This window comes from Rhodoferax sp. P2_H8_2, from assembly GCF_056403235.1.
The window spans coordinates 343,256-398,206 of the sequence record NZ_JBFUFW010000003.1 but is presented as its reverse complement, the minus strand read 5'-3'; the positions used below and the strand labels follow the sequence as shown (position 1 = coordinate 398,206).

The window sequence follows — 54,951 nt, the reverse complement described above, 5'->3', positions numbered from 1 at the left end:
CCTGATTCGTGGCGCGGCTACGCGCCCATGCGCGAAGTCTGGTTGGCGGGCCTGGCCGGGCGTGACGAAATGTGGCTGCACGGCAATACCGTGAACCCCGCCTACTACCGCAACGAGACATTCTTCCCCTACGCACCTTCCGCAGGCTGCATGGTGGCGATGGAGTACTGGTCCAAAGAAGATGGCAGTCTGGTGCACAGCGACCAGATGGCGCTGATTAAGGCGCTGGCGTCCACCGGCAAGATGGATGGCTATTTGATCGTGGTCGAGATTGATGACCGCAATGTGCCGGTGCAGATCGCGGATGTGATTGGCGACATCATTGCCGCCGAAGGCCGCCCATGACGTTGCGTTCAGCGTGCGTTAGCTTGCTGGCCTTGTGCTGTGTGAGTGTTGGCGCGCAGCCGCTGGCTGCGATGCACAAAGCCGCGCTGGACAGTGAGCTAAATGCCATCGTCAACGATGCCAAGCTGCCGCTGGCCAGCCTGTCTGCGCTGGCGATCCGCGATGGCAAGGTGGTGTACCAGGGGCAGTTTGGCTACCGCGTGCTGCCCTTGCAGGCGGGCGACAAAGGCGATTTCGCAGACGCACGCACGCTGTACCGCATCGCTTCCATTTCCAAGCAGGTCAGCACTATCGCTGCGATGCGATTGGTTGAAGAAGGCAAGCTGGATCTGGATGCTGATATCGGTAGCTATCTGGGCTTTGCGGTGCGCAATCCCGATTTCCCGGACAAGGCCATTACCGCCCGCATGCTGCTGAGTCACACGTCTTCGTTGCGCGATGGCGCGGGCTACAGCCTGCCGCTGGATGCCTCGCTGCAAAGCCTGCTTCAGCCCCAGGGCAGCCGCTTCAGCAAGGGCGTCTGGGCCGCGCGCGACGAAGCGCAAGACCGCGGGCCAGGCCGGTTCTTTCACTACGTCAACCTGAACTTTGGCGTGCTCGCCACGGTGATCGAAGCCATCACCCACGAGCGCTTTGATCTGTACATGCAGCGCACGGTGCTGAGGCCCCTTGGTGTTCCCGGCGCATTCACGGCCGAGACCTTGTCGCAAGAAGACATCAACTACGTCGCGGTGCTGTACCGCAAGGGCCAAGATGGCGCGTGGAAAAGCGATGGACCGTGGGTGCCACAGACCGATGACTTCCAGGGCAAGCTGCCGACGCCGCGCGCGGGGTTGGCCACCTATGTGCCCGGAACCAATGCGCTGGGCTTTGGCGCGCAGGGTGGCTTGCGCACCAGCGTGGAAGGTCTGAGTCGCATCATGCGCATGCTAATGAACGGCGGTGCGCTGGATGGCGTGTATTTGCTGAAAACCACCTCGGTGGCAGCAATGCAGCAAATGCAATGGCAGTACCAGGCCAAGCCATTGAACGGCGACAACTTTGGCAACGAGTTCTATGCATGGGGGCTGGGCACACAGCGCTACACGGATTTCAGCGGCGGCGTGGGTGTGGGTGACCGTCTGGTTCCGCAAGGCGGCCTGACTGGCTTTGGCCATATCGGTCTGGCCTACGGCCTGCAATCCATGTTCTTCTACGACCCGGTCAAACGCATAGGTCTGATCTACGCAGTGGGCGGCAGCGGCATCGATCCGGCGCTGGCCAAAGGCCGCTACTCGGCCTACACCGCCTGGGAAGAGAAGATACTCGACGCCATACACCGCCACGCCATTCAGCCATGACCCACAAGCCGTCGCAATCACCATGGTCGTGGATTCCCACGCTGTATTTCGGACAGGCGATTCCCTATGTGGTCGCGATGACGCTGTCGGTGATCATGTACAAGCGAATGGATATCTCCAATACCGATATCGCGCTGTACACCAGCTGGCTGTATCTGCCTTGGGTCATCAAACCCTTCTGGTCGCCGCTGGTCGACATGTTCCGCACCAAGCGCTTCTGGATCGTCTCGCTGCAATTGCTGATTGGTGCGTCGTTGGCATTGGTGGCGTTGACTATTCCTGCGCCGCATTTCTTTCAAATGACGCTGGCCGTGTTCTGGCTGATGGCTTTCAGCTCGGCCACGCACGACATTGCGGCTGATGGCTTCTACATGATGGCGTTGAACCAGCCACAACAGGCTGCGTTCGTCGGTGTGCGCAGCGCGTTCTACCGGGTCGCGATGATTACCGGCCAGGGCGGGCTGGTCTATCTGGCGGGCGTGTTTGAAGAATCTACAGGCAGCATCACGCAAGCCTGGTCCATCGTGTTCTGGGTGCTCTGTGCGATGTTCGTGGTGTTGGGCGTCTACCACCGCTTCGTGCTGCCGCAGCCTGCCGAAGACGTGACACGCGTGCCACAAGACAAGCCGTGGAAAGTCTATGTCTCGGTGTTCGTGGAGTTCCTGACCAAGAAGGACATTGGTCGCATCCTCGCGTTTCTGCTGCTGTACCGTTTTGGCGAAGCGCAATTGTTGAAACTCGCCGCGCCCTTTCTGCTCGATGGTGCAGACCGTGGCGGTTTGGGTTTGTCCACGCAATCCGTGGGCATCGTCTACGGCACTGTGGGCGTGCTGTGCCTGACAGCCGGCGGTTTGCTCGGTGGCTATGCAATCTCCAAAGGCGGCTTGAAACGTTGGTTGTGGCCTATGGCGCTGGCGCTGAATGTGCCGCATCTGGTCTATGTTTATCTGTCGTTCGCATTGCCCACCAATCTGTGGCTGATCGGTGTTGCGGTGGGTGTGGAACAACTCGGCTACGGCTTTGGTTTTGCAGGCTATCTGCTGTACATGATGATGATTTGCGATGGCCCGAACAAGACCGCGCATTACGCGATCTGCACCGGCTTTATGGCGCTGGGCATGATGCTGCCGGGTATGCTTAGCGGCTGGATACAGTCGCAACTCGGCTACGCGCATTTCTTTGTCTGGATTTGCCTGGCCGCAGGCCCCGCACTGTTGGCAACTGCCATGGTCCATGTGGACCCCGAATTTGGCCGCAAGGCCGCTTGACTCCGTATCGCTGATTAACTCGCTATGACAACCACCCACCACTTCAAATCCGTCCACTTTGCATCACCCCAAGCCGGCAAGCGTTTGCTGGTACTGGGCGCGGTGCACGGCAACGAACTGGCCGGCATGAAGGGCATTCAGCGCGTGCTTGCGGAGATCGAAGCCGGGCAGTTGGCGATTGCCAAAGGCAGCGTCACCTTCGTGCCCATCACCAACCCGCTGGCCCATGAGCGCAAGCAGCGCAACGGCGACCGCAACCTGAACCGCAATCTCGGCCCCACCGACACGCCGCAGGAGTTTGAAGACCACATCGCCAACTGGTTGTGCCCGCTGATGGCACAGCACGAGGTGTTGCTGGATCTGCACTCCTTCCAGGCCGTGGGCAAACCGTTTGTGATGGTTGGCCCCAAAGACAACACGGGTTCGCTGGAGCCCTTCACGCACGCGGCCGAAGAAGAAGCCATGGCGCTGTGCCTGGGCGTAGACAGATTCGTCGATGGCTGGCTCAGCACCTATGCGCGTGGCGTCGCGAACCGGCGTGCCCGCATGGGCGACACGATGACGCGCCAGCAAAGCCTGGACGCCGACCCGCGTTATGGCATCGGCAGCACAGAATACTTCCGCTCCACCGGCGGCTATGCGCTGACGCTGGAGTGCGGTCAGCACGAAGACCCGCAAGGCCCGGAGGTGGCTTACCGCGCGATCATCAACACACTGGCGCATCTGGGGCTGATCGACCGTCCGGCCCCCGCACCCACCAAAAACATCGAGGCGCTGAGCATTTACGAAGTGATTGACCGCCTGCATGTGGATGACAACTTCAGCCGCGCCTGGCAGAGCTTTGATGTGCTGAAACAGGGTGACCTGATTGGCACGCGCGCGGACGGCACGCAGGTCATCGCCGAGACTGATGGATACATCCTGTTCCCGAACGCCAAGGCCGGCGTGGGGCAGGAATGGTTTTACCTGGCCCGCGCCAACCCCAGACTGAACGGAGCACGCACATGAGTCTTCCACGCAATTTCTCGCGTTTGGCGCTGGCGCTGCTGGTGGCATTGCTGGCTGGTTGTGCAACGCAGTTCGACACCACCTACTCAGCCGTCAGCCAGGGCAGCCGCGTGCGCTATCTGATCATCCACTACACCGCGCTGGACTTGCCCACCTCCATTCGTGTGCTGACACAGCAGGAGGTCAGCTCGCACTACCTGGTGAGCGACCAACCCAATTCACGCATCTACCTGCTGGTCGATGAGTCGCGCCGCTCCAACCATGCGGGCGTCAGTTCGTGGAAGGGCAACACCAACCTGAACCCCAGCTCCATCGGCATTGAGATTGTGAATCTGGGTTTTACGAAAACCGAGAATGGCCCGGTGTACTACTCCTTCCCGCAGCACCAGGTTGACAAGGTGGTCGAGCTAGTGCGCCAGATCACCCAACGCCATGGCATTTCTCCAGATCGCGTTCTGGGCCATAGTGACATTGCGCCACAACGCAAGCAAGACCCTGGCCCACTGTTCCCCTGGAAGCAACTGGCCGATGCGGGCTTGGTGTTGTGGCCCGATGCGCAACTGGTCGCCGAGCGTCGCCCGGGCTTTGAATTGTTGTTGCCTGACGTGGCTTGGTTCCAGAAACGGCTGGAGACCCACGGCTTTGCGGTGCCACAAACCGGTGTGCTCGACGAGCCTACGCGCACAGTGATTGCTGCGTTCCAGATGAAATATCGCAATAGCAATTACGACGGCAATCCGGATGGTGAAACTGCGGCGATTCTGGATGTGCTGACTGCGCCGCCTGTGCGCAGGTGAACTAAATTGCTATTAAAAGAGTAGCTGGTTACGCACGTTTTATGCGCTCTGTGGCCATTATTTATACAAATTTTTGAGCTAAACAGCCCTGCTGGCTGCGCTGCACAAGAGGGTATGCGCAGTGCCTCATGGTGTGCCTAAGGCCACACAAATCGGCCCCGCGCATACCCTCTTGTTCAGCGGTTTTGTAGGATTCGACCGTCAAAGACCAGTGACGTTTCTTCTCGTCGGGGTGGGGAGTGCCGGGAGCCGATTTGTGTGGCCTTAGGCACACCATGAGGCCCCCGGCATTCTCCACTCCGGCAGGCCAACACGCTAAGCAGAAATTGCTAGCCCTGGTAGCACCAATGCCAAGGCTCATACACAAAGCCCTGAGCGTTGTCCCTTGGGTAAGACATCACAAACCCATGCTCGACAGCGTGAACACGTAACCACGCAAACGCAGGCGTAGTTTCAAATACTTCTTCCAGCGAATCTTCTTCCGACGTGCCAATGTCAATCGCGCGGCCGGTGTGGTGTTCGCTGTAGCCGGGCGGCGCGACAAACTGCAATATCTCGCTGATGCTGTCGCCGCGTGCCAGTTTGGCGATAACGATTTCGCGCTGGCGTTCTACGCTGCGGTAGGCCGATACCAGCGCCATGGTGACGCCGTCGCGCGCCGCTGCAGCGTGCATGGTGCGCCACGCGGCGCAGGTAGCAGAAGTCAATTGGAATGGACGGCCAGACGAAGAGACGCCGACTTCAATCAGCTCCGCAGGCTCCACCTGCAGTTGCAAACCGCGGCTTGCAATCACCTCCGCTGCAATCCCCAGCTCCTGCAAGATGCCCGCAATACGGACCGCAAAATCAGCCGGGCCTGCTGCTTCAGGCACGGCGGGTAATGCGTGCGCCCAAGCCCAAGAGCTTTTCTTCGATGCGCTCGTAGCCACGCTCAATCATGTTGGCGTTTTGTACGGTGCTCTTGCCGCTGGCGCACAGCGCAGCGCCCAAGAGCGCCATGCCGGCGCGGATGTCGGGCGAGCTGAGCGTCGTTCCGCGAAGCTTGGATTTGCCGCTGATGACGACGCGGTGCGGGTCGCAGACCACGGCGTTGGCGCCCATGCCGATCAGGCGGTCGACAAAGTACAGGCGCGACTCGAACATCTTTTCGAAGAACAGCACATTGCCTTCGACTTGCGTGGCCAGCGTGATCATGCAGCTCATCTGATCGGTCGCAAACTGGGGCCAGGGACCGTCGCCAATCACCGGCATGGAGCCGTCGTAGTCGCGCAGCACGCGGCGCTCCTGGTTTTCGCTCAGGAAGATGTGGTCCTTGTACAGCTCGATCTTCACGCCCAGCGTGGCGAACACACGGCGGCACATCCAGTAGGAATGCAAGTCCGTGCCTTCGACCTTGATCTCGCCACCGGTGGCAGCGGCCAGTGCCAGGTACGACGCGGCTTCGATGTGGTCGTGGCAGACCTGGTGGGTCGTGCCGTTCAATGCGTCAACGCCTTCGATGTTCAGCTGGTTGGTACCAATGCCGGTGATCTTTGCGCCCATCGCGTTGAGCATGTTCGCCAGATCCTGCACATGTGGCTCGCAGGCGGCGTTGCGGATGATGGTTTGGCCCTTGCTGACGGCGGCGGCCATCAGGATGTGTTCGGTGCCGGTGACCGACGGTTCGTCAAAGAACAGGTCGGCGCCGCTGAGACCTTGCGGCACGGCGAAGTCGTAGCTGTCGTCCAGCGCAATCGTGGAGCCCAGTTTTTGCAGACCGTAGAAATGCGTGTCCAGACGGCGGCGGCCAATCACGTCGCCACCCGGTGGGTAGAGCTTGGCCTTGCCGGTGCGGTGCAGCAGTGGGGCCACGCACAGGATGGAGGTGCGCACCTTGTTGCACAACTCGCGGCTGATCTCGCTGGTGTTGACGCTGGCCACATGCACACTGACGCGCTCGCCGCTGCGCTCGACCTTGCCGCCTAAAGCGACGATCACGTCCAGCATGTGGCGCACATCGATGATGTCGGGCACGTTGTCCAGCACCATTTCCTGGTCGGTCAAGATGCACGCCGCAATCATCGGCAGGATGGCGTTCTTGTTGCCCGATACACGTACCGTGCCGCGTAGCGGCAAGCCGCCTTCAATTTCAAATGTAGACATACGTCAATTTTGCCATGCGGGCCAGCGTAAGCCGTGGAGCGTGGGGGCAATTTGCCGCCGGGCCGCCCCAAGGCAAATTCGCCCCCTCGGGGGGCAGCGACCCGCGCAACGGCGGAGCGTGGGGGTCTAACTTCCCTATACTGACGCAATGGCTACCCCCCCGTTGCTGCTGGCTACCGACGGCGTTCAATTGCAACGCGCGGGCAGTCTGTACAAAGCGGTGCTGGCCATCATGCTGGCCTATGCGCTGATCATGCTGGCTGGGGGCCAAGGCGGTGCCCAACTGACTGCACCGGTGCTGGTGATGGGCGTGGGTGGCGGCGCACTCTGGCTGCAACAGCGTGGCAAGCAGCGCGCTGCCGTTATCGTGTTTGTCTGGGGCATCTGGGCGGTAATCACGCTGCAGGGGGCGCTGCGCAGCGGTATAGGCAATCCCGCGTTGTTCACCTATCCGGCGCTGATGTTGCTGGGGGGGTGGGTGATGGGCATGCGCCAGGGCGTGGCGCTGGGCTTCGCATCGATAGCCGCATCGCTGCTCTTGGCGCTGGCCGAGCAGTACGGTGTGATCGTTGGCCGCACGCTGGAAACATCGCCTATCTGGTACTGGTTTCCGTTGGCCATTGTGATGCTGGCCAGCATGACGGCGATGCGCTTCATTCTGAAAATCCATTGGGATGCACTGCAAACCGCACACAACCTGAACCAGGAACTGGAGATGGTGGTCGCCACGCTGACCGCGCGCGAGCAGGCACTGCAGCGCTCGGAGCAGCACTTTCACGTGATCAGTGAATCCAATCCCCTGCCGATCTCCGTGACACGCAAAAGAGATGGGCGGTACATGGCCGTCAACCCCGCCTGGGAGCGCGAGCTGGGTTGGTCCAAAGAAGACGTTCTGGGCCGCACCTCGCTGGAGCTTGGTATTTGGGCAGAAGCGCAGAAGCGAGGCCAGTGGCTCGATGAATTGGCGCGCGATGGTCGCACGATGAACCACCCGATTGTCTGCATCGCGCGCGACGGCCGCCAGGTACACATGATTATTTCGGCGGAGACCATTGAATACGACAACGAGTCTTGCGTGCTGGCGATTCTGGTGAACCAGACCGAGCGCCTGCGCACCGAGATGGAGATCAAAGCGCTGAACGAAAAGCTGGAGACACGTGTGGAGCAACGTACCGCCGAACTCAGCGCGGCGCTGATCAACCTGCAGAAAGCACAGGAAGAACTGGTGCATTCAGAAAAACTGGCCTCGCTGGGCCAACTGGTGGCCGGTGTGGCGCATGAGCTCAACACGCCGATTGGCAACGCGCTGATTACGACGTCGGCATTGGGCGATGCCACCCGTGCTTTCGACGCTGTGCTGAAGGAAGGCAATATCAAGCGCTCCACACTGGACCACTACATCCAGCAAAGCCTGGAAGGCACGATGCTGGCAGAGCGCTCGTTGCACCGCGCATCCGACCTGGTGCGCAGCTTCAAGCAGGTGGCCGTGGACCAAACCTCCGAGCGGCGCCGCGATTTCGATCTGGCCGAGGTGGTGAATGAGGTGGTGGACACGCTGCGCCCCAACCTGAAGGGCACCAGCGTCAAGGTGCAAATCGCCATTGCGCCCGGCATGGGCATGGAGAGTTTCCCCGGCCCGCTGGGGCAGGTGGTCATCAATCTGGTGATGAACGCGGTGCTGCACGCGTTTGACGGCCGTGAGGAGGGGCTGGTTACGATCCGCGCCAAGTTGCTGAAGGACGGTGGCGTGTCGCTGGAGTGTGCAGACAATGGCAGCGGCATTGCGCCGGAACACCTGTCGCGCATCTTTGACCCCTTTTTCACGACCCGATTGGGTCAGGGTGGCTCAGGCTTGGGGCTTGCCATCGTCCACCGGCTGGTGACCCAGGTGTTGGGCGGGCAGATCACGGTGGATTCATCTGCCGCACAAGGCACGGCTTTTACATTGCGCTTGCCTCTCGTCGCTCCCAAGACAGAAATCTAGGCCCTAATCAGTCGCAGGTGCGTGATTTCGGACGGCGCGCCAAAGCGCTTGGGCGGGCCCCAATAGCCGGTGCCGCGACTCGTATAGACCCATAGTTTTTGCAGGCGATGCAGACCCGCTGTAAACGGCTGCTGAAAGCGAACAAAGTAACCCCAGGGCCAGAACTGGCCGCCGTGCGTGTGGCCTGAGAGCTGTAAGTCAAAGCCCGCGTCGGCCGCCGCGGCTGCACTGCGCGGCTGGTGTGCCAGCAGCAGTTTGAAGAATGCCTGCTCAGGCGCGTTGGCCATCGCCGCGTGCGGGTCGCTGCGGTGGCTTTCATCAAAGTGGTGGGCGCCGTGGTCAGCAACACCTGCGACGACGACTTTGGCGGCTTCTACATCCTGCGAATCCAGCCGGTGGTCAATCACCACGTGCTCGTTCATCAGCACCTGAATGCCCAGCGAGCGCAGCTTGTCTATCCAGCTATGCGCGCCAGAGTAGTACTCGTGGTTGCCGGTCACAAAAAACGTGCCGTAGGTGCTGGAGAGGTTCGCCAGCGGCGCGACATGGTGTCCCAAATCCTTGACGCTGCCATCGACCAGGTCGCCGGTAATCGCCACCAGATCGGCGCCCAACGAGTTGACGCGGTCGACGATGCGTTGCAGGTAGCGCGTCTTGATCGTAGGGCCGACGTGGATGTCGCTGATCTGTGCCATGCTGAAGCCCACCAACGAGTCCGGCAGGCCTGCAATCGGCACATCCACGCGCACCACTTTTGCCGTGCGCCGTGCGTTCGCGAAACCCCACACCGTGGCCAAGAGGGCCAGAACCGGCAACGCCAACGCGCTGTCCGCGCGCGCAGTTGCTATGGAAATGGTAGCTGGCCACGCCCATTCTACAAGCGCTGCAGCCAATAAAAGCACTTCACGGATCAGCATTAGCACAAAGGTGCTGGAGAACAGCCCCATGTACAGCAGGCCCAGCCAGGTCAGCACGTTTGCCAGTGGCGGGCGCGCGAAACGCTTGGCGAGCACACCCATTGGCATCAGCAATGCAGAAACGGTGAGCCACGCCCAGAAGGCATTGCCCAGCCAGGGGGAGGTCAGCGCGAGATCAGGCGCCACGCGCCAACCCACCAGCGCATGGAAAAACAGGGAAATGAGAAAAACGGGGGCCGTGGCCATAAGGAGGAGCGTGCAAGAAGCGTGCATGGGGCACGCCGGAGGTCTACAGAAAAGATAGTTGGGGGAGTGTGCGCCGGGTTCAAGCCCGTTTGCGCACTGTTACAACGTGAAACGTTGATGTGAAGCATCCACCATGCCAGCTTCGCTAAAACCTTGTTCTGTGAAGGAAATGCTGCCCTGTTGAATGCGAATGAGGCTGCTGGCGCGCGTGCCATAACCCGGCATCGCAATGAACGCGGCTGAGAGGCCACGCTCCAGATCCAGCGGCACGCCGGTGCGCGGCAAATCTGCGTCCGGCACCAGGGCCTTGTCGTGCAACAGCGCCAACAGTGCCTCGTCGTTCGTGACGTTTCGGTGAAGTTGCTGTGACAGCCGCGCTTTGAGTTGCACCAGTTTGGGCCACGGTGTATCAAACGATGCGTTGGACACCCCGCCCATACCGGGCTGCAAGGCAATGGGTTGCGCGTCGCGACTGTGCATGCCCATCAAGGCATCGCCATCAAACACAAGCAGATTGAACGGGTTGTAATGCTGTGCACGCGGTGCCAGTGCCTGCAAAAAATCCATTGAATTCAAGTTGTCGTGTAGAAACGCCGCCACCAACTCACCACGCGACGGTGTGCCCTCGCGTATGGCACCGGGCGCGCGCACATTGGTCAACGCAGCTAGCCGCCCGCTGCGGCTCACGCCCAGCCAGGTGCCGCCGGCCTGCAAATCCTGTCCGGCAAGGACGATTCCATCGTCCCACCAGTGCAGCCCACGGGTCGGCCGCGCATAAAACTCGTCGCGGTTGCCCAAGAGCAGCAAAGGCGTATCACTGGTGGGCTGCCAGTTCCAGGCGATCAGACACATAGTGGAAATTAGCTCAGCGGCCTTCGACGAAGACCACCATCATCCGCGCAACATCCAGCCCGTCGTGGCCATGCTGCAAGCTGTCTACGCCCTGCGTGTACAGCGCATCGCCCAAGCGCTCGCGGCGCTTGTGCATCAGAAAGGCGCTGTAGTCCTCAACAAACTCCGGGTGGCCCTGCACGCAGAACACCTCTTCGCCTATTGAATAGCCCGCGACAGCACAGTGCGCGTTGCTGGCCAGCAAGACCGCGTTTTGAGGTAGTTCCAGCACCTGATCCTGATGGCTCACTAACAAAGCCAGTTTGCTGTCCTCCGGCGCCAACGGCAAATCGGCGGCGTGCCAGTCGTACGACATGCGCCCTACGCCCCAGCCCTGCGGCGCCCTGCCCACCTTGGCGCCCAGGCACAAGGCGATCAACTGGTGGCCAAAGCAGATGCCCAGAAGCTTCTTTTTTTGTTCCAACAGGGTAGTCACCCGGGCCCGCAATTCCACAATCCAGGGCTCGTCGGAAAACGAATCCGCCTTGCTGCCGGTCAGCAAAACCGCGCCATAGGCGTCAAAAGAGGCTGGGTATTCATATTTCGGAGTGTGAAAAATGTCGAATTCCCAGTCGGCACCAGCGTCTTGGAACAGGCGCTCAAACATGGTGCCGTAGCGGCCATAGACGGCTCCCGCCGCTGGGTCGAGGTCGTCGTTTTCGAGGATACAAAGCTTCATATTCAGTGATTTTCACGCGAAAACCAGAAGCGTGCTACATTAGACGGGTCGCTTTGGCGATTGGCCGTGTCCACGCTCCCATGCGAAAACACACCATCCCGGCAGAGGGGTGGCCAATCCAGCTCTTAGTAGCGACCCGCGCGAGCCCTCTCACGGCATGCGGTTTTTCTCCCTTTTGAGCACAAACCCCTGCCGTGGTGCGTGCCCTTGTATTTTTAATGAATCAGAACAACAAAATTATTTCGAAGACATCCGTCACGACTCCGGTCACTATAGGTAAGTATCGAATCGCTGCCTGCCCCCGCCTGTTGGCTGGTGGCCGCTATGCAGCCCAGGTTTCAATCGCGAGCGGCCGCGGAAGCGCCTCGACCGACCGCGTGATGCAATTTATCAAAGACTTTCCCTCATTTGACGCAGCCGCGCGCTACGCTATGACCCAAGGCATTGACTGGGTCCGTACCGCTACCTGCCCACGCCAACCGCTTACGCATTAAAGGAAATCACCATGGCAAAAGAAGACCTGATCGAGATGATGGGTGTCGTCAACGAAGTGCTGCCCGACACGCGTTTTCGCGTGACGCTGGACAACGGCCACCAGTTGATCGCCTACTCCGCTGGCAAGATGCGCAAAAACCACATCCGCATCTTGGCGGGTGACCGCGTGTCGCTGGAGCTGTCGCCTTACGACCTGTCCAAAGGACGCATCAACTTCCGCCACATCGAAGGACGTGGCCCGATGACTCCGCGTACTCCGCGCTGATTTAGGTCTTGCTTCGCCGCTGGCGCACAGCCGCGGCGAGCTCTTCCAGCACGGGCGCGGTCTGCGCCATGCTGATGCAGGCGTCGGTTACCGACACACCGTGTTTCAACGGTGTGCCCGCCACGATATCCTGCCGCCCCTCTTCCAGATGACTTTCAATCATGATGCCGGTGATCCGCTTGTCGCCACCGGCAATTTGTTGCGCCACATCGGCTGCAACAACGATCTGCCGTGCATGCTGTTTGCTGCTGTTGGCATGGCTCACATCCACCATCACCTGTTCGAGCAAGCCCGCCGCCTTCAATAGCGCGCAGGCTGCATCCACGTCGGCTGCCGAATAGTTCGGCTGTTTACCACCGCGCAGGATCACGTGGCAATCGTCATTGCCGCGCGTCTCGAAAATCGCCGCCTGGCCCATCTTGGTCATGCCCATAAAAGCATGCGCTGCTTGCGCCGCCTGAATCGCATCGGTAGCGACCTTGATGCCGCCGTCTGTCCCGTTCTTGAAACCCACCGGGCACGACAGACCACTAGCCAATTGACGGTGGCTCTGGCTCTCGGTCGTGCGCGCGCCAATCGCGCCCCAGCTCACCAGATCGCTGATGAACTGTGGACTCAGCAAGTCCAGAAACTCGGTGCCCACCGGCAAACCAAGCTCCAGCACGTCCAGCAACAAACGGCGCGCCATCGTGAGACCTTCATTGATCGCAAAACTGCCGTCCAGATGCGGGTCGTTGATATAGCCCTTCCAGCCCACGGTGGTGCGCGGCTTCTCGAAGTACACGCGCATCACCACCAGCAGGTCGTCCTTCAGCGCATCGGCTTGCGCCTTCAATGCGCGCGCGTATTCCATCGCCTGGTCATGGTCGTGGATAGAGCAAGGCCCAACCACCACCACCAGCCGGTCATCCTTGCCATGCAAGACTTTGGAGATCGCCGCGCGGCTGGCCTCCACCAGCTCCTGCGCCGCATCCGGTACCGGCAGCTTCTCTTCCAGGAGAGCGGGCGTGATCAGCGGACGCACCGCGCCAATGCGCGTGTCGTCAATGCGGGTGGTGTCGTGGGTCGTCAGGGGGGCGGTAGTGGTACTGGGCATACTATGAATTTTATAGCTGCTTACGCACATTCTGCGGGCGCCAGAGGCCAAAATCATTCAAACCCAGAATAGACTTGAATCTAATAAAAATCTTGAAGGATGAATAGGGATGGACCAATCTGACGAAAATGCTGCGCCTGTCACACGTGGCTCCCAATGGGGCTCCCTTGCCACCTTCCTCTTCTGGCTGGCCATCATTGGCCTGCTGTACCTGATCGCAACCCAAGTGCTCAAGCCCAAGCCGGTGACGATCACTGCAACGGGTGATCTGGTGATTCCGCGCGCACGCGACGGGCACTATTACGCTGAGGGCACGGTGGCTGGCAAGCCGGTGATGTTCATGGTGGACACGGGTGCATCCACGGTGACGGTCAGCGAAGCGTTTGCGCGCGCGGCGGCGCTGGATTCGGGCGTGTCGACGACCTTTCAAACCGCGAATGGAGCGATGCAGGGGCGTATCGTGAAGGATGTGCCTGTGACGCTCGGGCCCATTCGCGTGTCTAGCGTGCGCGTGGGTGTGGGGCTGGTGGGCGGCGAACCCGATGAAGCCTTGCTGGGGCAGAGCTTTCTGGGCAAGTTTGACATCTTGATGGCTGACGACAAGATGACCTTGCGCACCAAGCAGCCTTGAATGAAAGCATGAGGCGCTATCAAAATAGGAGCTTGTCACGCCTGTTTGGTGGGCACTAGCGCCCTATTTCATTCATATTTCTCAGCGGCTTCTGCGAAGAGCGCGTTCGGTATGGGCTTAGGCGGACAGCCCCATCGCGTCTGACAACTGCGTTTTAGTGACATACGCCATTAAGGTTTCCAACTGGGCGACTTCCTGGCCGCGCACCAGTGCGCGGGCGCTGACCTGGACCGCGTCGGCACCGATCTGTCGGCATGTGATTTCGAACGTGACGTCTTGCTCTGGCAGCACCGGCTGCTTGAACATACAGCGGCGCACCGACGCCAGCACCCCGATGCGATCGCCGGGTAGCGACCGCGTGTATTCATCGGCGCTGAGCAACCCGGCGCCGGCCAACTGGGTCATGGCTTCTATCAGCATCACACCGGGCACGATGGGGTTACCCGGGAAATGGCCCTGGATGATGGCGTTGTCGAGCGGCCAGCGGGCGGTGGCCGTGTAAGCACGCGGGCCGGTTGCAATCAATTGCTGGCAGACAAAGATGGCGCCCCGGTGCGGCAACAGTTGCTCTATCGCATGGCGATCCAGCGTGAATGGAAATTCGGGAACGGCTTGCGTCATCGGGCGCTAAATCGACGCTCTAGGTCGGCGTGCAATCAAGGACACATTGCTGCCGCCAAACGCAAATGAATTCGACATCACGGCCTCAACATCGCAGCCGTGGCGCGCCTGTAGCGGTATGTAGTCCAGATCGCAACGCGGATCGGGTTTCTCCAAGTGCGCCGTCGGCGGCAAAGAGCCGCTGTTCATCGCCTCTATGCTCAGCGCCAGTTCGAGTGCCCCGGCCGCGCCAATCAGATGCCCATGTATGGACTTGGTAGAGCTGACGGCGACCTGCTTTGCGGCGCTGCCAAAAGCCATGTGGATGGACTGGGTTTCTGTCACGTCTCCGGCATCGGTCGCGGTGCCGTGGGCATTGATGTATTGGATTTGCTCGGGTGCCAGACCGGCCTCGTGCAGCGCCTGCTGCATCGCATAGGCCTGGCCGCTGGCACTGGGCGCAGTCAGATGCTGGGCGTCGCTGCTGCAGCCGTAGCCCGCCAACTCGGCCAGCACCTTCGCGCCGCGCTGATGGCTGCGGGCGGCGCTTTCCAGCACCAGGGCCGCGGCCCCTTCGCCAATCACAAAGCCATTGCGATCACTGGAAAACGGGCGGCAACTGCGGCTTGGGTCGTTGGCATCCGGCTTGGCCATCACGCGCAATGCGTTCCAGCCCATCATCACGCCGGGGTTGAGCATGGCCTCGGCGCCGACCACCAGGGCCGCGTCCAGGTAGCCATGGCGTATCGCGCGGTACGCCTCGCCGATGGCAATGGCCGATGAGGCGCAGGCCACTGCGTAGGTGTTGCTGGGGCCGTGCAGTCCATAGCGCATGGTGATCGCTGCAGCGGCCGCATTGGCCATGATGCGCGGCACGGTCAGCGGGTGCATCACAGTCGGATCTTTGTGCTTCAGGCTGGGGTCGGACAGCGTCTTGTAAAAACGCGTGTACAGGCTGTCGGTGGTTTGGGCGCCGCCAAAGCCGATGCCGACGAACACACCGATGCGACGGGAGTCGCTGCCCTCGGCGCTGAAATCGGCCTCGGCCACGGCTTGTGCGGCGGCCACGATGGCAAATTGGGTCGCACGGTCCAGCCCCTGGTCAGCCGGACCCAGCAGTGTTTGCGGCTCTATGGCGGATTGGGCCACCACAATCTGCGGCAGCCAGGCGGCGATATCTGCGGGGCGGGCGCCTATTCCGCTGCGTGCCTGCAGGGCGGCCGCAAAGCTGCTGGCCTTGTCGGCCCCCAGTGGACAAATGATCCCGGAGCCAGTGACAACAACCGTATTCACAGGGAGCGGCTTAGTTCGTGGGCGCCGGGGATGGGGTTTGCGTCTGTTCTTGCACCATGGCTTCGATGGAAGCCACCATTTCGGCAAAGGACATGGGCAGGAAAATCATAGGGTCCGGAATCTGGAAACCGTATTTGTCTTCGACTTCAAACAGCATTTCGACCAAACCCAGCGAGTCCAGATCGAGATCGGAAACCTTCAAATCCGGGTTTTCAAATTTCTGCGGATCGGTGCCGGCAGTCTCCACTAAATACTTTTTGATTTGATCGATTAACATGCTTTTTGCCAGTGTGACAGTGGAGCCGGATTGTATCGGAACCCAGTGTTGGCAAGGCCTGGCGGCGGGGCCTTGGCGCATTCGCGTGGATTAGAATTCAACGCTCCCATAGATTGAGTCCGCAGTAATTCATGAGCAAGGTGCCTGGTCGAAGAGTCGCTGTCACCGGCATCGGAATGGTGAGCCCTTTTGGCGGCGATACCGAGGACTTCTTCACTCGCATCCTGTCGGGCGAATCAGCAGTCAGGCTCTACCAACACCCCACTTCTCCGTCTCTGCTGGTGCAGCCAGCCGTGGTCTGCGCGCAATTCGATCCTGAAAAAAGCATGGGCCGGGCCATCAGCCATGTGGCGGACCGCTACAGCCAGCTCGGTGTTGCGGCGGCGTTGTCGGCCTGGGACGATGCGAATCTGGCCCGTGACGGCGGCGGCTCTGACGACTATGGCGTTTCCTGGGGTACCGGTGTAGGCGGCATGTTGACCTACGAAAAGGGCTATGGCGACATCTTGCTGCGCGGCAAGAAAAGGGTCTCGCCGCTGTCGGTGCCCATGGCCATGAACAATGCCGCCGCCTCTCATATCGCAATGGCGCTGAAGCTGGGCGGCGCCTGCACGACCTATTCAGTGGCCTGCGCCTCTTCCACCATTTCAATTGGCGAGGCGTACCGCCGGATCCAGTGCGGTGAGTCTTCGCTGATCGTGGCCGGCGGCTCCGAGGCGCCGCTGGCGTTCACCATCATGCGCGCCTGGGAAGCGCTGCGCGTAGTGGCCAGCGCCGACGAACAGACTGCGTACCGCGCTTGTCAGCCGTTTCAGCAAGGCCGCAGCGGCCTAGTGCTGGCAGAAGGTGCGGCCGCACTGGTGCTGGAAGACTGGGTGCATGCAGAACAACGTGGCGCTCGCATCTACTGTGAGTTGGCCGGTTTTGGCCAGAGCTGCGACCACACGCATCTGGTGCGACCCGATGCGCAGGGCCAGGCCCGTGCAATGACTGCGGCGCTGCGCGAGGCCGAACTGACGTCAGCAGAGGTGGGCTATGTGAATGCCCACGGCACCGCCACGCCGGAAGGCGATGCGATTGAGATCAGCGCGTTGAAGCAGGTGTTTGGCGAATACGCAGAGCACTTGCCGGTCAGTGGCACCAAGTCCATGCACGGCCATTCGCTGGGCGCAGTCGGCGCGATGGAGGCGGTGATCACCGTGCTGGCGCTTGCCCGGCAAGCGATTCCGCCGACGGCCCATCTGAACCAGGTAGCCGACGATTGCACCGGGGTGCGCCATGTGACCGGCGCCGCGCTGCGCGGAGTGCCGCTGCGGGCGGCGCTGAGCAACTCGTTTGCGTTTGGTGGCAGCAATGCCGTGTTGGCGTTCAAGGCCGCTGCATGAAGCCTGTGATGCAAACCCTTTATCACCTGTCGTGTGCCATCCGCTTGCGTTTTGGGCTGCTGGTGCTGGGCGTAGGCTGTTTGCTGTGGACCGCGCTGGCGTTTCCGCTGGGCCTGGTGCTCCCCAAGCGGCGCGGTATGTGGCTGGGCCGCTGGATGGCGACGTTGGGTTTTCGCGCCTATCTCTGGCTGTTGCGGGTCATCGGCCTGGGCCGCTTTGATATCACTGCTTTGGACACGCTGCGCGGCACCGGACCGCTGATCCTTGCGGTCAACCACCCGGGCTTGCTGGACGCGTTGATGGTCTTGTCGCGGCTACCGAATGTGACCTGCATCTTCAAGGCCTCGCTGATGCGCAATCCGCTGTGGGGCGCCGGTGCTCGCTTGGCTGGCTACATTCGCAACGACCAGTTTCTTGAGTCCGTCAATCTGGCGGTCGGTGAGTTGCGGTGCGGCAGCCAACTACTGCTGTTTCCTGAGGGTACGCGCAGCGAACCGATGCCGCTGGGCGAACTCCAGATCGGCGCGGCCTATGTGTCCTACCGCTCCGGGATTGCAATTCAAACCATCATCATCGAGCAAGACAGCTATTTTTTGGGCAAAAATTGGCCCTGGCTCAAACGCCCCGAAATGCCGATGCATTTCCGGATTCGGCTGGGCCAGCGTTTTGATCCACCGACCAACCCCAAGGCCTTGACGCACACGCTGCAGGCCTATTTCCAGAGTGAAATCAAGCCGCTCTCCAGCAGCCAATAAGCCATGTCCACGCCACTACCTTCCACCAGCCACTTGGTGCTGATTCCCAGCTATAACTCTGGCGCCAAAGTCTATGAGACGGTGGCCCAGGCCCGCGCCCAATGGAATCCGGTCTGGGTCGTTGTCGATGGCAGCACTGATGGCACCACTGCGGTGTTGCAAGGCATGGCCGCGCAAGACAATGGCCTGCGGGTGATGGCGCTGCCACACAACCAGGGCAAGGGCGCGGCGGTGCTGTACGGGTTAGACCAAGCCGCGCAGCAGGGCTTCACGCATGCGCTGTGCATGGACTCCGACGGCCAGCACCCGGCGCATCTGATCCCCAGCTTCATGCAATGTTCGCAAGCGACGCCGGCGGCGATGGTGCTGGGCGTACCGGTGTTTGATGCCAGCGCGCCAGCGCTGCGCGTCAAGGGCCGCAAGATCTCCAACTGGTGGGCCAATCTGGAAACCCTGTGGGCTGGCATTGGTGATTCGCTGTACGGCTTTCGGGTCTATCCGGTGGAGCCGCTGCGCGCGGTGATGCAGGGCCAGCGCTGGATGCGGCGCTTTGATTTCGACCCCGAGGCTGCGGTGCGGCTGTGCTGGCGCGGCGTGCCGCCCATCAACCTGCCCGCGCCGGTAAAGTACCTGCAGGCCCACGAGGGAGGTGTGTCGCATTTCAACTACCGGCGCGACAACCTGCTGCTGAGCTGGATGCACTTTCGCCTGATGGTCAGCTTCGTTTTGCGTCTGCCGGTGTTGATCGCCGGAAAACTGGGTCGCAGTAACGCCAGAGGAGCATAGAGACCCATGTCCGCCGTCGTCATGATGCACCTGTTGCGGGAGCGGTTCTATTGGGGCAGCCAGCCGCGCGAGCCGGAGCCAGACCTGATCATGGAAAGTGAAGCCCAGACCCGGGCATTTGCGCTGGCAGGCGAGCAGGACGGGGTGCTGGCCTTTCTGTATCTGTACAACGCGCTGCAGATCAGCAGCGTGCTGCAGCCTGGCGACCGGGTGTTGGATCTGGCCTGCGGGCCGGCCAATCAGCTGATCCAGATGGCGCTGCTGAACCCGGACATGCAGTTCGTCGGCATCGATGCGTCACCGAGCATGCTGCAGCATGCGCAAAGCGGACTGCAACGCACGGGCACCCGCAATGTCGAATTGCAGTTGGGCGACATCACGCTTCTCAGCGGCCTGGCGGATGCCAGCTTCGACTGCGTGACCTGCACCATGTCGCTGCACCATCTGCCAGACTTGTCGTCGCTGCATGCGACGATGCATGAGATCCGCCGGGTGCTGAAGCCAGAGGGGCGTTTCTACCTGGTGGACTTTGGTCGCTTCAAGCTGCGTACTACGCAGCGTTTCTTCGCCGACGACCTGCATGAATCGGCGCAATTTACCGACGACTATTTCAACTCGCTGCGAGCCGCATTCAGCGTGCAGGAATTGTCTGCCGCGGTGGCCAAGCTGGAGCCGGGCACGCAGCCCTATGCAACAGTGTTGGCACCCTTCATGGTGGTGTTGCGCAGTGCTTTCCAGCGACAGCTGGATGCCGCTACGTTGCAGCGGGCCAAGGCGGTGTTGGCCCATTTGTCGGCCCCGCAGCAGCACAACTTTCACAATCTGGCCAACTGGTTCCGGATGGGGGGCTACCCCCTGTGCTGCGCACTGGAGGACTAAGGCGCCACTGCCTCAGCCACTTCAGTTGTGTGCGCGTTGAACACGGGCTGCGCATACAAGCGCAGCAGTGCTTCGCGCACGACTGCACGGTTCAGGCCTATGGACGTGAGCTCAGCGATATGCTGCTCCAGCTTGCGAATAAAGCCTTGCGCATAGGGTGTATCAAGGTCCGGTTGCGCTTGGGTCAGTAGTGCGTGGGCGATGTGGTTGCTGCTCCAGGCGCGGTAGTTGCGCCAGATCTGCGCATCAATCTTGCCCACCACTTCTTGCACCACATCATCGCCTGCAGTGCCGTCCAGGTGCAGCTGCTGGCCAAACGCCAGGTGAATATGGCCCTTGTCGGCGACCAGGCTGTCACGGATCTGCGCGATGTCTTCACCAGTCTGTTTTTGGTAGCTGCCGTGCTGGCGGCGCAGCAGCGTTTCGCGAACCTTTTGCACGGCGCAGGGTTCGAACTCGTAGGAGATGGCGACCGGCACGATGTGCAGCTTCTCGAAATTGGCGCGTGAACGGGCCCCGTGTAGCCCCAGCATTTTGATGATGGCCGGGTCGGTGTGGTCGTTGCCGTCTTTGGTGCGTCCCGGGCTTTGCGACAGCCAGACCGAGTAGCGCTGTTCGGTAATTTGGCTCGCCAGGTAGGTGGCCACTTTTTGCGCGCTGGAATAGACGTCGCGGCGCGGGCCGCTGCGTTGGATGCTGACACCGTTGAGCAGCAACATCAGTTCAGTGACGCCTGGCACGGTCATCAGGTTGTCGCCAATGCAGACCTTGCAGGTGCCCCGTCCGCTGGCCAGCAGGTTCAGCGCGACCAGCGCAGCATCTGTGATGATGCAGCGGTGGTTTGATACGAACAGGAATTTGCGGTCGCTGGGCAACTGGTCCAATCCGGAAATGCTCAGACCCTGCGAGGTCTGGCCCAGAATCCGCTGCAGCGCCGGATTGACATAGGCGGTCTGGAATTCTTCAGTGCTGTGCAAGTCCTGCGCTTGCTGCTCGATGGCCCGGCGGCTGACGTTGGGGAAGCTCCAGCGCAGCACCGTGTCTGCCAGCGGGCTGGCAAAAAAGCGGTCCCGACAGTCGACGAATTCCGCCGGACTATCAAGCGTGCGTTGGCCTGCGGAGTTCAACGCGGGGGCCGGTTTGCCAGGCTGTACATCAGACCATTCCACCATTGACCGAGATCACCTGACCAGTGATGTAGGCCGCCGCCTCCGACGCCAGAAAGCCGACCAGTGCTGCCACTTCTTCGGGCTTGCCGGCGCGCTTCATCGGCACCAGGCTGGCGATTGCGGCCGGGTCAAAGACATCCTTGGTCATGTCCGAGCTGATGATGCCGGGGGCCACTGCATTGACGGTGATGCCGCGGGTTGCCAACTCCAGTGCCAGCGACTTGCTGGCGGCGTGCAGCGCGCCTTTGGCGGCGGCGTAGTTGGTCTGGCCGCGGTTGCCAGTGATGCCGGCAATCGAAGAGATATTGATGATGCGACCCCAACGGCTGCGCATCATTGGCATGGACAGCGGCTGGGTGACGTTGAAGAAACCGTTCAGGGAGACATCAATAACGCTGTTCCACTGGTGCCGCTGCATGCCCGGGAACACCGCATCGTCATGGATGCCGGCGTTGTTGACCAGCACCTGGATCGCGCCGCCTTCCAACAGCGCCTCCAGCGCCGCCAGTGTGGCGGGGCCGTCGGTCACATCAAACTGAACCGCCTGTGCCGAGCCGCTGATGCTCTGCAACTCAGCGCACAGGTTTTGCGCACTGGTCAGATTGCTGTTGGCGTGGACGATCACGTGCAGGCCATCGGCAGCCAGCCGTCGGCAGATCGCCGCGCCAATCGCACCACTGCCACCGGTTACCAATGCACGCTTCACAGGAGTGTCCATACGTCAGGCGATGCTGCTGACGTCAATGGCCAGGCTCAGTGACTCAAGATAGTCGACCACCACCGTGCCGCTGCGTTGTTGCGCCAGCAGCGCCAGCAGGGGCAGGCTGCGTGCCGCCGGAATGTCCAGGCGCATTTGCTCCAGCGCGCTGTGCGACATGGTCGTTGCGGTGTCGTCGCCCAAGCTCAGCGTCAGGCTGGCGCAGCTGGCAGGTGTCTGCTGCGGGCTCAGTACAAGGGCTACGCCCATCGCATCCGGGATCGCGCGCAGGCGCCGGATCGGCTCAGGAAAGGCGGTGTCAAAGGCCAGCAGCATGCACGGTTTGCCGTTGCTCTGGATTTGCGTAGCTGCTTCCAGCAGACCGGCGGCGAAGGTCGCGTCGTAGGTGTTCAGACTGGTGCTGGGCTGCATGCTGCCGGTGGCGATGCTCCAGTAGCCAGACGGTGCGTTGTGTACAGAATTGTGAAAGCGGGTTGGCGACATTGCGCGCTCACTGGAGGCCAGTGCTTCCAGGATCGCGTGGGTGTTGTCGCAGTCAGATTCGGTCGACGAGAACACTGTGGCCAGGCTGGCAAAGTCGGCGCCGGCGTGGCGCGCGGCCTCCAGGCCAATCGCCATCGACAGCTTGACCGGTACACCGACCCGGCGGCGTTCAGCGGGCGGCAGCTTTTCTACCGGCGGCAAGACAGTGGCGCCCGCAGCGTAAGGCATCCGTTCGGCCAGCACTTCAAGGGCCTGCTCCCAGCCAGACAAGCCCGGCCCCAGCAGGCCAATGCCGTCCACGTAAATGCGGGTCATCGGCATTCGCAGGCAATCACGACCAACGCGGACAGCCGTCCGATTCGTTCGTGTTTTTGCCTTTTTACGATGCGCACTTCTGTCCCCCGCGGTTTGTTTTATGGAGCGGCTATTGTATGTGCCCCTACCTTTGTGGCGACCGGATCGGACCGTGGTCCAGCCAATCCTCCCACAGGGTTTTCCAGGTTGCCCACTTGTGCGTGCCGGGCAGCCTGCAGACCCGCTCTGGGGGCAACAAATCCGAGATCAGCAACTGCCCGCGCTGGAAGCGGTCGTTGTTGCCGGTGCCGAAGTACACCGCGGTGGGCCAAGTGCCGTGCGCGGACTGCTGCGCCAGCCAATGCCACCAGGCGCGTTCGTCCGTCTGCGCATCGATGCCAACGGGCTGCTGTTGGCTCCAGGGTCCTGCGCCGCCAGCGGCGCAGATTTCGTCCAGCACATCTCCGGTGCCGGGATAGGGGCTGAGCAAATAGAGACCGGCCAGCAGATCCGCATGGCGGGCCGCGTAGTTCAGCGCACTGAAGGCGCCCAGCGAAATGCCAGCCAACCAGATCGCGCGGTAGCCGCTGTCCCACGCCGGCTGCACCACCAACCTGTGCAGGTCCGCGACAACGGTGTTGTCGAGCACTTGCTGGCCGCTGGCGTCAGCCAGAAGCAGGTCCACAGGCAGCTTGCGCTGGCGCAGCGCGTCGACAAAGCCCTGGCTGTAAAAGTCGTCGATGCTCGCCAGCGCGGGCGGCAGCAGTACCAGCAGCGTGTCGCTGCGCGCGGGCCCGGCGGCTAGCTCAGTGCGCAGGCGCACCGCTGCGCTCCCGGGTCAGAATTGCGGCGAAGACCAGTGCGAAAAAGGTGCCCGGTGCCACCGTGCTGCCGATCGCCGCCAGCACCGGTACATCGGACAGGCCCAACAAACCAAAGCTGCCTACCGCCGTCAAATTGGCGACCAGCAGCGAGACCTGGGTCTGGTGCCGGTCGTGTGGGTCTGCGGTTTGGGCACCGCGGTCGAAAAACAGCGCGTAGTTGGTGCCAATCGCTACCACCAGCAGCAGGCCGACCAGATGCAAGATGGTCAATGAAGTGCCGTGCAGCAGCAGCGCCGCGGTGACGCAGACCACCGAGCAGGCCAGCGGAGCGGCGACCCGTAGGGCTCTGACCCACGAGCGCAGAGACGCCAGCAGCAGTACCAGGATAAACAGGCAGCCCAGGCCAGCCAGCCACAAGACCTCGTGGCGGTAGCCGTCAAACAGGCTGCTGGACTCTTCCACCATATCGATCACGGTCGCGTTGTCCAGGCCCTGGGCCCGCAGCGCACCGTTCACCACATCCAGCGCAATGCTGTCGGCCGATGGGCCTTCGGTCATCGCGCGCAGTGGCATCAGCACCAGATAGTCGTTTGTGCGCTGGATCAGCATGGTGTCGACCATCATTGCCACGGCAGTGCCGTCCAGGTCCTTACGCACCAGCGGCGGGTGTTGCCGTGCGGCCTGCAAGTCGGCGAGAAATGCGCCAAGCCGCTCGGCCTTCACCGGCAGGTCCCGCAGCGCCTGCTGCAATCGTGGGCCAGCCTGTTCAGCATTGGGTAACGCGGCCTGCCGCTGCCGCTGCAGTGCGATGCTGGGCAGCACTGAGGCCGGCGAAGTAAAGCCAGCCATCACCTGATCCCGAGCCAGCTTCTGGAGCACCGCGCCGACCTTCTCCGCCTGCTGCAGCGCGGTCTCCTGGTCTTTGGCAGTCAGCGCCATGATGTAGCGGGAATCGGTGCCGCCCAAATCGCCGCGCAGCTGTTCGTCAACGCGTTGCTCTGATTTGGGAATTGGATTCAGACCAGACAGCGCGCGGTTCCAGATGATGCCTTGGTGCGCGTAAATGGTCACACAGGCCGCTACCGCTAGGCCGGCCAGCGGCCAGCGCAGCACTGCGGCGCGTTCGATGCCGCGGTCCAGTTGGGCGCCGACCTGGCGCAGGTCGCGCAGCGCCAATGTCTTGGGGGTCAGCACGGGCAGCACGTAGCGCGTCACCAACACCGCGGCGACCAGGCCGACAATGGAATAGAGACCGAGCTGAGCCAAGCCCGGAAAGCTGGAACTCAACAGCGCAGCAAAGCCGACAATCGAGGTCAGCATGCCCAGCCAGATGGTGCGCCAGAAGTTGCGCGCATGGTTGGCGGAACCCTTGTTTGAAGCGCGCTGTACGAAGAAGTAGATTGAGTAGTCGACAGCCTCGCCGATCAGCGTAGTGCCAAAGCCCAGCGTCAGGCCATGCACCTGGCCAAAGCCCAGGCTGACCGCGGCAATGCCCGCGGCCACGCCAGAGAGCACCGGCAGTATGCCCAGCAGCAGCAGCAGCGCTGAGCGGTACACCACCAGCAGCAGACACACCACCAGCACGAAACTGGCGGTGGCCAGTCGCGAGACTTCTTTCTCTATCGTGTTGCGAGAGGCCGCCGAGGACACGCCGGCTCCGCTCATCACCAGGCGAGCATCATTGCTGCGCCCTGGCAGTGCTGCGAATACCTTGCGAACCGTCTCTACCGCCAACGACTGGGCCTCGGTGTCGGAGCCTGCGGCACGGGTTAGCGCCAGCAATAGCGTGCGCTGACCGTCGCGCGAGGCCCAGACGCCTTCGACGTTTTGCGGCTGGCCAGGGCCTTGTAGCTGTTCGATCAGCTGCAGTGTCTCGCCAGTCGGATCGCGCCCAAACAAACGCTTCAGGCTCATGCCGGCATCTCCGGACAGCGCCTCTATTGAACCGCTGATTGCGCTGTGCAGTCCGTCGGCTTCAAACCGCGCCGGCGTCACCGCCGGGCTTAGCAGGTAGCGGTTGTCAAAGAAATAGGCGCGGTCGTGCTCCAGGGTTTCTTCCCGGCCGTTTTGCACGGCGACAAACAGGTCGGTCTTTTGCAGTTCCTGGTTTAGTTCGCGCGACAGCCTGGCCCGCTCAGGCGCGTCGCCGCCGTCGATGCCTATCATGATGAGCCGCGCCACGGCGCCGTCGCGCAGTTGTTCGATCAGCAGCTGCTGACGGGCGTTGGGCGTCTTGGGCATGAAGGCCGACAAGTCGGTGACAAAGCGGGTTTGTGCGATCACCAGAAGACAGGCCAGCATTGCGGCGAGCCAAAGGGCCAGGGGCCACAGCGTAAACTTGTTTTTCATGGTGCCGATTCCCAGAAGTCAAAGAAGTTGAACCAGTTGTAAGGCATTGCCCGGCAATGCCGCTCCAGCGCCGCGACGTATTTCTCCAGCGTAGCCCGGACTACCGTATCGCGCTGGTCTCGAGGCACCACAGCGAAGTCGGCCAGCGGCTCAAAGTGCAGCGTGTAGCGGTTGGCGCCGCCGTATAGCCCGGTCATGAAGTACACCGGGTGGCCCAGCATCGCCGCCAGCCGAAACGGGCCGGTCGGAAAGCGCGCCGGGGCGCCCAAGAAGGGCAACGTGATGTACTGGTCCGGGCCCGACGCACGGTCGGCCAGCACGCCCACAAGATTGCCGGCCTGCAGCTTGTCGTGGATGCTCAGCATCGCTTCCCGCTGGCCCAGTGGGATGATGCGGGCGACCGCCCCCGGGTTGATCGCGGCCAGCGCGCGGTTGAGTTGCCGCGCATTCTCCGGGTACATTGCCACGCAGGTATTAAAACCATTGCGTCGGCTGTGGTCCAGCAAAACCTCGAAACTGCCCATGTGGGCGCCGAACAAGAGCACGCCCTGCTGACTGGCCTGGCGCGCTATGACGGACTCTGCACCAAACACCTGAATGTCAAACAGCCAGGACTGGTTGTTCAGCAAAAAGAAGCGGTCGTGGATGGTGCTGGCAAATGCCAGGATGTGGCGGTAGCGGTCCATCCAAGTGACGGGGCGTGCCAGCACCCGCGCCAGGTAGTCGCCGGACGCCTTGCGGGCGGACGACACCGCCAGCAGGAAATACAACGCAATGCCGTAGACCACGAAGCGCGACAGTCGGCGGCCGAAGATCAGCGAAATACGCCGCATCAGTTGCAACAGCAAAAAGCTTCCGCGTTCCTTGTGCTGCAGCCAGGCAGGCTGGGTGATGACCGGTGCCTCGGTACCAGGCTCGCTCATGGCACGGCTGCGGTGGGCAGGCCAAAGCGGCCGCTGGCGATCTTGCGCGCGTCGGAGCTGCGAATTTCAAAGCGCACGCTGACGGCGCCGATGTCGAACTCCAGTTCCAGTGCAACCGCGTCGGCCGGGGTTGCCGGGCTGTGAAACTTGGCCTCGGTCAGCGCCTGCAGCGGCTGGCCTAGCGCGGTCTCGATCGCGGCTTGGGCCCAGTCCAGCAGCAACACGCCCGGGACGATAGGACGGCCTGGAAAGTGACCGGCAAATACCGGGTGGTGGGCATCAAATGGCAGGGCGATCAGCATCTCAATGCCTTGCGTTCAGGTGGCTGGCTATCAGCTCAGCCAGTGCAACGGCCGACAGCTTGCCGTTGGCGTCGCGCGGCAGCGCATCGACAAACAGCACCGGGCGCGGCAAAAACACGGGGTCCACATGCTGGCGCAGCGCGGCCAACATGTCGGCGCTTTTGTGTTGCAGCTTGGGCGCGACCACCAGCGCCAGCAGCCGCGGCGATTCCGACTCTTGTTGGGAGGTGCTTTCATGCATGCAGAACACGCCGTCTTCGACATCCGGCAGGCTTTGGAGTAGCCGATTCAAAAACGCCAGAGAGTTGCGTTTGCCGACGATGTTGATCATGTCCGAGTTGCGGCCCAATAGCCGAAACTGCGACGGGCTGATCAGTTCGACCACGTCGTTGAGCAGCTGCGGCGCATCGAAGTGTTCGGCGCAGGCGCGGGTTTGCCGGTCGTCGGTTTGCAGCGTAATGCCGACATAGGTTTGCCAGACTGTGCCGCGGGTCGGGCGCCGGGTGGCCAGTGCACCGGTTTCGGTGGATCCGTAAATTTCGACCATCGGCGCGTGCAGCTGGGCTTCTACCTCTTGCGCCAGCTCCAGCGACAGCGGGGCGGTCGCCGACAGCACTGCGCTGACGCGCGGCAGCTTGATGTTGGCGTCCATCAGCTTGCGCAAATGGAACGGCGTCGTGACCAGCAGGCGCGGCTCGGGCAGCTCGGCCAGCGCGCTGGCCACGTCGGCCGCAAAAAAAGGCTGGCCCGCACTGAGCTGGCCGCCGCCAAAGATTGGCAGCAGCACGGTCGCCTCCAGCCCGAACATGTGTTGCGGCGGCACCGTGCCCAATACCGCACAGGGCTGGCCCACTGTCTCCCACATGCGCTGGGCTTCGGCGATCGCGCAGTGCACCATGCGGCCAAAGCGCATCGTGTGCGCCTGCGGCGTGCCGGTCGAGCCGGAGGTGAAAATGCGGGCGATCACCTGGCTGTGCAGAATCTGCGGCACCACCAATGGCGCGGTAACGTCAGGTCGACCGGTTTGCGACACCGCCACATAGGGGATGTGCTCCGGCATTGTCGAGTCCTGTTCACCGACACAAATGGCGTCAGGAAAATCGGCATGCAGCGCCGCCATGTTTTTCGGTGCGGTGGAGTTTTGCAAAAGGCTGACGATGCCGCGGCTGATCGCTGCAAACAGCGCGACCGAAAACCAATAGCGGTCCTTGCACAGGTTGAACACATGGCCGGTCTCAGGCAGGCGCGAGGCCAGCGCCAGTGCATCGGCCAGAAACTCGGCCTGGCTGATGCTGCGTCCATTGCGCCAGGCCAAAGTCTTGCTGCTGTCGTAGCCAGGCAGGAGGGGCAGCGTCGTCATGGGGTGGTCAGGGCCGCAGGGGGTTTGATCATCACGCCGGCGCGCCCGCTCAGCAGCAGGCGCTCTTCGCAATGGATGCTGAAGTCATACAGCAAGCTGATTTCGTTGCCAGAAATGCGGGTGGCTTGAATCCGCAGCGGCGCAGCGGCGTCGTCCAGCCGTGCGCGCGTCCACTGCACATTGCGCACACTGGTTAAGTAACCGATGTCGGGGGTCTGGTCCGGCGGTGCCAGCAAGGCGCCGTGCACCGCCATCGCCTGTGCCGCGTATTCGATGCCTGCTGTGATGGGCAGGCCCAGCGCGTTGCGCAACGGGTTGTCCGGCTCCAAATGGCTGATTGAGCTGCAGAAGATTTCTGCACTGTCCCAGCGCTCTACCGCGTGCAGCAAACACATATTGCCTTGGTGCGGAATGTGGGCCTGAATCCAGCTCCGGTCAATCTTCATGGCCGCGATGCAAGGGCAAGCCGGGGGTGCTGCGTGGCCATCATGCGGCTTTGCGCGAGAACAGCAGGCTGCAATTGCTGCCGCCAAAGCCGAACGAATTGCTCAGTGCGTGGACAATCGGCTCGTTGCGGTTTTCGAGCAGGTAGTTGCAGTGCAGGTTGGCGTCCTGTGCAGTGGTGCCAACGCCGCCCGGCAAAAAGCCTTCGCGCAGCGCCAGCATGCAGATCACGGCCTCGACGCCGCCCGCAGCGCCCAGCGTGTGGCCCGTGTGGCCCTTGGTTGAGCTGCAGGGAGTCGTGTTGCCAAACAGCGCGGTCACGCCCTTGTCTTCTGCGGCATCGTTGCTGGGGGTGGCGGTGCCGTGCAGATTGATGTAGCCGACCGCTTGGGGCGTCAGGCCCGCCATGTCCAGCGCGGCCTGCATCGCCATGCGCGCGCCCAGGCCTTCCGGGTGCGGTGCCGACATGTGGTGCGCATCGCTGGATTCACCGATGCCGCTGAGCAAAATGTCGCCGGTGCGGGCTGTGTCGGCATGCTCCAGCAACACGAAGGCAGCGCCTTCGCCGATGGAGATGCCGTCGCGCCCGGCGCCAAACGGCGTGCACGGACGGCTGGACAACAGCTGCAGCGAATTGAAGCCGTATAGCGTGGTCAGGCACAGCGAATCGACGCCGCCGACCACGGCCGCATCAATGAGGCCGCAGTGGATCATCCGCTGGGCGATGCCGAAGACCTTGGCGCTGGACGAGCATGCTGTCGAGACCACGCTGGTTGGCCCCTGCAGGTCGGCGTACTGGCGCACGAAATCGGCCACCGAAAACATGTTGTGGGTATGGCGGTAGCTGTGGCTCTTTGGCAGCGCGCCGCTGACCGGGTCGCGCTCGCGGTAAGCCAGCTCTGAACTCAGAATGCCCGAGGTGCTGCTGCCCAGAAACACGCCGACACGCTTCTTGCCATAGCGTTGGGCCGCAGCCTGCACGCTGTGCATGAAGCCGTCTTGTTCCAGCGCCAGTTGGGCCAGCCGGTTGTTGCGACAGTCAAATTCTTGGAGGTCGGTGCGCAGCGTCACGGTGTCCAGGCCGTCGACCTCGCCTAGCCAGGTCGGCAGGTCTACGGTATCCCAGCGCTCGGCCTGCAAACCGGTGCGCCGGCCACGCAACGCGCCCAGTGTGTCTGCCGTTCCGCGTCCCAATGCGGTGGTGACTGTGAATGTTTTTATTGGTAGTGGCTGCACGGCAAATTCACATGATCGAACGCAGAAATTCTACTTGACGGAAATTGGACCGGGCACGCTGGCGCTCAGCAGTACATTGGCAAACGACGTGCCCTCGCTCATCGGTTGCGCCGTTACCGTAAAACCGCGTGCTTGCAGCGCCAGCAGCCAGTCGGCGTGTGTGCGGCAGTAGAGTCGGCGTATGTGGAACCCATGGGCGTGGGCCACCGCCAGATCGATCCACTGGCTGAACTGGAAACGCCAGCCGCCATCGGCATTGCCGACCCGCAGCAGCAGCAGACCGCCGGGCGGCAGCGCCGCGGTGATTCGGTCCAGTAACGCATCCTGTTGTTCGAACGTGATGTAGTGCAGCACATCCAGCAACGTAATCGTGTCGTACCCGTGCAGTGCCGCCTGGCACATGTCGCCGCCGGCCAGTTTCAGTTGCGGGGCGTATAGCGGCGCCAGTGCGCGGTTGCCGATCGCGCAGGCGCCAGCGTTTAGATCAATGCCGTGAAACGTGGTGCCGGTTGGCACGGCAATACTTGGTTGCAGTTGCTCACTCGCGGCAAGTTTTTCGGCCGCCAGAAACCAGGCCGCCAGCAGCCCGCGGCCACAGCCCAAGTCCATCACCCGGCGACTCTTGTGCAATACGCCGTGCTCCAGCAAATAGGTAAACAGTGGATCACCGCCGAGTTTGCCTCGGGCCATCTGGTATTGGAAATTGCCAGCAATCTGGTAGGGCTGGCTGGCCGCGTTCAGCAGCTGCAGCTTTAGCGCGGCCTGCATGCGTCGGCTAGCGTGACCGTCTTCAGTCCTTGCGCCCGGATCGCTGCCAATAGCGGCGGCAGCACGACAATGATCAGCGGCTCGCCGCTGGCGGAGCGCGCCGCATGGCCGTCGTGCATCAACAGAATGTCACCGGCGCCTAGTTGGCGGGTCAGTCGCGCCAGTACCTTGTCCGGATCGCGCTCGCGGGTGTCGAAGCCGCGCCGAGTCCATGTCGCCAGCTGCAGACCGGCGGCGTGCAGCACCGGGGCAAGGAACACATTGCGCAGTCCGGCCACCGCGCGGTAGAACTGCGGCGCCTGACCGGTGATGCCTTGCAGAATTTTTTGACCGCCCAGGATTTCACGGCGCCAGCCAGCCGGTCCGGACAGCGAGACAAGATTCGGATGGCGCGCGCCGTGGTTTTCAATGCGGTGGCCAGCGGCCAGCATGCGCTGACACAGTTCGGGCTGTGCCTGTGCGCGTGCGCCTATGCAAAAGAAGGTGGCCTGGATGCCATGCTGCGCAAGAATCTCCAGCACCTTCGGTGTGACTTCGGGGTCGGGGCCATCATCGATGGTGATGGCGACTTCGCGTCGTTGCACTGCTGGCGCGGGCAGTCGCACCAGGTTGGCGCCCATCCAGGTGCTGCGCGGCCATAAGCCGACCAGCATCAGCATCAGGTGGCTGGCCAGCAGCGTCGTTACCGCCCAAAGCCAGTGCTGTGGCCACAGCACCAACATCAATAGCGCCGCTCCATGCAGTGTCAACTGAATCCACAAAAACGTTCCCGGGCGCCACGCGCCTTGCGTGGCGGGCTGGGCTGCAGTGGGCGGCGGGTTCACGGGGTGGCGATTTTGGAGACCGTCATCTCAATGCGGTCTCCATCGGCTTGTTCAAAGCGGATGGTCTTGATGTTGGCCTCGGTGCCGCCGATCTGGATCTGGCGAACGATCTTGGCCACGGCCCGGTTCACCGGGGTCAGTGTCAACTGCCACTTGGCCTGCACGCCGCTGAACTCGACCGCATAGTTCTTTTCCAGCGCGGTCTGGTCGCCGCTGAGTGTGCCGCGGATGCTCTCGACCATCGCTGCAACGGCCGGGTGGTCCTGCAGCCGCAATTGAAGCGGCTTCTTTTCAAACATGCTGATGGTCAGCTTGTCGCCGTCCAACAGCATGGCTTCGGCGCGCGGCTTTAGCGTACGTTTTTCCAGTCGGTCTGGGGCGTCAAAAGACAACTCGCCGGAAGACTCCAGTGGCTTGTCCAGAAAGCCTATGTATTTCTTCTCGACGAAGCTGGCCTTGCCGGATTTTTGCTGGGCCAGCAGGTTCATCAGTTCGGGCATTGCCCAATCGGCCGCATGGCTGCTGATGGACAGCAACATACCGGCCAACAGCAGCGCAACGCGATGCGACCGACCGAGAGAATGGAGTTTGGACATATCAGCGGCGTTCATATGATCGGTAGGCTTGGACAATCTGGGCGATGCTGTAGTGCTCGCGGTCGGGCAGCACCCGCACGCGTACCAGATACTCCACTACAAACATCAGCCCCACGGTCACTGGGGTCAACAGGTTGGCGAAGAACGACCAGACGGCCAGCGGCGCCAAGAAAAACAAGCCGACCGAGAGCACTCCGCTGATGATGAAGTACGCGGTCCAGACCAGCGTGACCTTCCAGGTGTAGCGCATGTAAACCGGATCGGCCGGGCTGGGCAGCAGCATGCGGGTTACCTGCGAGCACAGCGCATTTGCGTCGCCACGTCCCAACGTTGCGCCAAACGTAATCGCTAGCAAGGACATCGCGCCAACGTGCTGCATGAAGTACAGCCAGTTGACGTGGTTGCGCAGCTCGTCCAGGTACAGCAGCACCAGCAATGCCAGCACAGCCAGTGCCAGCAGCGCCGGCCAGCGCAGTCTGGAGTGCCAGGCGGCCAGCAACGCCATCACGGTCAGCGGTGCCACACCGACGGCCAGCATCAGCAGGTTGGGGTGTTCGTCTATGGTCAGGAAATGGCTGAAAGCCAGATACGCGGCTACGACCACGGCGATACCCGCAATGGCCAGCAACCGGGCGATACGGTTCACTTGGTGCGCTTTTCCGCGATGTGGGCGGACAGGCTACGCAGTGATTTGAAGACACTGAAGTTGTCGTCGCCTTCGGCCTTCATCTGAATGCCATATTGTTTGGATACAACCAGTGCAATTTCCAGAATATCGATGGAATCCAGCCCGAGACCGTCACCGTACAAATCGGCATCGGCTTCTATGCTTTCCGGCGCGACTTCAAGGTTCAGCGCAGAAACAATCAGCTGCGCAACTTCGCGTTGGAGCTCTGCACTGTTGGCTGGGGCGCTGGATAAATGGGTCATGATATAAAAGATAAGTGCAGTTATCGACTTGCGGCCCGGTAAACCACGCACGGGTCAATGGGGGCCAAGGTTGCACATGAAGGATACTTGCTGGCACCAGTGCCGCAATGTGTGAGTCTGGGCATTTTAATGCAATCAAAAATTCCTCTGAACTCCCACACCGCCCTGCCCGCTGATGCTCCCGGCCCAACGACCGTGCACTGGGGCGCAATCTTCCGCCATGATTTCTGGTTCAAATTTCTGGGCACCAGCGCTTTCATAGCGCTTTTCTTTTGCGCCTATATCCATTTACTGAAGAACCCCGCGTTCCCGGTATTTGTCGTGCCGCTGACGGTGGTGGACGACTGGATAGGTTTTGCGCCGCTGGCGCTCATTCCCTATTTGTCGCTGTGGTTGTATTGCTCGCTGCCGGTGATGCTGTTGCCGAGTCGGCGCCGGTTGCTGAATTTTGGCGCCTGGGTTGGTGCCATGTGTTTGCTGGCCCTGGCCATTTTCTATTGGCTGCCCAACGCTGTACCGCCAGCCAATATTGACTGGGCGTTATATCCCGGCGTGGCCTTTTTAAAAGGTGTGGATGCGGCGGGCAATGCTTGCCCCTCACTGCATGTGGCGACAGCGGTGTATTCCAGCTTTTGGCTCTACTGGCTGATGCGGGAACTGCGCCAGGGCTGGTACAGCCAAGCGCTGCAAATACTGTGGGGCGTGGCGATTGTTTACTCGACGATGGCCACCAAACAGCACGTATCGCTGGATGCGCTGGCTGGCACGCTGCTGGGTGCGGTATTTGCGTTGGGCGCGCGCTGGTCAGAACGCAAACTGCTGTGAGCCGCCAGGCCGTCGGCCGTAGGATTTTCGCTGGCGGAATTATTGATACATTTGTCAGCAGGTGAGGCGCCAGTCCATTTGGCGAATAGTAAATATGTCGTTGAGCTTGACGGCAAATAAAAAGAATCTTGGCAGAACCATGAACCGCACGCATTCCCCGGCCCTTGCCCACTGGCATCCGCATATCCACCGGCATGCCGCATCGGTCGAAATGCGTGATTGGCTGACTGACAGACATTCGCTAACCGCGCGGCTGGTTGCGCGTTGCGGCCAGTTTCGGGTGCAGCGCCTGCAGCAGCAGGTAGCACGTTGTTTGCCGGACGAATTCAATGCCATCGGCCTGTCCAGGCGGGCCAATGTGGTCGAGCGGGACGTGTTGTTGCGCTGCGATGGGGTCGCCGTGGTCTACGCGCATACGGTGTTGCCGCTATCGGCCAATGCCAGCCACTGGCCGCTGTTTGCGTCGTTGGGTAACAAATCCCTGGGCAGTACGCTGTTCCATGACCCGCTGGTCGCGCGCGACGATTTGCACTACGCACGGCTGTGCGTCAGCCACCCGCTGATGCGGCGGATTGTGGCGCTGCAGCTGGTTCCGGCGCAGACCGCACGCCTGTTGGCCAGGCGTTCGCTGTTCACCCGCCATGGCTCCAGCTTGCTGGTCACCGAGGTGTTTTTGCCGGCGCTTTCCGCGCTGCCCATCGCCCCACTGCCCCTCTATCCCAAGGCTGCACCATGACGCATTTTTCACGGGCGCTGCCCCTACTGGTTGGCGTGACCTGCTGTTTTGCGCAGGTCGCCCAGGCGCAGGAGCTGCCGCTGTGGGAGGCTGGCGTCGGGGTGCTGGCGGTGCAGCTGCCCGCCTACCGCGGCGCAGTGGAATCCAGCACCAATGTGCTGCCGATTCCGTACATCATTTATCGCGGCGAGCACCTGAAGGCGGATCGCGACGGCGTGCGCGGGGTCTTGTTCGACACTGACAAATACGAAATCAATGTGAGCTTTGCCGCATCGCCGCCAGTGCGCAGCAACGATGTCAAGGTGCGCAATGGCATGCCCGACCTCAGTGCCAGTCTTGAGGTGGGGCCGTCGTTGGACATCAAGTTGTGGCACTCGGCGACCAAGGACTCCAGGCTGCGTCTGTTTGTGCCGGTGCGTGCGGCGGTGACGCTGGAGAGCGATCCCCGCTTCATAGGCTGGCAAATTGCGCCACGTCTCAATCTCGACATCGACAGTCCGTTGGGTTTTTCGGGCTGGACTCTGGGTAGTGTTGGTGGCCCGATCTTTGGCAGCCAAGAGCAGCATGCGTATTTTTACGGTGTTGCGCCGCAATTCAGCAGTGCCACTCGACCCGCCTACGAAGCCCGGGCCGGTTTTGCCGGCATTCAGATCGTGTCGGCCTTGTGGAAACGTTTTCCAGGCTTTTGGGCCGGCGGTTTTGTTCGCTACGACAACGTCAGCGGGGCGGTCTTCGAAAACAGCCCGCTGGTCACCCAAAAAAGCGGTTTTTCAGGCGGCTTTGCGATCTCGTGGGTGCTGGGCAAGTCCAGCCAAATGGTGCCTGCAAGCCAAGGGGATTAGTTACCGCTCCTTGCCATTGGCTGCCTCTGCGCGTCTGCGGTGGTCCTGAATAAAAGCGGGGCACGCTACTGTTTTAGTAGCGTGCCCCGCTTGCTGTATGGGCGCTAGCGCCCTATTCCATTCTTACTTTCCGGCGATCTCCGCAAAGAACGCATCCGGTGTGGACTTGCGGCCCAGGAACTCTTCGACCAGTGCTGAAGCTGGGCGCTCGCCACCGCTTTCCAGAATCAGCTTGCGGTACTTGGCGCCCTTGGCGGTGTCCATCACGTTGTTGCCAAAGGCGGTGCGCATGTCCAGCGCCAGCACTTCAGACCACATGTAGCCGTAGTAGCCGGCCTGGTAGCCGCCCATCAGGTGGCCGAAGGACGCGGGCAGCATGTTGCCGGGGGTGTAGCCCATTGGCGTCTTGCTGGAGATGTCCACCCAGGCTTGCTGTGGGTCAACTGCAGTAGCGGTGTGCAGCGACATGTCGAACGCGGCGTACAGACGTTGGGTCGCGTAGAAGCGGCCCTGGCCGAAGGTGCGCGAGGCGTTCATGCGGTCTACGAGCTTCATGTCGATGGGCTTGCAGGTCGCGCAGACAGATGCGAACAGCGCCAGCGACTCGGGCCGGCGTGCCCATGCTTCGTACATCTGTGAAGGCGCTTCGACAAAGTCGCGCTTCACACCGGTACCGGCATTGAGCACATAGCGGGTCTTGGACAGCACGCCGTGCATGATGTGGCCGAACTCGTGGAACAGCGTGCGCAGCTCGTCCTGGTCAAAGCCGTCGCGGCTGAAGTTGGTGACCAATACGCTGACCGGCGTGCGGTTTTCCAGCAGCGACACACCGCGCACCGGGAAGGCCGCTGCGTGCTTGTACTTGCCTTCGCGCGGGAACATGTCCAGATAGAAGCTGGAGATGTACTTGCCGGTCTTGCCATCCAGCAGGTCGTAGGCACGCACGTCGGCGTGCCAGACCGGCAGCTTGGTGTTGGGTTCAAACTTGACGCCGTACAGCGTGCTGGTGACTTTCATCATCCAAGCAATCGTCGGCTCGGTCGGGAACTGCGCGCGCACTTCGTTCTGGTCTACGCTATAGCGAGACTTCTTCAGGCGCTGCTGGAAGAAGCTGGTGTCCCAGGCCTTCAACACCGCGTCGGGCTTGCCAGTGAGCGCAACCTTTTCCTGGCGCAGCTCATCCAGTTCCTTGCGTTCCAGCGCGGTGACGCGGCCCAGCACGTCGTCCAGGAACTTGTTGACGTTGGCAGCGTTGCCCGCCATCTTGCGTTTGATCGACCAGTCAGCGAAGTTGGTTTCACCCATCAGCTTGGCCAGCTCCAGACGCAATACGGTGGCTTCTTTCAGGATGTCCAGGTTGACCTGGCCGCCGCGCTGGTTGAAGGCGAGGTAGAAGGCTTGGCGCGTCGGTTCGACTTCCACGAAGTTCATGATCGCGTTTTGTTCGGGGTAGTCCAGACCGAACAGGTAATTGCCTTGCGCATCCTTTTCGCGCTTGGCCAGCATGTTGGGCGGAATGCCTTTCAGATCGGCTTCGGAGAATGCCAGCTTGGTGTTCACGTCACGGGTGTTGCGCTGGAAGTCTTGCGACAGTTTGTCCAGGCGATCAAAGATTTGCTTGGCGCGCTCGCGGGCTGCACCAGTCAGGTTAACGCCACGCTCCTTGAAGTCGTCCAGAATGCTTTGGCGCGCCATCGCATCAATCGCGTTCGTGGTGCGCACCGCTTCCACGCGCTTGAAGAGTTCTTCGCTTTGCAGGTAGTCGTTGGGCAGTGCGGACAGCTTCAGGTTGCAGTCTTCGGCCGCTTTGCGATTCTCGGGATTGGGGTGGGTTTCCTGCATCAGCTCCAGGGGGCCATTCATGTTTTGCAGCACGATGTCCAATTGGTTCCAAGCGCCCAGTACGGTCTTGGCGTTGGCTTTTTGTAGCGGCAGAGTCTTGATTTTCTCAATGCGCGCTTTCGCGTCGGCAATGGTCTGGTCGCACAGCGCAGGCAGTTCGGCAGCGCTGGGTTGCAGGATGCCGCCGCGCGTTGTCGCGCCAGTTGTTGTAGCGGTAGCAAAGGCGGATTGGGCGATCAGGGCTGCGCAGGCGGCCAGCACGGAGGTCTGAAGTTTCATGGGTTTCCTGGGTAAGGAGAAAAAAGAGGCCCTCGCGCAGGGGTGGAGCGAGGGGCCGGGCAAATTATAGGGAGAGCGCTTGTTGCGAAAGGTGCGTGGAAACCCGCGCGCTTTGCTTCAAAATGGCAGTCAGAGAACCCCAAAAACCCACAGCGCATTCGGAGCCCAGCCATGAACAAGACCCGACTCGAAGCTTTCAGTGACGGCGTGATCGCCATCATCATCACCATCATGGTGCTGGAGTTCAAGGTGCCGCACGGCCAGGAGTTTGCCGACCTGCTGCCGCTGTGGCCGATCTTCCTGAGCTACGTGCTGAGCTTTGCCAACGTGGGTATTTATTGGAACAACCACCACCACATGCTGCATGCGGTCAAGCAGGTCAACGGCGCCATCCTGTGGTCCAACCTGAACCTGCTGTTCTGGCTGTCGCTGATGCCGTTTGCCACCGCGTGGATGGGCGAGAACCACTTCGGCGCGGTGCCGGTCGCGGTGTATGCGTTCGATCTGCTGATGTGCGCAATCAGTTATACGTGGCTTCAATCACGGATCATCAAGTCGCAGGGCGAACAGTCCTTATTGCACGTGGCCGTGGGCAATGATCGCAAGGGAAAAATCTCGGTCGCCTGCTACGTGATTTCCATCCCACTGGCGTTGCTGGGTTACCCCGCAATCTCCGGCGTTCTGCTGGGCGCAGTGGCCTGCATCTGGTTCATCCCGGACCGGCGCATCGAGAAGAAGCTGATCGAAGAGTAACCGCGGATGCTATATATTTGGTAGCTGCTTACGCACATTCTATGCGCCTTGCAGCCATATTTAGCTCTGAATTGTCGCTGCGGTGAATGCAATTTCCAGCAGGTAATCCGGGCTCGCCATCTCGGCGCTGATGCAGATGCGCGCAGGCGCGCAACCCTCGGGCAACCAGGCTGCCCACTCCGCATTCATCGCCGCGCGGTCCGCCATCTGTTTGATGCAGATCGTCGCCATCAGCAACTGGCTTTTGTCGGAGCCTACGAGCGCCAATGTGCGCTCAGCCTGTGCCAGCACGGCTTGCGTCTGGGTGGTGATGTCGGTGCCGCTTTCTGGCACTTCCACAAAATAAGCAGTGCTGTTGTGTACGACAGCGTCAGACCATTGGGCTTGGGGGTTGATACGGGTGATAGGAGAGGATGTCATGTCTTATTATCGCCAGCACACACACGGCCTGTTAACGGAGTTGAATTTGAAATTTTCACTGAACCGCGTGCTCGCCTCGGGCTTGCTCGCACTTGTCGCCACCCATGCCGGCGCACAATCCACGCCCATGAATGATCCCTACCAATGGCTCGAAGACGTACAGGGCGAGCGTTCGCTGAACTGGGCGCGCGAACGCAATGCCGTCACGCAAGGCCTGCTGGAAAAGCAGCCCGTGTTCAAGGACAACCAGCAGCGCCTTCTGGCCGTGCTGGACAACCGCGACCAGATCCCCTATGTCGGCCGCCGTGGCGATTACTTTGTCAATTTCTGGCGTGATGCAGCCAACCCGCGCGGCCTGTGGCGGCGCACGACGCTTGCCGAATACCGCAAGCCCAAGCCGCAATGGGAAGTGCTGCTGGATCTGGATGCACTGGGTAAAGCGGAAGGCGAGAACTGGGTCTGGGGTGGCTCCGACTGCCTGGCGCCAGACTACAACCGCTGCCTGTTGCAACTCTCGCGCGGCGGTGCCGATGCCAAGGTCGTGCGCGAGTTCGATATCGCCAGCCGCAGTTTCGTCAAGGACGGCTTCGTACTGCCCGAAGCCAAAACCAGCGTGACCTGGCTGGATGCCGACACTCTGTTGGTGGGCACCGATTTTGGCCCCGGCAGCATGACCAAGAGCGGCTACACACGCATCATCAAAGAGTGGAAGCGCGGCACACCGCTCACCACGGCACGAACTCTCTACGAGGCGCAGGAGAGCGATGTCTCCGCCTTTTTTAGTGTGGATCGCACACCCGGGTTTGAGCGCGTGGGGTTCGGCCGTTCGACCGATTTCTTCAATACCGAAGTCTTCATGCGCCAGGGTGACAAGCTGGTACGCATCGACAAACCGTCCGACGCCACGTTCTTCTCGCGCCGCGAGTGGGCGTTCCTGCAATTGCGCAGCGATTACCAGACACCGCAGGCTTCCTACAAGGCGGGCTCGCTGCTGGCGATCAAATTTGACGACTTCATGCGAGGCGAGCGTAATTTCGACGTGCTGTTCACGCCCACTGCCACACGCTCACTCGGCCGCGGCGGTGTCAGCCTGACGCGTGACTATGTGATCCTGGGCATTCTGGATAACGTGGCGGGTCGGCTGGAAGAAGTGCGTTATGACAACGGCAAGTGGATCACGCGCGCGGTGAACGCGCCCTTCCCTGGCACGCTGAGCGCGTCCAACATGAGCGATCCGTTTGTGAAGAACGACCCGTACGCCAACACGTACTTCATGAACTACGCGGACTTCCTGACGCCAGACAGCCTGTACCTGGGCCAGGCTGGTGACGACAAGCGCGAGCTGCTGAAGCAGCGTCCGACCTTCTTCAACGCCGACGGCATGCGGGTGGAGCAGATGTTTGCTACCAGTAAGGACGGCACGCGCATCCCCTACTTCGTGGTGTGGCCCAAAGGCGCCAAGGCCGATGGCAACAACCCGACCATTCTGTACGGCTACGGTGGCTACCAAATCTCGATGTTGCCCAGCTACTCCGGCACTTATGGCGAAGCCTGGTACCGCCACGGCGGCGTCTTGGTGATTGCGAACATCCGCGGCGGCGGCGAGTTCGGACCCACATGGCACACCTCGGCCACCAAAGCCAACAAACAACGCAGCTACGACGACTTCGCCGCTGTGGCCGAAGATCTGGCGGCGCGCAAGATCACCAGCCCCAAACACCTGGGCATTTACGGTGGCAGCAACGGCGGCCTGCTGGTTGGTGCTGTGATGGTGCAGCGCCCCGAACTATTCGGCGCCGTGTTGTGCGCGGTCCCGCTGTTGGACATGCAGCGCTACCACAAGCTACTGGCCGGCAACAGCTGGATGGCCGAATACGGCGACCCAGACAAGTCGGAAGAATGGGCCTGGATCAGCAAGTACAGCCCGTACCAAAACGTGAAGCTTGGTGTGAAGTATCCGAAGGTGCTGTTCACCACGTCCACGCGCGACGACCGGGTGCATCCGGCCCACGCACGCAAGATGGCAGCCCGCATGCTGGAGCAGGGCCACGACGTGCTGTATTACGAAAACATCGAAGGCGGCCACGGTGGCGCGGCAGACAACAGCCAGAAAGCGCGTCTGCAGGCGCTGGAGTTCACCTTCATGCTGGATGTGTTGGGCAACAAGCCCTAAGCTTGCGGCGCGATGTCCGCGCGCTTTTGCGTGGCGTGGTAAACGGTCAACACTTGGGTTGCCACCATGTCCAGCGCAGGGCGCGCATTGCCCTGTTTGTCAGTCCACACCTTGGGTGTCAGTGACCCGGCAAGGGCGACCGCGTCGCCATCGTCCAGCACCATAAGCGCCGCGCTGGCTTCCGCCGCAAACGCAATCACGTTGACCATCAGGCTTTCGCCATCGCCGGCGGTGGCCTTCACCTTGGCCAGCGCGAAGCTGGTGTCGTTCTTGCCTTGGCGGGTTTCCGCCAGCCCGACCAGCGTGCCGGCGATCAGGCCTTCAATCATCCTTGGGGGCCGTGTCTTTGCCGCATGCGGGGCAGGTGTCGTTGCACACGCCCGTCGAAACACTGTCCCACTGTTGTCCGCAAACACACTGGTAATGGTTGGTATGGCCCGGCGCAAATTGGGTATCGCCAAACGACGTATCGTCGCCCATTTGCGTATTTTCAAACGCTGACTCAGCATCTGCGGCCCGGGTTTCTTCAAATCCCGGTGCCGGCGCAGTAATGTCTACCGTTTGAAAGAGAGACTTGAGTTTGCGGCCGAACATGGGATTGCAAAGTCCGTTTTGTAGTTTCTCGAAATAGTTGCACATAGGCTCTATATAGATCAATGGGTTGTGCACGTTTTTTGGGACTCCGCCATCTGACAGTCCCGAAATAGTTGCACCAATCCTTGGTGTTCTACTCGCCTATGGCAATCCTCATTCGAAAAATTAAGAAACCCGCTGCTACCAGCAACGGTGAAAGTATTGGTGGAGGCCGTCATCTCCTGGCAACTGTCACCCCGCTCTCAGATATCCCTTGCACTATCGGCCCGGCGCTTTAACCCCCGTATAGTGACGCGCACTCGGACTTCACAGCTTGAAAGACGGTGAACAGGTTAGTTTCCATAAAAATCTCCAAGTTACAGGTCAATGAAAAATCAACTATCACGAGGAGTGAAAACGCCAGGCCGTTTACAAGGTCTTGGACTGAGGTAACGGTAGACAGCATTGCTGCCAAGTCTTGGTTGCACGAAGTTTAACCTCCGTCGCCGACCGAATTGGCCCGGGCGTCTTTATCCAAGAGTTGCTGAAGTCAGGAAGTGTCCGTTGGACCCCTACGGGCGGGTCAAAATAGCGTTGGGGCAGCAGGCATTGATCAACGCAAATGCCAGCGGCTTTTGCATGCGTGATATCGAAAGCTGAACTGATTGGAGCGAAAAGTGCTCCTGAGCGCAAGAGTTAGTTAGCTTCCGGCCCCAGTATGTTGAACTGAATTTAGGGTCGAAAAAACTGTTTTAAATCGCAATAACATATTGATTTTATTAGATTTATTTACATAATCACTATTCATCTGACTGGAACTCCTTCTAGAACAATATTTGCATATCGTTAAAAATTCAGTCATGTTTGGTTCTGGAGCTATTCATGCCTGCTATTTCGATGTTGATTAAAGGTGCCGCCGAATTCCTGGCAGTTGTTCAAGCAAATCCAATGTTGCTGGTCTCGTTGGTTGCATTGGCTTCTCTGGCAGTCGCAGCCATGGCACTTAAGGTTGTTCATACGGTGGTCTCAAAAAAATGAGCTGGGCCAAAATGCCAAGCGCCTGGCTCCGGCCGGTCGCGCCTCATGAAGAAGCTGATGAAGCGGCGCTGGTTTATCCGTTGAAGTCTCTGGTCTGGCGCAAAGACGGGTCAAGTTCAATGGCTGCATTGATGATCCTGATTGCATTGTCAATACGGCTGAATGTGACGTTGAAAGGGCGCAAGTTCGATGTGTCCAGTCCGCGCCCAACAAAAGTCGCTGTTACGTATGATGAACTCCAAAGGATGACTGGTTTTGCCAGGGCCACTGTTAGTCGGGGCATCGAACTGCTTGAATCGTTGGGTGCAATCGCCAGGGTGAAGATTGGCAGAGCCAATTTCTACGAAATTGTTGGCCTTCACGAAAATGGCGGGTGGTGCCAGATTCCACAGACGCAGCTCCTACAAGGCGACGGATCACTGTCAATCAAGAAGCTGGAGCGAAAGCGGATAACTTTGTATGCATTGAAGCTCTACGTGCTTTTCCTGGCTCTTCGCAGGCAGGTGTTCAACAACACCGCCATTAGTTATACGGGAATCATGAAGTGGACCGGCCTGAGAAGGGCCGACATTGGTCCTGCCGTTCAGCTACTTATTGCTTGGGAGTTGGTGGATGTGTCTGAGGAACTTGATGACCGCCACCTCAATGAAAGCGACCGCAGCAAGCGCTATCGCATTCGCGGGCTTAGTGCAGTAAAGCACCAAAGTGCTACTGCTGACACCTAACATCTTCACTGCCAAAGCGGTGACCTATCTAAGGACCAAGTGATGTCATCGATATTGAAGCAAGAAGAGATACCTGCGCAAAACGGGAAATACGTCACCAAAATCACGCTGGAAAGCGGTGCCGTCGGATGGATTGCATCGGATGTATCGATGAAGGCACTGGAAGGCCTGAAGCGTAAGTTGTTGCGCAAGCAGGCAAAGCTGCAAAAACGGCGTGCGTGATGGCGACTGTTTCATTTATCGCTTTATTTTTCCTCGTATTCGGCTTCTTGTGCCCAATCGTCAAACAGGTCGCGAAGTTCGCTAGGGAGGCTAAGCACGAACTCCTTGTCTAGTGGGTACTCATAGGCCAGGAAGTGACGACAAGCATCAAGCAGCACTTGACCCTGTCGAGCGTCTCTCAACTTCTTTTGCGCATCTCGTCCTTGCTTTTTGGCCAGCCACAACTTATGAACTGCCATCCAACGAGGGTCCGGAACGTAAAGCGGGCAGGCGCGATTCCGCCGAGTCGCGATCACTACAAACGCTGCCTTCCCACGAAGCAACCATTCTTGCTCCACCAACGAAGCTGTCGACTCGAAGCCCCCATCGCTGGGCAAGGGCAATTGACTCAGTGCCGTCAACAACTGGACTTCGTTGCCGGTACTGCTCACTGCCTGAGAGGAGTTTTTAGGGTTGATGCGGTAAGTGGAATCAATGGAATGCAGCACCGCCATCAGAGACTTACGACTTTCAGCATGTGAGTCCGGTACCAACCTTGCAAGAGATGCGCTCGACCCTCGACACCATGCCAAATCAAGCCCTTGGGCAGGCTCATTTCGCACTGGGAATTTCACGCCACACAGAATTTCATAAGCCACAAAGGCATTGGCGCCTACAACCAGCAGATCGTTTCTAAGCAGCCCCTCTATATCTAGTGCGCGCAACAGTTCGCCCTGCTTGTCCGGCATTGCCGGCAACCTAAGCGCTCTATATTGAAGTGCGCGTTGCTCAATGAGGGACGTGGCTTCGGAGGCGCGCTTTCTATTCAGCTCCTTTTCGACGACAAACGACTCGTAGACAGCCTCTGTCTCTGGCGAGCGCGCACCTTTGGTAGTAGCGCTTGCGTGGCCACCTTTTTTGACGGCGAGATATTGAGTGTTGCCCTTGGTTTGCCAGAACATGGAGGTGGGCAGAGATGCCAAAGTCTGTCGCGCTCCGTGCCACCGGTCGTATGCGGCTTCAAGATTGGCAATGACCCGTCCTGAATCCGTCTGAAAGGGGATGAAGTCAGATTTGAGACAGGCCATGGGCTGGGAATCATAGAGAGTTTCCACCGAACATGCGCAAATTTGTCCATGATGGGTGGAAATTGGAACTACAGAGGGCCTGGCGCATCCTGCTTCTGGGGCTTCTGGGGCACAGCGGTGACGCTAGATCCGAAAGCGGGGCCGCCAATCTGTGGATAAGGCTGTGGATATATCCATGGATATCTGTTGATAAATACGATATAAATATAGTATGACGCTAAACTCTAATTAAAAGTCGTGCCCAAAAAGCCGGTTCATGACTCCGCCGAATGGTTTTCGGCCGCTCGTGCCGCCCGCTTGGCTGGGCTCACTCAGGCAATGGTGAATTACCTTTGCCGAGTCGGAGTTGTCTTGCCATCCTGTGATTGCCAGCGTGGACATGGGATCCCAAGGCACTATTCGTTTGGAGATGTTGTCGCGCTCAGGCTTGTAGCGCGTCTGTCCAATGCCGGGGTTTCGCCGTTGCGCCTCCGTAAGGGGTTTGAATACTTACGGAAATACCAGCCTCAGATTACGTTGACGTCTCTGCCGGCAAGCCATGTGGTCACGGATGGGCAGTTCATGTATCTGAGGGGTGCTGGTGACTCGTTAGAACGAGCAACCGATGGTCAATATGCCTTTGCATTCGTCATTGAGCTTGACCATATACGGCGGGAGGTTGTCGACAGACTCCCAATTTTGCAAAAAAGTGCAAGCGGGTGATGCAACGCAGGTGGCGTAGTGCGAAAAGAGAGTAAAACAATGGGTAGCGGTTTGCCTCTACCCTAGGAGGTCCAAAAATGATCAAGAGTGAACACATTCCTGTTAGGCCGGAGCTTGTGGCCTATGAGGCTGCTTTGTCTCGTGTACTCCCCATGCATGATGGAGAGTACGTCGTTATCAAAGGTGATCGGCTTTTGGAATTTTTCAAGCGCTATGACGAAGCGCTAGAGTGGGCATATACCAACCTGGGGTTGGACGCATTCTTTGTGAAGCGAGTCGAGTCGGCTGAACTAAGCACTGTTCACTACACACGTGACTTAGGTCCGTGCCGAGGCTAACGCTTGACGCCCGCAATAACGGGCTAATAGTGGAGGCAAACATCTGGCTTAGCGCTCCACGGCGTGCAGCGATGTTTGCGAAGGGAATAACGGTTAACCCGAAAATCTCAGTAACACTCATTATTGATACGGGCGCTGACAGCACTACGCTCAGTAGTCAAACCATGCGTAGTTTGGGCATTTCGCCTACGAGCCAAGCAAGAATACTCACATCCGGTTCTAAGGGCGTGCCAGAACTGTGCGATGTCTATGACATTGAGCTGGAAATAAAAAATCCCACACAGTCACCCTGGAGAATTCCGGCATTGGAAGTCTTGGCGTTGCCGTTAGAAAACCAAGGTACCGAGGGCATGCTTGGCCGCGACATCCTCCAGTTGGGTATCTTGCACTACGACGGTCCACGAAATACGTTCACACTCGACTACTAGCCATCTTGCATGGTGGTGGCGTCTCATTTTTCACCATCAAGCTCCTCAGAATTCGCAACTGATCATTGTTATCGCAGGCGGATAATCTTCAGGCACTTGTTGATTGCCGAGAGTAAGGAAGAAGTATCACCATAGCTGACTTGCCCAAGCTCATCTTGTTGTTGGGCTTTCTCGCAAGACACCTCGTAGTGTTTCCACGCAGAAATGAAGCGATTTCGGTCAAAGCGATTTAGGCGAATTTCGACAGCGTAGCGTTCGCCAATAGTTGGCCGCTTTCTATACGGACTCGGGTCACTTTGTTGGGCAACAAGAAAAAGTACCAAGGGCCCAGCCGCGTCGTTGAATTCCTTCCTTCGGTCCCTGCCAATGGCCGTCCAGTTGCCGACAAGCAATCCAATCAGGAAGATCAGGAGGCTGATAGCTGGATGGGTAAGCAACTCAGTAAAACTCATGCTGCTTCACCATATCGCCACACGGCCGTGTGGCGTGTTCAGAGTTTCACCAAGCCACGCGCGAAGCGGACCGCATAGTTGATCAACCAAAAAGCCATTTTGAGGGGTGCAAAATAGGAATGCCAACTCCGGTGGAATCCAACAACGAAGTCATGGAAGATTCCCGAGCCCGGTCGAATCGGCTTTGGATTCAATCTGGCCCACTCGTGCGTAGCGGAACTTGCGAAAGATTCAGTTGGACTCATCTATTCAATAGTACCGGACAGAAGGAAAATTCGCTAGGCACACAGAGCCTTTTGCGCGGTCCTTGGCATAGTCCCAAGCTGAAAACCCGGTATTAGCGAAGCATCGTGAATCACGAATCCCCGGTGCGCTTCAGGTCACAGGCCTCGACTCCCCAAGCACTAAAGCTATTAGCAATAGGTTGCAGCATTGGGTCCAATGCGTCAGCCTCGCGCAAGGCTGCTTCGGCCCACGACTGGTATTTCGCTCTTCCTTCGCCAGACCAATCCGGGTGAGTGGCCATTACGTCTACGAGACTGCGAATGTCCCTGGCACTGCGAAGGTTTGCAGCCGCATCGGATATCTCTTTCCTGATGGCCTGTTTTCTGGCTTCGATGGCCGCCAGGCGCATCTGTTCTTCCTTGCGCTTTTGCTCCGCAATTTCTTCCAGCATTTGGCTTCTGCGCTCCAATTTCCAATCGTAGATGGAAAGATCTGCGGCGCGCATCTTGGTCTCAGCTAGAGTGAGAATTTTTTCCACAATTTCATCAAGACGCCTTTCAATCTTGGCATCTGTTCCATCCACAAAATCTCCGTCTTTGTCGCTCAATCCCACGCGAAGTGTTGTGACGTTGCCTCGCGGTATGTCGCTACTGCCCTTGGGATTTTCCGGCTCTAAGAATTGAAGTTGAACTCGGGACGCACCAATCGAAACGGACGCAACAAGATGGTGAATATGACCTACACCCTGAATCCAGGTCTCTCTTTCAGAAACTTCACAGCTTGCATGGATGGAGTCGAGGATGAAGAAGATGCTGCTAAACAGGCGGAGCTGGCGTTGGAACCTAGGCTCCAGAAAATGTGGCTTGTCAAAAGACCAATTCCTAGCTTTGAACTTTTCGGCACGGTTTGCTTCTGACCGCAGTACCCTAAGCAGACCCCGATGCGGGTCTGTGAGGTCTTTCTTGGCGCGAAAGGGTCCGAGGCTTGCAAAGGCAGACTGAACAACCTCTTCGACAGTTTCCCCATAAGCGGGAACTGAAATCTCCGATTCCAGGTCAATAGGTGTGTTCCACCTTTCGTAGTGGGTAACGGAGCGAAGATCGACAAGCTCTCGCTGGCCAGGCAACCGCATTGGCAACGGTGTTGTCGAAACTCTACCGCCCGCCACCCTCTTTGCCCAGTAGCCGGGTGGCGGTGCTGGGATACGTTCTTTGGCACATAGCTTGCCAATGGCCACGTCAGAAATCCCCCAAATACCTGCTAACTTAGATCTTGGCTCGCTCCACACTAGAGCATGTAGTTCGGTACGGGTGAGAGATTTTGGCTTTGGGGTCGTCATATTGAATGGCCAGTAATTGATGTGGCAAGCAAGTAACGTTGTCACGATGCATAGAAGCGGCCTGCGCATCAAGACCAAGCCAGCAACATCAGATAGGAAGATAGACTAGAAAAGGAAGCCGCCCAAAAAAAGGAATAGACATGAGCGACTGGGATTTTCTCCACGAAATGCACGAAAGCGGGTACAGCCCCGAAGAGATAGCCGATGCCGCCGGTTCCGGGGCAGCCCCGTGGGAGTGGGAGTACATCAGTACAGAGTGGATCAACTCCGAGCTTTCAAATGAGTCGGAAACGGTTACCAGCCCAAATGAGCAGCATGCACCTTTTAGAAGTAGAGATGGGTTTCCATTCAGCATGATGGAGCAAACTAAAATCTTTGAGGATTTAGTTGACTGCGCTACCCGCCATTTCGAGAACACGGGTCGGTACTTGCAGGTCTGGGGTGAACTTGGGGAAATCTATGCAGAGATCGAATTCGGACTTTGTCGCCATGGGACTCATAGAGCCGGCTCCGACGGAACAATTGCCGGAAAACTTGTCGAGGTAAAGACAATTTCACCCGAGAAAGCTGGCGACCATGTTCTCGTCAAGAGCCAGGGAGACTTTGATGAATTGCTCATCGTTCGAATTGATCAGAACTTTCAGTTCAAAGGCAAGCTATTTGACCGGGGCGAGCTAAAGGGGAGTGCCGGCAAATACTTGAAAGGACATCTGAAAAATGACGCGGGCGATGTTTAATCCGAGCGCGCTCACACCTCTCCAGGGCGTGGTCTTGATAAGACGCAACCCCGATGCAGCTAACTTCAATTTAACGCGCGTGCAAGGCTCTTACGGAAATCTACCTCAGCTGACTGTTAAACATGGGTCTTAAGGTAACTCTCATAAAAAGGAGAAGACTTCATTGGCTTAAGTGCCCAGTGATACTTTGCACCACTGCGTTTCCCAATGACGTAGTCTAGTTTTTCCTGGCTGTATTGATGGTGTTGGAAGCGACGCCGTTCAAATTGCTTGTTCCAAAGAGGAGCCGATCCAAAGCGCTCCCCAAAACGCTGGAGCACAACCGCTTCGCAATCGAGATAGGTATTTTCTTGCCTCTTCACTCGAGGAGTCGCAACGCAAACTTGAAAGTTGAAATCCCCTACGAGCTCTTCGAGCTTCCGTGCCCACTTTTTATGTGATGCGATTCGGCTGCCAAAGCTGCCCTCCCCGACATAAATAGCAGGTGATTCGCCCCTTGGATAGCTAATGGCAAAGTTACCAGCTAGGCGTATGACATACACGCTTCGGTCAAGGCGTTCCTTCAATGCTCCGTTGGCAACGAGACGAGGCAGCAGGTCCCTCTGCCAAGTTTCGTCAGGGTTCCAATCAACACATGTCCACGAAAGTGGGACGGTTACGGGCACTGGCATTTTTTCCTCCCCTGTTTAACTTTATGCAGCTGTCAACATGTCTAGCTAACAAAGACACAGCATATTTAGTTGTCTGTCCCTGAGCTGCTGTCTGTGTCTAAGTTATTTACCAAGCTCAGTGAGTTCTGGTGTTTTAGCGTAGATAGCTTGGCGGCAAGTCCCGGTCGACGGTGATACGACAGGAAGGATATTTACCTGAGCCAGGCGAAATTGCAAGCTTCGGGAATTTGTTTTATGGTGTTTTGCGAGATCACGAGCAAAAATATACTTCCTTTGGAAAGTATCGAGCCCATGTTGCGTGACGAGAAATGTCCGCCGGCGGCCTATGATTTTCTGCTGGGCTTCAAGCATCCCAGCTCGGACGAGGTAGTACGCAACCTCTTGTTTAATCGCAAGCTTTTCTGCAATTTCCGGAATTGTCCAAAGAGCAATTGATGCGCGCCGAGTTTGTTCAATGATTTGACGCAACGGCTCTTCAAGGAAGATAAGGTGGCTTATACCGACGCCGCGCTGTAGCCGCCCAACTGGACGGATCCGGTCATTGCGCAAGGCGACGAGAATGACGGCAATTTCTGCATCTGAGCAGAGCCAGTAGCGCAAGACGTGGTCCATGCATACTTGGCCACCTCCCACAGTTGAGGCCTCGGGGGCATCGCAGGCCTCCAATAGTGCACTCACAGATGCCCTGGAGAAAGCCCAGCGGTTTGCCGCACCCTCAATTTTTCGCGCGTCGGGAAACAGTTGGGATGCAACCGATCGAAGACGGCTTTTTGTCAGTCCCAACATCTCACTGGCTGCCATCAAATCAATTTGGTCCGACAGGGATGGAAGCAATGCGGCCAGGGAGTCTTTGCGAACTATTAAGAAGCTGCGGCCGGTCCCGGAAACGCGTGTCTCTCCCACCAGGACGCCTGAACGCACCAATTCTGCGAGTCGGCTACTGGAAATCTGGAGCTTGCGTTTGGCGTGATTGGCGGGTACCCAAGCAGACCGCTCCAATATGGCCAATGACAGACGGGTGTTGCGCTTGGCAATCGGACCGTGCCAATGCTCGACCACAAAGGATTCAAATGCCGTACGCAGGAAATCAAATTCCGGTTCCGCAAAGCGTCTAAAAATTGACCCATAAAGAAAGCCAAATTCCCTTGGGAATCGTTGACCAGTGCTGTCAGAGCTTCGGTCTAACATGCCTTGCAGCAATTGATTGAAGCTAGTCGGCCAGCGACTCAATACTTCTGCTGCAATGCTGGTGATTTGCCAAGACACGTCCATGGCGCCAGCATTGGAAACCTTTTGAGGTAGCCGACCAGCGCTGGCCTGACCATAGCAGCCTAAGAAACGGATAACACGCTGCGTCTGTTCCAGACTGAGGCCAGTCAAAAGACCTATGCATTCCGCATCTGTACCGCGGATCAGCTTTAGCTCCAGTGCTTTGGCCAGTTGCACAACACTTTTGGGCGCTTCCATAGGCGTGCTTTGGGCAAAGTTGTGACCACAGTTACACCGGAGAAGTTTTTCGCGTGACCAAGTCACGTCCTCACCGCACGCATCGCAGCGGTCGATAAGCCAACATTCGTGCTTGGCGCAAACGTCCATGAAGAGCAGCTCCCACCCTACTCGCCAGTATTCGTGCTCTTTCAGACAATCTGCACAGAAACGACAGTAGCGGTGATTCCAGAGGAGTGGTCTGGTATCAATCTGCAACTCCAGATGACGGGCGTACCTCAAAATATCTTTGTTGTCTTCATCCGAACCTATGCACCGCATTTTCATCAAGAGGTTCAGCTGAAAGAAGATCCCCAGAGATTTCAGGGAAGACAATGCGAGACCGTTTTCATTTGCGAGACGCAAGAGAAATCCGCTTGCCCCTTCGCCATATAGAAAGGTCGGATGTCTCAGGAGGGATGACATTGAATCGCGGTCTTAAGAGACAACTTCGAGTTGAGTGCATACCCAATCAAAGGATGCATGTTGCATTGTTAGTTTGTGTAGAGTAAATGGTCCATACTCTCGCCCCGAGAAAACCGTGATCTGACCAACCTCAAGTAATGCTTGTATGCTGAGTCGCAACTAGGGTACAAAGTCTGCAGAACGTAATCGGTTCGGGCCACGCTTCGCGGTAGATGGAAAAGTTTTCGAAGGCGAACGCACCGCACTTGTCTTTCACCATATAGAACCCGATAGACGTTTTGTGATCTACGCTGAAGCGCCTCTTCGTGAAAGAATGTGACCATTGCTTTCTCAAGAAATTTAAGCGACGAGTGGATGATGCGTAGCGCGACGCCTGCAATCTCTTCATCGTTGACTGCTTGCCCATTGAAGCCGATGTAAGGCAGGATATTCGGTGCGACATGGCCAGTGATTACACCCATGGCAACAAGTCCATGCTTCCCAATGCGAACTTTGGTTCCCAATAAGACTGGAGTAGTCGGGGAGTTGGACGCGTTCGGGGACTTGTGGTCGCTATAAGAACCGATAGTGCATGCCAACAATAGTTTGTCCAGCTCCATTCTGGATGGACCGAGAGATGCCGCTTCAATTTTTCTCAGATCAAACCCGCAATGGCAATTGAAAAGTCCACCCCTTCCCCAGAGCAACTGATCTGAGCAGCGATTACAAGAATCCACCAATTTGCAATGGTGCTCGTGGCAGGATTTGATCAAACTGATCTCCCACATGAGATGCATGCAGCCATTGGCAGCCAAGCAAGCAGGACAAATTCTTTTTACCTGTTTGCTGACCCAATCTATGGGCAGAAGATGCTCAAGAACCCGAATGCTTGGTTGGCTTTGCGTCGATTCAATCTCGAGGCAAACACGATTGTGTAGACCGCTAACGTCGCGTGCGAGATGTCGACCCAAGTCTTCTAGAGCTTTGGCTGATCGGCATATATGAGCAAGATCTCTCTTGAAGAGGTCAACGACATTCAAGTCTTGAATGCGCAAGATATATCCTCGAACGCTTTCGCATGCATTTGGCAACGGCCGCCGCACCAACGCATTTGAGTAGTCGAAACGGATGCCTTTATCGTCCATATGATTGTTCCATGTGTACTGACGCGGATCAGCCAGTCAATCGTTCTGCAATGGAGTGGTGCTGGTAAGTGGGTTGACGCGTGTTTGGGTGGCATGAAAAAAGGGCTCATTGCGCATGGTCAATGGCCGCAAGATTCCTTCTTCGATGAAAGGGTTGAGCTCAGCCGGAGCCTCAGCCCATATTGACCTGGTAAATGCTTTGGAAAGTGCAGATAAATCCAAGAACTTGAAATCCCCGTTTCGGATGAGATCACAAGCTTCTTCCAACAGCTTGATGACATAGTCAATCACACCATTCGTTGCCATGAAGATGCGACGGGCGACTTCGTCGGTGTGCAAATCTATGCATTCAACCGGTAGTTGCTTTTGTAGGCATTGAAGCAATCCACGAAACTCCAATTGCTTCTTATCGGTGAAATACGTGAAGGGTGCCAAGTGCAGGCGGGCTGAGAACCGACGTGCCAATTGTTGGTTGCACCGCAGGGCTTCTTCACTGCTTGGAAGTCCAGCCAACACAACGCCAACCCGAGTGACGTTCAATAGGTTCTTTAGCCAATCCGTTACATCGCGTTTAACTGTTCGTCGGTTGACTTCGACAAAGTGATGAAACTCGTCTATCAACAGAAGCTCTACCTTGCAGGAAGCGAAGAACTTGTAAATCCGACGGGTCTTTTGCTCCGCAGTTCCACGCACACTTGCGGGGTCGCCCATGGCGCTGAGAATTGCCTCCGCAAGGTTTTTCACGGTCGGATCGGAAGGTGTTTCTACAAAGAGAACGGGGCAGATGACGCCTTCCACTTCATGGCGCAACGGAAAGTTACCTGCATATTGTTTTAATGCGCTGGATTTTCCTGTGCCGGTATCGGCGGTTAAAAGTAACCCTCCGCCGTACTCGTTGAACACTGCGCGACGATGTAGCGATGCAATTCTTCGGATGACCTGGGAGTACTGGTCGTATTCGATGCGAAGTGGCCGTAAGGAAAACTCGTCGAGGGCCTGATTTGTTTGCTGGCCGGAAACGCCGTTAAGGATGCCAAAAGTTTCCAGGACCAGGATGGTGTCTTTGCTTGAAGTCATGGTCGTCTCCTACGGATTTGCTGCAGATGTTTTTGGAATGCCAGCCGTGCGATTGATGCCAAATGTCGGTAACAAATCAGTCTCAGCGGTTCGTGCAAATTCCGGCGGATAGCTTGTTGCAGCAGGTCGGGGTGTTCGCGCGTGTTTCACGGTATCCAACAGGTCGCCCCGCTGTTCAGAACTGACTTGACTCAGGGCCGCGGCCTTCTTTCTTGTAGCCATCTTTTTGGCTCGCTTTGCGTCCTCCACGAATCCCTCAATGTCAGACTTGGACTCCAACAGTGAGTGGTCCATCCAATCGTCACCGTATGTCTTTTCGCCCCAGCGCCGAGTAACGAGATGAAGTTGCCGAGAAAGCCCATTTGCATATTTCGCAAATTTGGGGATTGCCTCGACCCGGATGTATTCCTCATGTTCGGGATCCCAGACTTGGATGTATCCCACGTCCTCTTCGAAATATTTGAACTCGGCGGCTTTTTTCCGTTTCAGACGTTCCCGCAAATTCTGCAAGTCACTGTTGTTGTAAAAGATGATGTCGTATTGAATCCCCTCGCCACTAATCTTCTTGCGTTGGGCTGGAATGCCCACCAGGTTGGTTAAGTCCTCTGGATGCGCCGGAAATTCGATGGCGGTGTGAGCAAGTTGACGACTCCATCGCGCATGTGGCGTCTCACCAATACCGCGATGCTTACGCTGGTGATAGACATCGACGATCCACTTGGCGATCAAATAGGTTGCGGCGGGGAGCGTCAATGTAGCCAAGGCTTCTGAGGGGTAGTCCCCGCGTTCCTCTGGGTTTGAGAAGGTTGTACCCGGAAGTTGATGCACCAAACCGGTATTCAAAGTTCTAAACATCCGCTCAATGGCGCCCTTGAAATAGGGTTCGCCAGTGGGACAAAAAGAGACTCGACACCCCATCTCAAAACAGATCTTGTGCACAGCTTTGGAGTGCAAGTCCATGCCGTTGTCAAAGACTACCTCCATAGGAATGCCATGCATAGGCCAGTCGTTCTTAAATTGTCCTAAGCCGCGCATCCATTCACTCTTGGGAAGTACACATCGGCTGAGACAACGCATAACTGAGTAGGACGATGGAGCGTGAAACGCCAAATAGAACCCCAGAATGGCGCGGCTGTAACGATCAATCGCCAAG

General features: G+C 58.9%; 59 protein-coding genes (2 of these 59 only partly in view). 23 read left to right on the top strand and 36 right to left on the bottom strand.

Going from position 1 to position 54,951, the window contains the following annotated elements; all coding sequences use genetic code 11:
• The 5 genes in view from AC1DV6_RS07500 to AC1DV6_RS07480 are tightly spaced (at most 24 nt apart) and all read left to right on the top strand, a layout consistent with a single transcriptional unit that may run on beyond the window.
• Positions 1-345: the 3' end of a hypothetical protein gene (locus tag AC1DV6_RS07500; RefSeq protein WP_477976659.1), read on the top strand. It extends 984 nt beyond the left edge of the window; 345 of the gene's 1,329 nt are visible here — the last part of the coding sequence; the start codon falls outside the window, past its left edge; it ends in the stop codon at positions 343-345.
• Positions 342-1,685 (top strand): serine hydrolase domain-containing protein, encoded by a 1,344-nt coding sequence (locus AC1DV6_RS07495; RefSeq protein WP_477976657.1) that lies wholly within the window; start codon positions 342-344, stop codon positions 1,683-1,685. The genes AC1DV6_RS07500 and AC1DV6_RS07495 overlap by 4 nt, the downstream gene beginning before the upstream one ends.
• Positions 1,682-2,953, top strand: a complete 1,272-nt coding sequence (locus tag AC1DV6_RS07490; RefSeq protein ID WP_477976655.1) for an AmpG family muropeptide MFS transporter — start codon at positions 1,682-1,684, stop codon at positions 2,951-2,953. The genes AC1DV6_RS07495 and AC1DV6_RS07490 overlap by 4 nt, the downstream gene beginning before the upstream one ends.
• A gap of 24 nt (positions 2,954-2,977) precedes the next feature.
• Positions 2,978-3,961 (top strand): M14 family metallopeptidase, encoded by a 984-nt coding sequence (locus tag AC1DV6_RS07485; protein ID WP_477976654.1) that lies wholly within the window; start codon positions 2,978-2,980, stop codon positions 3,959-3,961.
• Positions 3,958-4,758, top strand: a complete 801-nt coding sequence (locus AC1DV6_RS07480; RefSeq protein ID WP_477976652.1) for an N-acetylmuramoyl-L-alanine amidase — start codon at positions 3,958-3,960, stop codon at positions 4,756-4,758. Before AC1DV6_RS07485 ends, AC1DV6_RS07480 begins: the two co-directional genes overlap by 4 nt.
• Before the next feature lie 329 nt (positions 4,759-5,087).
• Here the strand turns inward: AC1DV6_RS07480 and AC1DV6_RS07475 are convergent, their stop codons facing one another.
• Both AC1DV6_RS07475 and murA read right to left on the bottom strand, forming a co-directional pair.
• The gene (locus AC1DV6_RS07475) at positions 5,088-5,630 is read right to left on the bottom strand and encodes a M15 family metallopeptidase (protein ID WP_477976650.1); all 543 of its coding nucleotides are present in this window, start codon (positions 5,628-5,630) and stop codon (positions 5,088-5,090) included.
• Positions 5,623-6,900 (bottom strand): UDP-N-acetylglucosamine 1-carboxyvinyltransferase, encoded by a 1,278-nt coding sequence (murA, locus tag AC1DV6_RS07470; protein WP_477976648.1) that lies wholly within the window; start codon positions 6,898-6,900, stop codon positions 5,623-5,625. The genes AC1DV6_RS07475 and murA overlap by 8 nt, the downstream gene beginning before the upstream one ends.
• Positions 6,901-7,048: 148 nt before the next feature.
• On the opposite strand from murA, the gene AC1DV6_RS07465 reads away from it, so the two are divergent.
• Complete coding sequence (locus AC1DV6_RS07465; protein WP_477976646.1) at positions 7,049-8,884, top strand: sensor histidine kinase; 1,836 nt, start codon at positions 7,049-7,051, stop codon at positions 8,882-8,884.
• On the opposite strand, the gene AC1DV6_RS07460 is transcribed toward AC1DV6_RS07465, so the two are convergent.
• From AC1DV6_RS07460 to AC1DV6_RS07450, 3 genes are all read right to left on the bottom strand, one after another.
• Positions 8,881-10,047 (bottom strand): metallophosphoesterase, encoded by a 1,167-nt coding sequence (locus tag AC1DV6_RS07460; protein WP_477976644.1) that lies wholly within the window; start codon positions 10,045-10,047, stop codon positions 8,881-8,883. The two genes, AC1DV6_RS07465 and AC1DV6_RS07460, sit on opposite strands and share 4 nt — an antisense overlap.
• Positions 10,048-10,146: 99 nt before the next feature.
• Positions 10,147-10,899 (bottom strand): NRDE family protein, encoded by a 753-nt coding sequence (locus AC1DV6_RS07455; RefSeq protein WP_477976642.1) that lies wholly within the window; start codon positions 10,897-10,899, stop codon positions 10,147-10,149.
• 13 nt (positions 10,900-10,912) lie between these two features.
• Positions 10,913-11,617 carry a glutamine amidotransferase-related protein gene (locus AC1DV6_RS07450; protein WP_477976640.1) on the bottom strand — a complete coding sequence of 235 codons (705 nt, stop codon included), beginning with the start codon at positions 11,615-11,617 and terminating at the stop codon, positions 10,913-10,915.
• A 505-nt stretch (positions 11,618-12,122) separates the two neighbouring features.
• Between AC1DV6_RS07450 and infA the strand changes: the two genes are divergently transcribed.
• Positions 12,123-12,377 (top strand): translation initiation factor IF-1, encoded by a 255-nt coding sequence (gene infA, locus AC1DV6_RS07445; protein ID WP_477976638.1) that lies wholly within the window; start codon positions 12,123-12,125, stop codon positions 12,375-12,377.
• A 1-nt stretch (position 12,378) separates the two neighbouring features.
• Here the strand turns inward: infA and AC1DV6_RS07440 are convergent, their stop codons facing one another.
• Entirely contained in the window at positions 12,379-13,473 is a 1,095-nt protein-coding gene (locus tag AC1DV6_RS07440) for a 3-deoxy-7-phosphoheptulonate synthase (RefSeq protein ID WP_477976636.1), read from the bottom strand.
• Positions 13,474-13,582: 109 nt separating this feature from the next.
• On the opposite strand from AC1DV6_RS07440, the gene AC1DV6_RS07435 reads away from it, so the two are divergent.
• A complete protein-coding gene (locus tag AC1DV6_RS07435; RefSeq protein ID WP_477976634.1) occupies positions 13,583-14,104 on the top strand; it encodes a retropepsin-like aspartic protease family protein in 522 nt (173 codons plus the stop codon).
• Between the two features lie 117 nt (positions 14,105-14,221).
• Here AC1DV6_RS07435 and AC1DV6_RS07430 read toward each other — a convergent pair whose 3' ends face one another.
• From AC1DV6_RS07430 to AC1DV6_RS07420, 3 genes are read right to left on the bottom strand one after another with little or no spacing between them, the layout of a single operon-like run.
• Complete coding sequence (locus AC1DV6_RS07430) at positions 14,222-14,725, bottom strand: 3-hydroxyacyl-ACP dehydratase FabZ family protein (RefSeq protein WP_477976632.1); 504 nt, start codon at positions 14,723-14,725, stop codon at positions 14,222-14,224.
• A 6-nt stretch (positions 14,726-14,731) separates the two neighbouring features.
• Positions 14,732-15,997 carry a beta-ketoacyl-[acyl-carrier-protein] synthase family protein gene (locus AC1DV6_RS07425; RefSeq protein WP_477976630.1) on the bottom strand — a complete coding sequence of 422 codons (1,266 nt, stop codon included), beginning with the start codon at positions 15,995-15,997 and terminating at the stop codon, positions 14,732-14,734.
• A 10-nt stretch (positions 15,998-16,007) separates the two neighbouring features.
• The gene (locus AC1DV6_RS07420; protein WP_477976628.1) at positions 16,008-16,274 is read right to left on the bottom strand and encodes an acyl carrier protein; all 267 of its coding nucleotides are present in this window, start codon (positions 16,272-16,274) and stop codon (positions 16,008-16,010) included.
• A gap of 131 nt (positions 16,275-16,405) precedes the next feature.
• Between AC1DV6_RS07420 and AC1DV6_RS07415 the strand changes: the two genes are divergently transcribed.
• The 4 genes from AC1DV6_RS07415 to AC1DV6_RS07400 are packed head-to-tail and all read left to right on the top strand — an operon-like array spanning position 16,406 to position 20,079.
• On the top strand, positions 16,406-17,659 hold the full coding sequence (locus AC1DV6_RS07415) for a beta-ketoacyl-[acyl-carrier-protein] synthase family protein (RefSeq protein ID WP_477976626.1): 1,254 nt from the start codon (positions 16,406-16,408) through the stop codon (positions 17,657-17,659).
• Between the two features lie 8 nt (positions 17,660-17,667).
• Positions 17,668-18,414, top strand: coding sequence for a lysophospholipid acyltransferase family protein (locus AC1DV6_RS07410; RefSeq protein WP_477976624.1), 747 nt, complete (start codon positions 17,668-17,670; stop codon positions 18,412-18,414).
• Between the two features lie 3 nt (positions 18,415-18,417).
• Positions 18,418-19,200, top strand: coding sequence for a glycosyltransferase family 2 protein (locus tag AC1DV6_RS07405; RefSeq protein WP_477976622.1), 783 nt, complete (start codon positions 18,418-18,420; stop codon positions 19,198-19,200).
• Positions 19,201-19,206: 6 nt separating this feature from the next.
• Positions 19,207-20,079 carry a class I SAM-dependent methyltransferase gene (locus AC1DV6_RS07400; RefSeq protein WP_477976620.1) on the top strand — a complete coding sequence of 291 codons (873 nt, stop codon included), beginning with the start codon at positions 19,207-19,209 and terminating at the stop codon, positions 20,077-20,079.
• Here AC1DV6_RS07400 and AC1DV6_RS07395 read toward each other — a convergent pair.
• From AC1DV6_RS07395 to AC1DV6_RS07325, 15 genes are all read right to left on the bottom strand, one after another.
• Positions 20,076-21,251 (bottom strand): 1-acyl-sn-glycerol-3-phosphate acyltransferase, encoded by a 1,176-nt coding sequence (locus AC1DV6_RS07395; RefSeq protein WP_477976618.1) that lies wholly within the window; start codon positions 21,249-21,251, stop codon positions 20,076-20,078. The genes AC1DV6_RS07400 and AC1DV6_RS07395 overlap by 4 nt on opposite strands.
• Positions 21,235-21,966: a 3-oxoacyl-ACP reductase FabG gene (gene fabG, locus AC1DV6_RS07390; RefSeq protein WP_477976616.1), complete on the bottom strand. Its 732-nt coding sequence runs from the start codon at positions 21,964-21,966 to the stop codon at positions 21,235-21,237. The genes AC1DV6_RS07395 and fabG overlap by 17 nt, the downstream gene beginning before the upstream one ends.
• Positions 21,967-21,969: 3 nt before the next feature.
• Positions 21,970-22,770, bottom strand: a complete 801-nt coding sequence (locus AC1DV6_RS07385; RefSeq protein ID WP_477976614.1) for a beta-ketoacyl synthase chain length factor — start codon at positions 22,768-22,770, stop codon at positions 21,970-21,972.
• Positions 22,771-22,888: 118 nt separating this feature from the next.
• Positions 22,889-23,566: an alpha/beta hydrolase-fold protein gene (locus tag AC1DV6_RS07380; RefSeq protein ID WP_477976612.1), complete on the bottom strand. Its 678-nt coding sequence runs from the start codon at positions 23,564-23,566 to the stop codon at positions 22,889-22,891.
• Positions 23,550-25,916 carry an MMPL family transporter gene (locus AC1DV6_RS07375; protein WP_477976610.1) on the bottom strand — a complete coding sequence of 789 codons (2,367 nt, stop codon included), beginning with the start codon at positions 25,914-25,916 and terminating at the stop codon, positions 23,550-23,552. The genes AC1DV6_RS07380 and AC1DV6_RS07375 overlap by 17 nt, the downstream gene beginning before the upstream one ends.
• Positions 25,913-26,839 carry an LpxL/LpxP family acyltransferase gene (locus AC1DV6_RS07370; RefSeq protein ID WP_477976608.1) on the bottom strand — a complete coding sequence of 309 codons (927 nt, stop codon included), beginning with the start codon at positions 26,837-26,839 and terminating at the stop codon, positions 25,913-25,915. The genes AC1DV6_RS07375 and AC1DV6_RS07370 overlap by 4 nt, the downstream gene beginning before the upstream one ends.
• Entirely contained in the window at positions 26,836-27,141 is a 306-nt protein-coding gene (locus tag AC1DV6_RS07365) for an ApeI family dehydratase (RefSeq protein ID WP_477976606.1), read from the bottom strand. The genes AC1DV6_RS07370 and AC1DV6_RS07365 overlap by 4 nt, the downstream gene beginning before the upstream one ends.
• Before the next feature lies 1 nt (position 27,142).
• Positions 27,143-28,501: an AMP-binding protein gene (locus tag AC1DV6_RS07360; protein WP_477976604.1), complete on the bottom strand. Its 1,359-nt coding sequence runs from the start codon at positions 28,499-28,501 to the stop codon at positions 27,143-27,145.
• A complete protein-coding gene (locus tag AC1DV6_RS07355; RefSeq protein ID WP_477976602.1) occupies positions 28,498-28,947 on the bottom strand; it encodes a hotdog family protein in 450 nt (149 codons plus the stop codon). The genes AC1DV6_RS07360 and AC1DV6_RS07355 overlap by 4 nt, the downstream gene beginning before the upstream one ends.
• Positions 28,948-28,987: 40 nt before the next feature.
• On the bottom strand, positions 28,988-30,181 hold the full coding sequence (locus tag AC1DV6_RS07350) for a beta-ketoacyl-[acyl-carrier-protein] synthase family protein (protein WP_477976600.1): 1,194 nt from the start codon (positions 30,179-30,181) through the stop codon (positions 28,988-28,990).
• Between the two features lie 30 nt (positions 30,182-30,211).
• Entirely contained in the window at positions 30,212-30,949 is a 738-nt protein-coding gene (locus AC1DV6_RS07345; protein WP_477976598.1) for a class I SAM-dependent methyltransferase, read from the bottom strand.
• Entirely contained in the window at positions 30,934-31,773 is an 840-nt protein-coding gene (locus tag AC1DV6_RS07340; protein WP_477976596.1) for a polysaccharide deacetylase family protein, read from the bottom strand. Before AC1DV6_RS07340 ends, AC1DV6_RS07345 begins: the two co-directional genes overlap by 16 nt.
• Positions 31,770-32,369, bottom strand: a complete 600-nt coding sequence (locus AC1DV6_RS07335) for a LolA-related protein (protein WP_477976594.1) — start codon at positions 32,367-32,369, stop codon at positions 31,770-31,772. The genes AC1DV6_RS07340 and AC1DV6_RS07335 overlap by 4 nt, the downstream gene beginning before the upstream one ends.
• Position 32,370: 1 nt before the next feature.
• A complete protein-coding gene (locus AC1DV6_RS07330; protein ID WP_477976592.1) occupies positions 32,371-33,015 on the bottom strand; it encodes a COG4648 family protein in 645 nt (214 codons plus the stop codon).
• Positions 33,012-33,299 carry a phosphopantetheine-binding protein gene (locus AC1DV6_RS07325; protein ID WP_477976590.1) on the bottom strand — a complete coding sequence of 96 codons (288 nt, stop codon included), beginning with the start codon at positions 33,297-33,299 and terminating at the stop codon, positions 33,012-33,014. Before AC1DV6_RS07325 ends, AC1DV6_RS07330 begins: the two co-directional genes overlap by 4 nt.
• Positions 33,300-33,428: 129 nt before the next feature.
• On the opposite strand from AC1DV6_RS07325, the gene AC1DV6_RS07320 reads away from it, so the two are divergent.
• The 3 genes from AC1DV6_RS07320 (at position 33,429) to AC1DV6_RS07310 (ending at position 35,702) form a co-directional block, all read left to right on the top strand.
• Positions 33,429-34,124, top strand: a complete 696-nt coding sequence (locus AC1DV6_RS07320) for a phosphatase PAP2 family protein (RefSeq protein ID WP_477976587.1) — start codon at positions 33,429-33,431, stop codon at positions 34,122-34,124.
• Positions 34,125-34,263: 139 nt separating this feature from the next.
• Complete coding sequence (locus AC1DV6_RS07315; RefSeq protein ID WP_477976585.1) at positions 34,264-34,860, top strand: chorismate--pyruvate lyase family protein; 597 nt, start codon at positions 34,264-34,266, stop codon at positions 34,858-34,860.
• The gene (locus AC1DV6_RS07310) at positions 34,857-35,702 is read left to right on the top strand and encodes a MipA/OmpV family protein (RefSeq protein WP_477976583.1); all 846 of its coding nucleotides are present in this window, start codon (positions 34,857-34,859) and stop codon (positions 35,700-35,702) included. Before AC1DV6_RS07315 ends, AC1DV6_RS07310 begins: the two co-directional genes overlap by 4 nt.
• Positions 35,703-35,825: 123 nt before the next feature.
• Here AC1DV6_RS07310 and AC1DV6_RS07305 read toward each other — a convergent pair whose 3' ends face one another.
• Positions 35,826-37,823, bottom strand: coding sequence for a M3 family metallopeptidase (locus tag AC1DV6_RS07305; RefSeq protein WP_477976581.1), 1,998 nt, complete (start codon positions 37,821-37,823; stop codon positions 35,826-35,828).
• A 171-nt stretch (positions 37,824-37,994) separates the two neighbouring features.
• Between AC1DV6_RS07305 and AC1DV6_RS07300 the strand changes: the two genes are divergently transcribed.
• Positions 37,995-38,576: a TMEM175 family protein gene (locus AC1DV6_RS07300; RefSeq protein WP_477976579.1), complete on the top strand. Its 582-nt coding sequence runs from the start codon at positions 37,995-37,997 to the stop codon at positions 38,574-38,576.
• A gap of 60 nt (positions 38,577-38,636) precedes the next feature.
• Here AC1DV6_RS07300 and AC1DV6_RS07295 read toward each other — a convergent pair whose 3' ends face one another.
• Entirely contained in the window at positions 38,637-38,996 is a 360-nt protein-coding gene (locus AC1DV6_RS07295; protein ID WP_477976578.1) for a RidA family protein, read from the bottom strand.
• Here AC1DV6_RS07295 and AC1DV6_RS07290 point away from each other — a divergent pair.
• Positions 38,995-41,169, top strand: a complete 2,175-nt coding sequence (locus AC1DV6_RS07290) for a prolyl oligopeptidase family serine peptidase (RefSeq protein ID WP_477976576.1) — start codon at positions 38,995-38,997, stop codon at positions 41,167-41,169. The two genes, AC1DV6_RS07295 and AC1DV6_RS07290, sit on opposite strands and share 2 nt — an antisense overlap.
• Here AC1DV6_RS07290 and AC1DV6_RS07285 read toward each other — a convergent pair.
• Positions 41,166-41,498: a single-stranded DNA-binding protein gene (locus tag AC1DV6_RS07285; protein ID WP_477976574.1), complete on the bottom strand. Its 333-nt coding sequence runs from the start codon at positions 41,496-41,498 to the stop codon at positions 41,166-41,168. The two genes, AC1DV6_RS07290 and AC1DV6_RS07285, sit on opposite strands and share 4 nt — an antisense overlap.
• Complete coding sequence (locus tag AC1DV6_RS07280) at positions 41,491-41,838, bottom strand: hypothetical protein (protein ID WP_477976573.1); 348 nt, start codon at positions 41,836-41,838, stop codon at positions 41,491-41,493. The genes AC1DV6_RS07285 and AC1DV6_RS07280 overlap by 8 nt, the downstream gene beginning before the upstream one ends.
• 786 nt (positions 41,839-42,624) lie before the next feature.
• Here AC1DV6_RS07280 and AC1DV6_RS07275 point away from each other — a divergent pair.
• Genes AC1DV6_RS07275 through AC1DV6_RS07265 form a run of 3 tightly spaced genes read left to right on the top strand, consistent with a single transcriptional unit; the run spans position 42,625 to position 43,727 of the window.
• Positions 42,625-42,780, top strand: coding sequence for a hypothetical protein (locus AC1DV6_RS07275; protein ID WP_477976571.1), 156 nt, complete (start codon positions 42,625-42,627; stop codon positions 42,778-42,780).
• Positions 42,777-43,505, top strand: coding sequence for a hypothetical protein (locus AC1DV6_RS07270; RefSeq protein ID WP_477976569.1), 729 nt, complete (start codon positions 42,777-42,779; stop codon positions 43,503-43,505). Before AC1DV6_RS07275 ends, AC1DV6_RS07270 begins: the two co-directional genes overlap by 4 nt.
• A gap of 42 nt (positions 43,506-43,547) precedes the next feature.
• Complete coding sequence (locus AC1DV6_RS07265; protein ID WP_477976567.1) at positions 43,548-43,727, top strand: hypothetical protein; 180 nt, start codon at positions 43,548-43,550, stop codon at positions 43,725-43,727.
• A gap of 23 nt (positions 43,728-43,750) precedes the next feature.
• Here the strand turns inward: AC1DV6_RS07265 and AC1DV6_RS07260 are convergent, their stop codons facing one another.
• On the bottom strand, positions 43,751-44,794 hold the full coding sequence (locus tag AC1DV6_RS07260) for a GSU2403 family nucleotidyltransferase fold protein (protein WP_477976565.1): 1,044 nt from the start codon (positions 44,792-44,794) through the stop codon (positions 43,751-43,753).
• Positions 44,795-45,031: 237 nt separating this feature from the next.
• Here AC1DV6_RS07260 and AC1DV6_RS07255 point away from each other — a divergent pair, with 237 nt between their 5' ends.
• Entirely contained in the window at positions 45,032-45,496 is a 465-nt protein-coding gene (locus AC1DV6_RS07255) for a MerR family transcriptional regulator (protein ID WP_477976563.1), read from the top strand.
• A 409-nt stretch (positions 45,497-45,905) separates the two neighbouring features.
• A complete protein-coding gene (locus AC1DV6_RS07250) occupies positions 45,906-46,262 on the top strand; it encodes an aspartyl protease family protein (RefSeq protein ID WP_477976561.1) in 357 nt (118 codons plus the stop codon).
• Positions 46,263-46,330: 68 nt separating this feature from the next.
• Here AC1DV6_RS07250 and AC1DV6_RS07245 read toward each other — a convergent pair whose 3' ends face one another.
• Together AC1DV6_RS07245 and AC1DV6_RS07240 are read right to left on the bottom strand one after the other, a co-directional pair.
• A complete protein-coding gene (locus AC1DV6_RS07245; RefSeq protein ID WP_477976559.1) occupies positions 46,331-46,714 on the bottom strand; it encodes a hypothetical protein in 384 nt (127 codons plus the stop codon).
• A gap of 355 nt (positions 46,715-47,069) precedes the next feature.
• On the bottom strand, positions 47,070-48,323 hold the full coding sequence (locus AC1DV6_RS07240; protein WP_477976557.1) for a hypothetical protein: 1,254 nt from the start codon (positions 48,321-48,323) through the stop codon (positions 47,070-47,072).
• 95 nt (positions 48,324-48,418) lie between these two features.
• Between AC1DV6_RS07240 and AC1DV6_RS07235 the strand changes: the two genes are divergently transcribed.
• Entirely contained in the window at positions 48,419-49,015 is a 597-nt protein-coding gene (locus tag AC1DV6_RS07235; protein WP_477976555.1) for a hypothetical protein, read from the top strand.
• Between the two features lie 116 nt (positions 49,016-49,131).
• Here AC1DV6_RS07235 and AC1DV6_RS07230 read toward each other — a convergent pair whose 3' ends face one another.
• From AC1DV6_RS07230 to AC1DV6_RS07210, 5 genes are all read right to left on the bottom strand, one after another.
• Positions 49,132-49,686 carry a hypothetical protein gene (locus AC1DV6_RS07230; protein WP_477976554.1) on the bottom strand — a complete coding sequence of 185 codons (555 nt, stop codon included), beginning with the start codon at positions 49,684-49,686 and terminating at the stop codon, positions 49,132-49,134.
• Positions 49,687-49,788: 102 nt separating this feature from the next.
• Positions 49,789-51,597: a TniQ family protein gene (locus AC1DV6_RS07225; RefSeq protein WP_477976552.1), complete on the bottom strand. Its 1,809-nt coding sequence runs from the start codon at positions 51,595-51,597 to the stop codon at positions 49,789-49,791.
• Positions 51,598-51,665: 68 nt separating this feature from the next.
• Positions 51,666-52,721: a TniQ family protein gene (locus AC1DV6_RS07220; protein ID WP_477976550.1), complete on the bottom strand. Its 1,056-nt coding sequence runs from the start codon at positions 52,719-52,721 to the stop codon at positions 51,666-51,668.
• A 36-nt stretch (positions 52,722-52,757) separates the two neighbouring features.
• Positions 52,758-53,798 (bottom strand): TniB family NTP-binding protein, encoded by a 1,041-nt coding sequence (locus AC1DV6_RS07215; RefSeq protein WP_477976548.1) that lies wholly within the window; start codon positions 53,796-53,798, stop codon positions 52,758-52,760.
• 9 nt (positions 53,799-53,807) lie between these two features.
• A protein-coding gene (locus AC1DV6_RS07210) for a hypothetical protein (RefSeq protein WP_477976546.1) crosses the window boundary here: on the bottom strand, positions 53,808-54,951 show its 3' portion. It continues 851 nt past the right edge of the window; only the last 1,144 of its 1,995 coding nucleotides appear in the window; its start codon lies off the right edge, out of view — the gene reads right to left on this strand; the stop codon is at positions 53,808-53,810.

Bases quoted from the DNA above. Each gene is read 5' to 3' on its own strand.
- AC1DV6_RS07225 (WP_477976552.1), bottom strand. From the start codon at position 51,597: ATGTCATCCCTCCTGAGACATCCGACCTTTCTATATGGCGAAGGGGCA.
- AC1DV6_RS07260 (WP_477976565.1), bottom strand. From the start codon at position 44,794: ATGGCCTGTCTCAAATCTGACTTCATCCCCTTTCAGACGGATTCAGGA.
- AC1DV6_RS07320 (WP_477976587.1), top strand. From the start codon at position 33,429: ATGCAATCAAAAATTCCTCTGAACTCCCACACCGCCCTGCCCGCTGAT.
- AC1DV6_RS07440 (WP_477976636.1), bottom strand. From the start codon at position 13,473: ATGCCCAGTACCACTACCGCCCCCCTGACGACCCACGACACCACCCGC.
- AC1DV6_RS07480 (WP_477976652.1), top strand. From the start codon at position 3,958: ATGAGTCTTCCACGCAATTTCTCGCGTTTGGCGCTGGCGCTGCTGGTG.
- AC1DV6_RS07410 (WP_477976624.1), top strand. From the start codon at position 17,668: ATGCAAACCCTTTATCACCTGTCGTGTGCCATCCGCTTGCGTTTTGGG.
- AC1DV6_RS07310 (WP_477976583.1), top strand. From the start codon at position 34,857: ATGACGCATTTTTCACGGGCGCTGCCCCTACTGGTTGGCGTGACCTGC.
- AC1DV6_RS07285 (WP_477976574.1), bottom strand. From the start codon at position 41,498: ATGATTGAAGGCCTGATCGCCGGCACGCTGGTCGGGCTGGCGGAAACC.
- AC1DV6_RS07450 (WP_477976640.1), bottom strand. From the start codon at position 11,617: ATGAAGCTTTGTATCCTCGAAAACGACGACCTCGACCCAGCGGCGGGA.
- AC1DV6_RS07215 (WP_477976548.1), bottom strand. From the start codon at position 53,798: ATGACTTCAAGCAAAGACACCATCCTGGTCCTGGAAACTTTTGGCATC.
- AC1DV6_RS07430 (WP_477976632.1), bottom strand. From the start codon at position 14,725: ATGACGCAAGCCGTTCCCGAATTTCCATTCACGCTGGATCGCCATGCG.
- fabG (WP_477976616.1), bottom strand. From the start codon at position 21,966: ATGGACACTCCTGTGAAGCGTGCATTGGTAACCGGTGGCAGTGGTGCG.
- AC1DV6_RS07400 (WP_477976620.1), top strand. From the start codon at position 19,207: ATGTCCGCCGTCGTCATGATGCACCTGTTGCGGGAGCGGTTCTATTGG.
- AC1DV6_RS07485 (WP_477976654.1), top strand. From the start codon at position 2,978: ATGACAACCACCCACCACTTCAAATCCGTCCACTTTGCATCACCCCAA.
- infA (WP_477976638.1), top strand. From the start codon at position 12,123: ATGGCAAAAGAAGACCTGATCGAGATGATGGGTGTCGTCAACGAAGTG.
- AC1DV6_RS07305 (WP_477976581.1), bottom strand. From the start codon at position 37,823: ATGAAACTTCAGACCTCCGTGCTGGCCGCCTGCGCAGCCCTGATCGCC.
- AC1DV6_RS07375 (WP_477976610.1), bottom strand. From the start codon at position 25,916: ATGAAAAACAAGTTTACGCTGTGGCCCCTGGCCCTTTGGCTCGCCGCA.
- AC1DV6_RS07360 (WP_477976604.1), bottom strand. From the start codon at position 28,501: ATGACGACGCTGCCCCTCCTGCCTGGCTACGACAGCAGCAAGACTTTG.
- AC1DV6_RS07405 (WP_477976622.1), top strand. From the start codon at position 18,418: ATGTCCACGCCACTACCTTCCACCAGCCACTTGGTGCTGATTCCCAGC.
- AC1DV6_RS07365 (WP_477976606.1), bottom strand. From the start codon at position 27,141: ATGCTGATCGCCCTGCCATTTGATGCCCACCACCCGGTATTTGCCGGT.
- AC1DV6_RS07415 (WP_477976626.1), top strand. From the start codon at position 16,406: ATGAGCAAGGTGCCTGGTCGAAGAGTCGCTGTCACCGGCATCGGAATG.
- AC1DV6_RS07250 (WP_477976561.1), top strand. From the start codon at position 45,906: ATGTTTGCGAAGGGAATAACGGTTAACCCGAAAATCTCAGTAACACTC.
- AC1DV6_RS07290 (WP_477976576.1), top strand. From the start codon at position 38,995: ATGTCTTATTATCGCCAGCACACACACGGCCTGTTAACGGAGTTGAAT.
- AC1DV6_RS07315 (WP_477976585.1), top strand. From the start codon at position 34,264: ATGAACCGCACGCATTCCCCGGCCCTTGCCCACTGGCATCCGCATATC.
- AC1DV6_RS07455 (WP_477976642.1), bottom strand. From the start codon at position 10,899: ATGTGTCTGATCGCCTGGAACTGGCAGCCCACCAGTGATACGCCTTTG.
- AC1DV6_RS07420 (WP_477976628.1), bottom strand. From the start codon at position 16,274: ATGTTAATCGATCAAATCAAAAAGTATTTAGTGGAGACTGCCGGCACC.
- AC1DV6_RS07275 (WP_477976571.1), top strand. From the start codon at position 42,625: ATGCCTGCTATTTCGATGTTGATTAAAGGTGCCGCCGAATTCCTGGCA.
- AC1DV6_RS07385 (WP_477976614.1), bottom strand. From the start codon at position 22,770: ATGCCGATGACCCGCATTTACGTGGACGGCATTGGCCTGCTGGGGCCG.
- AC1DV6_RS07435 (WP_477976634.1), top strand. From the start codon at position 13,583: ATGGACCAATCTGACGAAAATGCTGCGCCTGTCACACGTGGCTCCCAA.
- AC1DV6_RS07230 (WP_477976554.1), bottom strand. From the start codon at position 49,686: ATGCCAGTGCCCGTAACCGTCCCACTTTCGTGGACATGTGTTGATTGG.
- AC1DV6_RS07495 (WP_477976657.1), top strand. From the start codon at position 342: ATGACGTTGCGTTCAGCGTGCGTTAGCTTGCTGGCCTTGTGCTGTGTG.
- AC1DV6_RS07295 (WP_477976578.1), bottom strand. From the start codon at position 38,996: ATGACATCCTCTCCTATCACCCGTATCAACCCCCAAGCCCAATGGTCT.
- AC1DV6_RS07335 (WP_477976594.1), bottom strand. From the start codon at position 32,369: ATGTCCAAACTCCATTCTCTCGGTCGGTCGCATCGCGTTGCGCTGCTG.
- AC1DV6_RS07370 (WP_477976608.1), bottom strand. From the start codon at position 26,839: ATGAGCGAGCCTGGTACCGAGGCACCGGTCATCACCCAGCCTGCCTGG.
- AC1DV6_RS07220 (WP_477976550.1), bottom strand. From the start codon at position 52,721: ATGGACGATAAAGGCATCCGTTTCGACTACTCAAATGCGTTGGTGCGG.
- AC1DV6_RS07245 (WP_477976559.1), bottom strand. From the start codon at position 46,714: ATGAGTTTTACTGAGTTGCTTACCCATCCAGCTATCAGCCTCCTGATC.
- AC1DV6_RS07265 (WP_477976567.1), top strand. From the start codon at position 43,548: ATGTCATCGATATTGAAGCAAGAAGAGATACCTGCGCAAAACGGGAAA.
- murA (WP_477976648.1), bottom strand. From the start codon at position 6,900: ATGTCTACATTTGAAATTGAAGGCGGCTTGCCGCTACGCGGCACGGTA.
- AC1DV6_RS07300 (WP_477976579.1), top strand. From the start codon at position 37,995: ATGAACAAGACCCGACTCGAAGCTTTCAGTGACGGCGTGATCGCCATC.
- AC1DV6_RS07235 (WP_477976555.1), top strand. From the start codon at position 48,419: ATGAGCGACTGGGATTTTCTCCACGAAATGCACGAAAGCGGGTACAGC.
- AC1DV6_RS07490 (WP_477976655.1), top strand. From the start codon at position 1,682: ATGACCCACAAGCCGTCGCAATCACCATGGTCGTGGATTCCCACGCTG.
- AC1DV6_RS07465 (WP_477976646.1), top strand. From the start codon at position 7,049: ATGGCTACCCCCCCGTTGCTGCTGGCTACCGACGGCGTTCAATTGCAA.
- AC1DV6_RS07345 (WP_477976598.1), bottom strand. From the start codon at position 30,949: ATGCAGGCCGCGCTAAAGCTGCAGCTGCTGAACGCGGCCAGCCAGCCC.
- AC1DV6_RS07325 (WP_477976590.1), bottom strand. From the start codon at position 33,299: ATGACCCATTTATCCAGCGCCCCAGCCAACAGTGCAGAGCTCCAACGC.
- AC1DV6_RS07270 (WP_477976569.1), top strand. From the start codon at position 42,777: ATGAGCTGGGCCAAAATGCCAAGCGCCTGGCTCCGGCCGGTCGCGCCT.
- AC1DV6_RS07460 (WP_477976644.1), bottom strand. From the start codon at position 10,047: ATGGCCACGGCCCCCGTTTTTCTCATTTCCCTGTTTTTCCATGCGCTG.
- AC1DV6_RS07355 (WP_477976602.1), bottom strand. From the start codon at position 28,947: ATGAAGATTGACCGGAGCTGGATTCAGGCCCACATTCCGCACCAAGGC.
- AC1DV6_RS07395 (WP_477976618.1), bottom strand. From the start codon at position 21,251: ATGGTGGAATGGTCTGATGTACAGCCTGGCAAACCGGCCCCCGCGTTG.